Below are 57,671 nucleotides of genomic sequence, written 5' to 3' on the forward strand. Positions count from 1 at the left end.
GCTTTACTGAAATTAGAATTTTATTGATTTGAAAAAGTAGGAAATAATAATATGAAAAAAAGATTTTTTATATTATCGACGGCTTTTATTTTATGTATCGCATCGATATATGCCGAAGACTCTCCGATGTGTCGTTGGACATTTACTCGAGGTCCGGTAACGCTTAACGGGGAAACATTCCTATACAACGAATATCCCCGTTCGTGGAGAGAGCAGGAAGGTTATGCGCTTGTCGCGGGAATCAAAACACATTATTGGCTTTACGATACATATACGTACCATAACGGAAATGATTCGGATATCATGGACGATATTCTTCCTGCATGGGTCGAAAATATGGGCTATGTGATCGATTATGACAATCATGAACATATGTCATCTGCAAACGACGTTCCTTCGTCCGTAAAAGCACTGATGACGCAAAGAAGGTGTGATGTTGCCGTTACGTTGGCAACGAACAGTACTCCGCATAAATTGATTATAACGAGTTTTTCGAAAAATAAAAATTCGTATTTTTTAGATATTTATCCGTTATATAAAGACAATATATTTTATGATCCTGTTATCGAGGATGCGATAAACGAATGTTTATTACGCTTAGATAAATCGATACCGAATGGTTATATGAGAGGGAGCGGAAATATCTATATACGGGATACAGAATTGGGAACATATCTTCTGACCCCATTCGAAAGCGGTACGTGCAGAAGAGCCGGTATTGGACATTTTTTTGAAAACATAGATGACGCAAATGCATGGTTGCAACCGTTTATTGATTATTTTGATATTAAGGGTTGGAAGAAATGGAAGACTAATGTAAAAAATCGACAAGGGTATGACAATCCTAGCGGGAGTCGCGCAGGGCCTTATGCGGAGATTCGGTTTCCAAAACAACATAGCGGAGGGTGGTGGGGAGTATATGTTTATTTTGCTGTAGATTTTTTAAGTTTTGATCCAGAACTAGACAATATGCAGGTAATACTACCATAAAACCAGGAGGTATTAAGTATGAACAAATTTTGTTATGATGTTAAAAACAAGGGCATTAAAATAACGGATGATTCGACCGTTGTTATTTGGGAAAACGCGGAACCGGAAGTCGCTTTAGAAGTCGGAAAAATGTATTATCAAAAAGAGTCACAAGAATCGATCGATAAGTATTTACTTGAACATAACTGTAAAAGATTTTGGGGAAACGCACCGAAAGACTGAAATATCGGTACGGCGAAAAAGTATCCATCGGCATTTTCGACAGTCGGTGGGGTTGATGCATATGCTTTGCGCAAAAAGCATTGTCTGCTCTGAATTAATTGAATACATATAAACGGATTTTCAAAATTACGGCTAGGGTACCGATTGAATTCGAAAAATTCGGTACGGTTTTCATAAAGACAAAAGAAGAATTACAACCGGCAGTAAATGAAAACGGAAAGGGGTAATTGGCCGTCGGGCTATTGAAAAAAATATACAAAAATCGATACTTTATTGGATATTGGAACTTCAAGAAATTATTGGGACTGGGTAACGGTGCGGTGGAGTAAAGACACTTAATAAATTATGAAAAGAAATCGTATATTGCCCGTTTTATTAATCGTTTTTTCTGTTGTTCTTTACGCCGACGAATTCACCGACATTTTGCAGGACTTGGCCGTTCAAACGGCATGTATCGGAAAGTATTCGGCAACGCAAGCTGGCGGCGGTTGGCGCGATGATCCGCACGATTACTATACGCCTGAGATGATGGCGGAGCGTTTTAAGGCTATGTCCGGGAGCATGACACGAACTGCAACTTTTTACGGTGTGTGCTTTGATTACGCACAAGCTGCGTATGAAGATATTCAAAAATATCGGAGTTCTTATAATAAAGCCGGAATGTATGAGAGCTGTTTTTGGATTGCGGGAGTCGATGCAAATTCAAATGTTATAACTTTAACTCGTCCTACGAATTATGATAATGCGGATATCAGGGTAAATGGCGTTTATGTAAGGAAAATGAGCACCGAATATGTAAAAACACATGAGATAACCGGAACGCGGGCAACAAATCACGCTTGGCTTTGGATACAACGAAATGACGGTGTTGTGTTTTGGATCGATCCGACATGGACCGATAATAACGGATATGTCGTATGGGGCTGTGTAATAAACGGAGAAGAAATTCAGCTTCGTCCCGATGAAAGATTTTGCGTACAGTATCCGGAATATCTAAAAGATCTGCCTTTTCCGCCCGCGGTCGGGCAAAAGTTGAAACCGAGTTCCGCTAACGGTTCGCATATCGCATCTTCGCTCTCGTCTTCGAATTCCGATACGGAGAACTGTTATGGCGATATCATCAGCTGCGGCATTATAATTCCGTTTTCGAATATGTTTCAAAATGCTGATATAGGTTTTTCCTTCAGTTATGAAAACGGTACTTCATATCGCTTTCCGTTAATCTTACAGATCGATTGTTACGGGCATAGGGGAAAAGGATTTTTATTATTCGATTTAGGAGCAGGTCTGCAACTTGGACAGATTTTTGCACTGTACGGCGGCGGCGGAATAGGCTGCTCAAAGGATATCATCACTCTGTTCGATTCCAAAAGCAGTGATTTTTACAAAGTAGACTTTGCATGGAAAGTCAATGCCGGTATTCGTACGACATTCGGAAGCAGTTCTCTACGATACGATGTGTCTTATATAAACGGAGCGGGATTTCTTTTGGGCTTATTTATCGGATATATGTTTTAAATAACACAAACACCGGACCTTAAAATAAAAACAGCGCAGTATGTGTACTTGACGGCGCTTTAGGACGAAGCGGATCGGAAGATCCCGCCTTCCGCACTTCGGTAACCCTCATCCGCGCCCCGGCGCGGACGCTGCGCGGTGCTCCACGCGGGCGTAAGTCTTTCGTAAGCGCGTGCGATATTGCGAGTCGGAGCAGGCATTGTAGTTTTTACCTTGTCGGTGCTTTTTATGCTTTTCGTAAATGCGTGCGCCGTTACAGCTTATGCGCTCCGTTATCGCTTTTCGAAAAATTCCCGGATCTCATCGAGCCGATCGAGCGCGTCTTTTCGTCCGATGTCGTACAGCGCTTTGATTTTTGCACCGTCTTTTTCCGTACGCCCGACCCCCGCGGTGTGCTTCGGACGGATGAGCAAAACCGAGCCCGCTTCCGCCCTTCGTTCGATATCCGCAACTTCATCGTTGTATACGATATGGCGCATTTCCATCGCACGGATGAGCGCGGGATATTTCCGCATTGCAATGCGCAGCGCGGGGAGCAGCGGATTTTTTTCTTTACGGTATCCTTCAGGCTGCGTCAAAATGACGATGTTTCGCGTATAGCCGAGCTGCTCGAAAGCGCGGAGCGGGATCGAATCGGCGATGCCTCCGTCGAGCATTTTACGGTCGTCCGCGCATACGATGTTCGAAGCGAGCGGCATGGACGCCGACGCCTGCAGCCATTTCATTTCATCGCCGCGGAGCGTTTTGCACCGATGGTAAACGGGCTCACCCGTTTCGACGTCGGTACACGTTACGTAAAACTCGACCGGAGAAGATTCGAGCGCGTCGTTGTCGTAAGGATCGAGTTTTTCCGGCAGTTCGCGCCAGCAAAAATCCGCGTTGAATAAATCGCCCGTCCTAAGCCATGAGCGGAAACTCATATAGCGTTTGTCGCCGCAGTATTTCATCGTATAGCGGACGGATCGTCCGATTTGGTGCGACGCATAGCTTGCTCCGTGAACGGCTCCCGCCGACACGCCGAGCACTCCGTCGGCTTCGATGCCGTTTTCGCAGAACACGTCGAGTATGCCCGCCGCATAGATGCCGCGGTGTCCTCCGCCTTCGATTACGATCCCCGTTTTCATCTTTTCCATCCTTTTCGTCGACGTATGCTTTCAGAATCTCGCTATCCGGATTATTTAATAAGTTTCCACTCGCCGTCAATCAGCAATTCGTGCGGCTTGAAATTCGATTTATACACCATCGACTTGCAGTCTTTAAGCCAATAGCCGAGATAGTACCGTTGCAGATGAAATGTTCGGCACAATTCTATTTCCCTCAATATGCTGTAGGTACCGATGCTTCTCTTTTTCGTTTCGTCCGACGTGTCATAGTAAAAATAATTCGACGACAGGCTTGCGTTTCCCGTGTCGATGATGCCGACGCCGACGAGCTTTCCGCTGTACCTGTAATCCATATTTATCGTGCCGGAATAAAACGATTCGTACTTGCCGTCCTCCGCCGTGCGGCAGATGCCGTTCATATCGATGAGCGTTTTTTTCGCTTCGTCGAAACTTTTTTCAGAGGCGGGATTGTGCCGCTTGTCATAGGTGCGGAAAAGCGTAACTTTTTCGTCGGTCACGAATTCATCCGCTTTCGTCGTGAGCGTTACGGCAAGATCGCGGTTCTTTTCAAGTACGCGCCGCTGCGACTTCGACGGCTCGAACGCGTCCGGAAAAATTCTGATCGGAATACACGCTTTGCAATCGGGACAGTCGGCGCGATATACGTAGTTTCCCGCCCGGCGGAAACCTTCGTCGAGTATGATGTCGAATAAAATTTGCTGATAGAGTGCGGGGTCGCTTTCGGTGCGCACAGGCTCTTCACCGTGCATCAACATATCCGACGCTTCGTCCACTGACGGAATGCGGTAAATCGTTTCGTGCGACGTGCGGCCTTCAAAGTAACCGCAGCTGCCTGCGTACAGATTGTTAAAAGCGTCGTTTTGCTCGTCGGATCGGATATCGCCGGTCATCCTTACAGTCCCGTACCTTCGTCGATCCCCATCATGATATTCATACACTGCACCGCAGCTCCCGACGCTCCCTTGCCGAGATTGTCGAAGCGTGCGGAGATTACGATGCGCTCGTCGTTTCCGTACACGAATATCTGCATATCGTTCGTTCCCGAAAGCGTATTTGCCGCGATAAATCCGCCGTCGATCGTATCCTGCAGTTCCATAACCTTGATAAATTTTGAACCCGCATAGCACGACGCAAACATTTCCCGCACGTCAGGGACGGAAACTTTTTTTGCAAGCAGCCGAGCGTGCAGAGGCACGGTAACCGTCATACCCGAAAAATAATCGCATATATACGGAGTAAAGGCGGGCGGAAAATCCAAACCGCTTATCTTTTGCATTTCCGGCAAATGCTTGTGGTGCTGTGTCAGCGCGTAGAGGCGCGGGGAGGCGAATCCTTCGGGGCGGTTTTCCGCTTCGTACTCGGCGATCGCTTTTTTGCCCGCGCCGCTGTAGCCTGAAACCGCGTGGCACACGACGGGATAATCGCGCCCCATGATGTGCGAAGAGATGAGCGGAAAACAGATCGCGTTAAAGCCGCTCGCATAGCAGCCGGGAACTGCGACCCGTTTCGATTTTTCGATGCGGTGCCTGAAATCGCTTGAAAGTTCGGGGAAACCGTAATCCCAGCCTTCGGCGGTGCGGTGCGCGGTGGACGCGTCGATGATGCGCACGGCGGGATTCGTGCACAATTCTGTGGCTTCGACGGCTGCCGCGTCGGGGAGACATAAAAACGTAAAATCGGAATTATTAATTAATTTTTTTCGTTCGTCCGCGTCTTTTCTTTTGTCGTCGTCTATGCGCAGCATTTCGATGTCGCTGCGCTTTGCAAAGCGCTCGTATATCTTTAAGCCCGTCGTGCCTTCCTGCCCGTCGATAAAAATTCTGTATGCCATAGATACTACTATAGTGCACCGAAAAGAAGAGTGCAATCACGATGTGCGTAAGAGCGAACCGTAACCGGCATAAAACAGCGATATGAGAGTTCCGTACAAATAAAAGATACTGTAAGATGAAATCTGTCGATTCAGACTTGACAATTTTTTCGGAATAATACTATTTATACAAATGGTATGACAAAAGAAATCGCCGCTGTCGGATGTACGGTAGACTATGAATTGGTATGGGACTCCTCTGTCATAGAGAATCTGATAAAAGAATATGCCGTTTATGATGCTGATTTAAAACAGCCGGATGAGCTTGATACCGAAAGAAAACTTATTATAAGTATTCTCAGCTTTATGAAAGAAGAGGTAGGCAGTAACAGATCGATTATTGAAAATGTGCTTTTTGAGTTTGTATCTCGTATGCAAAAGAAAACTACACTCGGAGGTACCGGTACACGAGCTGCATACGCACTCGAAAAATTCGATATAAGCTGCATTCTCCATGGAAATACACAAAATAAATATACTCGTGCGCTTCTTCCTAAAACATGTGAATATATGTGTTCTTCCGGTAAAGATACTTTATATCCTCATGTAATAATACAATATACATCTCAATCTGTCATTCATGCAAATGATATTGATATACGTCCGTCTCGTGCAAATCGTTTAATTTATTCAAACGATAAAGCGAGCGAGCGTCCTTCTTTTAATCCTGACTTTTTTGAAAAACGTATCATAGGAGTCAATGTACTTCATGTTAATTGTTTTGAATCCGTCGTAGATCAAGAGATACTTCATCTCGGATGGAAATATCTGTGTACTCAATTTAAAAATGCACAAAAGCGCGGTACTATTGTCTATCAGGAGATGGGTTGTCATCATTCGGCCCAAACCCGACAGTATGTGCTTGAAAATATGTATAGTGCTGTTGATATTTGCAGTATGAATGAAGATGAGCTTGGTTGTTTTGTCGAAAAGAAGATTGATTTGCTTGACGCGGCGGATGTCCATAATGCATTGGAGAGGATGCATTCACTCTATCCCGTTCCGTTAATAATTATCCACTCGAAGTATTGGGCGCTTTGTTATGGGAAAAATGCGCACAAGGTTTCGGAATGTCTTAAAACCGGCATCACAATGGCAACAGCTCGCTTCCGGTTTGGAGATAACTTTACGGTGGAACAGTATAACGATACATACGATGCGGCAGAAGAAAAATGCGGAAAGAAGTTTGTTAAAGATATGACAAAAATCGATACAAACGTATGTTGTAAAAGCTCTGTTGTTGTTTTTGAAAAAAATGTTACTACCGTCGGACTCGGTGATACATTTCTCGGCGGAGTATTTTTGACACTGCACCGCATGGACCGTGATACCCTTTTAAAATAAAGATGCGTTTCTTTATATGTGAGATATCGATTGATGATTACTTTATTGAATCATTCGACAGTATCTTTTAGAAAAGAAAGCTTACATCGTTATTATTTTTTTATATAAGCAAAATCAAAACCGCAAGGGAATCTAATTTAAATTCCGGAGAATCATTTTAAATGCCCGTAAATTTTTCTTGCAAAAGCCTGATTGTAGGTGTAAAATTATTATGGGAGGTTTCTAAAAAATTCGGTTTTTAGGAGGTTCCCGTAAATATGTACGGTATTTGTTATCGGCTTATTCAAGAGGAGATGTATGCACTATTTCGAATATGACAGCACTAGAAATCTTGATTTGATAGCATTGGGGCGTGTGTGTATCGATTTTAATCCTCTCGACTATTATAAACCGTGGGAAGAATGCGAAACTTTTAAAAAATACGTAGGCGGTTCTCCTGCCAATACGGTAGTAGGGCTTGCACGCCTTGGGAAAAAGTGCGGCTTTATAGGTTGTATTTCAAAAGATAAGATGGGGGAATTCTGTAAAAAATTTTTTCAAACCGAAGGAATAGATACATCACATATTATGTATGCGAAACACGGTGAGTCGCTCGGGCTTGCATTTACGGAAATTCCCGATAAAGAGCATTCGAGCTTGATTATGTATAGAGATAATGTTGCGGATCTGCAGCTTGAACCGGAGAACGTTACCGAAGATTATATTCGGCGTGCAAAAATTTTATTAATCAGCGGTACTGCCCTCGCGGCAAGCCCTTCACGGGATGCGGCGCTCAAAGCGGTTCAGCTTGCGAAAAAAAATAAAACCGACGTGATTTTTGATATTGATTACAGGGACTATACATGGCTCTCAAAAGAAGATGTAGCGATTTACGGTTCGATAGTTGCAAATGAAGCCTGTGTGATTATGGGTTCACGAGAAGAATTTGATTTACTCGGCGGGGATTGGCATTCTTTTAAAGACGATCAAAATATATCCGATTTTTGGTTTGCAAAAAATTGTAAAATTACAATTATCAAGCATGGAAAGGAAGGTTCTGCCGCATTTACCGATGATGGAGAAGTTTATAAGGTCAAACCTTTTCCTGTAGAAAAGATAAAGTCATTCGGCGGCGGTGACGGTTATTCAAGTGCTTTTATTAACGGGCTTTTGGAAAAATGGCCGCTTGAAAAATGCTTGAATTACGGTTCTGCGTCAGCTTCTATGCTTGTTGCGAGTCTTGGCTGCTCTTCCGATATGCCGGATTATAAAAAGCTTACGGAATTTATTAAGGAAAAAGAAGCGCAGTTCGGTGCGACGGTTACACGTATAAAATAAGTATTTCGGTTTGTGTATAAACGTAATTGGGTAAAAAACAATCAGGAGATTAGAAAATGATAAGCAATATTCCTGAAGTAAAGGTCGGTATTATTGCGGTAAGCCGCCGTAATTTTCCGATTACATTGAGCGAAAGAAGACGTCATGCGGTTGCGGAATTGACTCCCTATTTATATGAATCACTTATAACAGTCGGAAAAGAGGAAGATGTTCCCAAGGCATTGGACGATGTGAGATCTCACGGATGTAATGCGCTCGTCGTTTTTCTTGGCAATTTTGGACCGGAAACTCCGGAAACCCTGCTTGCCGCCCGATTCGACGGGCCTGTTATGTTTGCAGCGGCTGCGGAAGGGGATGGAGACCTTATACAGGGACGGGGAGATGCGTTTTGCGGGCTTTTGAACTGTTCCTATAATATCGGACTCAGGAATATTAAAAATGCTTATATTCCCGAAATTCCAGTCGGCGACAGTCGGGCTGTCAGCAAAATGATAGATGAATTTATTCCTATTGCTCGAGCCGTTATCGGTTTAAAGCATTTGAAAATTATCTCATTCGGGCCCCGTCCGCGTGATTTTTTTGCATGTAATGCACCGATCAAAGGCCTTTATGACATAGGTGTTGAAATCGAAGAAAACAGTGAACTTGATTTATATGTAAGTTATCAAAACCATGCGGATGATAAGCGTATTGCCGATTTGACAAAAGAAATGGAAAAGGAGATAGATGCGGATAAAAATCCTTATCGCGAGATATTGCCCCGTCTTGCACAATATGAACTTACGCTTCGTGATTGGGCCGAAGAACATAAGGGCATAAAAAAATATGTGACGTATGCGAATAAATGTTGGCCTGCATTTTGTCATGTTTTCGAATTTGAGCCGTGCTATGTAAACAGCAGGCTTTCCGAGTCGGGGATACCTGTCGGTTGTGAATGCGATATCTATGGCGCACTGAGCGAATACATCGGATTATGTACCAGCGGGAAACCGGTTACATTGCTTGATATAAATAATACCGTTCCTCCCGATAAAGCGGATAAAATAGCTCTAAAAGAACAATGTAAGCCTACTGATCTCTTTATGGGATTTCATTGCGGTAATACGCCGTGTTCGCTTTTACGCAATCCTCATCTCAGTTATCATATTATACAAAAGCGTGAATTTGAACCTAATACCGAACCCCGTATTACACGAGGGACTATGGCAGGAGATATTAAAGCTTCGGATGTTACAATTTATCGGCTTCAGGCTGATGCTTATGGAAAATTACATGCCTATGTTGCTGAAGGAGCCGTCGTTGATTTTCCTACGGATAGTTACGGCAGCATAGGCATATTTCGTATTCCGGAAATGGAACGTTTTTATAGATACGTTTTGCTTGCACGCCAATTTCCACATCATACGGCAGTCGCTTTTTCGCATACGGGTGATGCATTATATGAATTATTTAAATATTATCGTATTCCAACGGAGTTCAATCATCCGTCTTTTGAGCGTTATGACGATGAAAATCCTTTTAGATGATTTAACTTGACAGATTGAAATTTGGCGGTTACGATTGATATGTAATTTAATTTTTCACAAGGAGTTTGCGTATGAAAAAATTGGCTATTGTATGCATTGGTCTACTATTTGCGACTTCATTGTGCTTCGCGGTTGGAGGTGCCGATCAATCGGGTAATGACAGTAAACAAGTTACAATCGAGTTTATGCAATGGTGGGAACCGGAAAATCCCGGTTTGTTTGATTCGATAATCGAGCGTTTTCAAAAAGCAAATCCTGACATTAAGATTAATTTGATTTCCAAGCCGTTCAGCGATATTCAGCAACAGGTAACGATTGCAGCGGCTTCCGGTACGTTGAGCGATGTCGTCGCTATGGATCCGCGTTGGGCTTATGATGTCGCAAAGCAACAAGCGGTAGTTCCGATGGATGATTATTTTAAGAACGACAGTAAACTTAACGGAAAATACGATATGACCCGTGTAAACGGAAAGGGTTATGTTATTGTTTTTCAAAATTTTATCTATCCGTTATTCTATAACAAGACATATTTAGCAGATGCGGGTATCGCTAATCCGCCAAGTACTTGGAGTGAGCTTGTGACAGTAGCCAAGAGAGTTACGAATTCGAATAAGGATCGATATGCTCTTGCATGGGGACTAAATGTACAATCTCCCAATAATATTCAAAACGATTTGTTGTCCTACATATGGGCGATGGACGGTTCCGTATACCCGAAATTTGATACTCCCGCAAATCAGGAGGCATTTGAATTCCTTATAGGTCTTTATAAGGCCGGTTATATTCAACCGGGTGCCCTTGTTGCAGCAGAGCAAGATAAGGTAGAGCTTTTTGCATCGGGACGCGTTGCTATGTGTGTCACTTCATTGGCACATATCAATATGATAAATCAACGTGCGCCGAATTTGAATTATGACCTTGCTATGATGCCCGTAAAAGACGGATATAACGGTAAACGTAACTTTAAAAATGCTGTGTGGGGTCTCGGCATTTCAACAAAGAGTAAGCATAAAGAACAGGCGTGGAAATTCATACAATTTCTTCTTCAACCCGATATAGCAACTGAAGTTGCCGATGTGGCGCATGCTTTCCCCGGACATAAAGATTCTACGGTAAATTGGGTTAATTCAAACGATCTTTTCAAAAAGGCATTCAATATGTATCAGCAATGCGGTACAAAGAATGAGTCGGGCGGCGCACCGAGAGCTTCCCGTCTTTGCGGTATCATTGACGAACAGTTACAGGCTCATCTTTCCGGCAAGCAAACGATACGGCAATTTATGCAGAACGCACAGAAGCAGATAGATGAGATTTATGCTGAAGCGGCGAAATAAATAATTTCGTAAAGCAGCAGAAAAACCTTGTAATTACCGGAGCCGAGTACCCTCTGCTCCGGTTCTATTGTGATGTGAAAAATGATAAAGAAAGAACCCAATTACAAATTTCAACGTACAAGTCAACCGTATCGGTTTATGACACCTGCTCTTTTTGTTTTGATAATTCTAATGGTATATCCTATCTTTAAAGTTTTTTATTACAGTTTTTTTGATAATGTTATTACAAATCCCGATCCGCATTTTGTCGGCTTAAAAAATTATAAAAAAATTATTTTTGATCCGATTTTCAGATCATCACTTTTTCATACATTGTATTTTACGGTGTTTAGCGTAATCTTTCATATGTTTATTGGGCTGGGATTTGCCATGCTCTTAAATGCACATATAAATTCGGTAATACGATCGTTATGCAGAATTATGTTTGTACTGCCGTGGTTGTTTACCGCAACCGTCATATCGCTTATCTGGAAATTGATATTGGAACCCGGTGGAATTTTTAATTATATGCTTAAAACGCTCGAACTTATCCCGAAAGGTATAGAGTGGTTCGGGAGCGAAAAGACCGCACTCGGTTCTTTAACATTTGCAAATATTTGGGCCGGATACCCTTTTTATATGATCAGTATTCTTGCAAGTCTTCAAGCCGTTCCGGAGGCGGAATACGAAGCTGCTTTGCTTGACGGTGTTAATGGATGGCAAAAATTTTGGTATGTTACATTTCCTCATCTTATACCTGTTCTTTTAAGTTTGAGTCTGCTCGATTTCATTTGGACTATGCAAGTGTTTCCCCTTGTCTGGACAACGACAGGGGGCGGTCCCGGCCATGCGACGGAAATGCTGTCTACGTATACATATAAGCTGACTTTCCATCAATATGAATTTGCACTTGCTTCGACTTCAGCTATTATCATATTTCTCATTTCATTGATACTATCCATTTATTATTCGAAGCGGCAAACGGCAATAGCGGAGTAAGAAAATGTTGGAAAGACAAAATAATAAACCACGTAATTCATCTTTACGAATGCAGTGCTTTGTTCGGAGAATCGGAGTTTATTTTGGTCTTTTTTTAGGATTTTTATTTGCCGGATTTCCCGTTTTTTGGATGATTACCATGTCTATTCGTCCGAACGGCGAGGTTTTTGATCTTCCCCCTCATTTTTTGCCGAAGGTGTTTACTTTTGACGCATATATAAAAATTTTTTCTACATTACAAAAACTTCGTTATTTTTTTAACAGTTACTTTGTTGCTTTTGCCGTAACGGCGCTTGCACTTATTATCGGCTGTCTTGCGGGCTATGCTTTTTCACGTTTTGAGTATAAAGGTAAAAAAATTTTTAATAGCTTTATCATCGGTACCCAAACTATTCCTGCAATTACCCTTATGATTCCTTACTTCAGTATGATGGTAAGTTTTCATGTGTATGACAGTTATTTTGCCCTCATTGCAACGCATCTTGCAAAATGTTTGCCGTTTTCAATTATTATGATGACCGGCTATTTTAATACATTACCCAAAGAGCTTGATGAAGGCGTGCTTATTGACGGCGGTTCGCGATGGCTGGCTTTGTGGAGAATACTTGTGCCTATTTCCATCCCCGGCATGGTCGCAACGGGCTTGTATACTTTTCTTCAATCTTGGAATGAATACTTGTATGCGCTGACACTTACAAAACGTACGGAAATGGCCACCGTACCCATTGGTATTTCTTTGCTTATGGGCGAATACAGTTATGAGTGGTCTGAAATGATGGCAATGAGTATTCTTGGCAGCTTGCCGATTATGCTTTTGTTTCTTTTTTTCCAAAAATACTTTTTGGCAGGAATGACCGCCGGTTCCGTAAAGATGTGAAAATATTTACCGGTTTATTTGCATGGTAATTATAAATCAATTTATATGGGAGCTGTAATATGTTAATGAATATGAAAGAATTATTGGAGCCTGCACGCAAGTATCGTTTTGCCGTGCCGGCGTTTAACATGAGCACAAGCGAATTTTTTAATGGTGTTATGGATGAGTGCGAAAGCAAAAACGCGCCTGTTATTATTGAAATTCACCCGAATGAATTGAATTTCAGCACCGATAGTTTTATTAAAATGGTTATAGACAGAGCCTTGCGAAGCGCAATTCCTGTGGCTGTTCATCTTGATCACGGAGCATCCGTTGAACAGGTGATTTGTGCAATTCAGGCGGGTTTTACAAGTGTGATGATTGACGGTTCTCTCAGGAGTTTTGAAGATAATATTGCAATTACAAAAGAAGTTGTAAAAATTGCACATGCCGTAAATGTGAGTGTTGAAGCCGAGCTGGGTACAATCGGTGCAACGATTGCAGGGGGCGTCGCGTCAACGGAAGGCATCGTTTATACAAAACCGGAAGACGTAAAAAAATTTGTTGAGGCTACGGATGTGGATACTCTTGCCGTTGCCATCGGTACTGCACACGGTCTTTATCCGAAAGGGAAAAGACCTCATCTTCATATTGATATCTTAAAGGAAATCCGTAAGGTGACCGATATTCCGCTTGTTTTGCATGGCGGATCTGATAACCCCGATGATGAGATTGCAGAGGCTGTTAAAGAAGGTATCCAGAAAATCAATATTTCTAGTGATATAAAAACCGCGTTTTTTATGAAAGCGCGAGATGTCTTAAAGGATGAATCATTGCGCGAACCGAAAGCGGTGTATACTCCCTGTTTGGAGGCGATGAGGACCGTTGTTGCACAGAAGATTGATTTATTTGATGATGCTGATAAAGTAAAATATTATCGATAACGTATAAAATGGTGTACAGAAAAAATGAAAAAATATGCCGTAGTCGGAGGATCCGTTGTTCTTGACATAGAGCCGTTTATTGAAAACGAGGATTTTGAAATTACGCAGGGAAAGTTGATATATGTTCCCGATATTCAAATGCATGTCGGAGGTACTATAGGAAATACGGGGCTTGCCCTTAATAGGCTCGGCATTCCTGTGTTTAGTATGGGAATGACAGGTAACGATAACAGAGCTTCCATTATTAAAATCATTTTGGAAGAGGAAGGTGTCGATTATTTTTTTGCCGCTGATCAAAACGAAAGAACTTCCACGTCGATTGTATTTGCTGTTCCCGGTAAAGATAGATGTATTATAAATAGCGGCGGCAGCAATAAATCTTTTTCATCGGATATAATTGATGTCGCAAAATTTCCGGAAGACAGCGCTGTTTTTCATTTTGCCTATCCGACAGCAATGAAAAACTTGTATTCAAACGGCGGCAAGGGAATGTATGATATTCTGAAGCGGGTAAGAGATAAGGGTATTGCATGTTCTTTGGATGTATGTCCCCCCCGCGAAACCGATCTTAATTGGGCACGGATATTGTCGTGCTGGCTTCCTCTTACGGATTTTTTTGAACCGAGTATTGAAGAGATGCTCATTATGCTCGACAGTGATTACTACAAAAAAATTAATAATGAAAGAAAAGGTAATAATATTATTGATTTAATTACCGTTGAGAAAGTTCAGGAAATTGCGAATATGCTGGTCGCGCTCGGCGGGAAAATTATTCTTCTTAAAGTCGGTAAAAAAGGTTTGTATCTTAAAACTGCAGGCGAAGATGCGATAAAGCAAATTCCTCGTGCGATAGATAATCCGCAAAAGTGGGCAAACAGAGAAGTATGGTTTCCCCCCTGTGCCGTTCCTGTTGTATCTACTAAAGGTGCCGGAGATACGGCGATTGCCGGTTTTTTAGCAGGTGTTCTTGACGGATTGAATCCCGAACAAGCCCTTGCGATCGCTACCCTTACCGCGGGTTGCTGTATCCGGACGCTTGATTCAATAAGCGGTATACCCTCTCTTGAAAATTTAAAAGCAGAAATGCTGTCGGGTTTTGCTCAGGAATCGGTTTCTCTTTCAAAGGATTGGAAGTGGAATAAGCAATATGCTCTCGGGCCTTGTGATATTACAAGATAAATGCTGCCGAACAATTTTGCGACGGAAACTATAGTGCACCGAAAAAAAGAGTGCAATCACGATGTGCGTAAGAGCGGACCGTAACCTGCGCTTATCGAAATATTTTTAAGGTTTCCGCTTCAGGCTGCGCAAATATTTTTTGCGGTCGTCGGGAACGCGGTAACTTTCGCTCGCTTTTTGAATCGTTTTGTTATGCGTCCATACATCGAGCTTTTTCTTTTCGATAAAGGGAAGAGCGGCATCGTATTGTTTTGCGAGCGCCGTCGCAAAATACCACGCGACCATCATATTGATATAGTATTCGTCCGAACGTATCTTTGAAACGAGGGCTGCGGACGAAAGCGTAAAGCGTTCGTCGAGAAAAAAGCGCATGAGTATGCCGATGCCGAATCTCACCGTATAAGTTTTCCCCGACGCGATCCATTCCTGCGCTTTTTTGTACAGCGCGGGAATATTTTTTTCGAGCGCTTTCGGACTCATCGAATCGCAGGTCGCCCAGTTGTCGACGTAGGACAAAAACTCGTCGAGCGCTGCGACGGTGTCGTCGAAATCGGCAATCGTTTCGATGATGAACGCGTGTACGTTGTTTTCTTCATAATAAACGTGCGGAAGATTTTTAATAAATTTTTTTGCATCGGGGGTTTTTGCGAATTCTTTTGCAAAAGAGCGGAGAGCGGGAGTCCGTATGCCGATGATCGTTTCGCCCGGAAGCGTCGGCAAAAGCTTTTGCTGAAACCGCCGATAAACCGTATCCTGCATCGAAAATAATTTTTTTTGGAGCGCCGTTTTCGTCATAAAACGAGTGTAGCCGAAACGCGGGCGGGACGCAAGGGAACGCATTACATCAACAGGGATTACGCATGAAAAATGTATGCACAGAAAAGAGACATAATATGAAATAAAAAAGGCGGAACGCGAGGCAGCGGCAATGCCGCCGAGCCGTTCAGACCGATGGCAAGCGAACTTTTTGGCAAAAAAGTTCGCGCAGTCCGATTCCAATTACGGTCTGCCGCGGCGAACGGCAGGGCTGCTGCCGGGAGTGCAGCCGATTTTTTACGGTAATGGTTATTTTTTGGGGAATATAGATTCTCATGTGTAAGCCCTGATTGCATCACGTATATCGCGTAAAAAACGACCGGCGCTGCGTATTTTTCAGTCCGTAAACAACGGTGTCGACATATAGCGGTCGGCAGAATCGGGGAGCAGCACGACGATCGTTTTATCTTTAAATTCCGCGCGCTTTGCAACTTCGTACGCCGCCCACAGTGCGGCTCCGGACGAAATACCGGCGAGTATGCCTTCCGTTTTTCCGAAGTCTTTTGCCGCCGAAAACGCATCTTCGTCTTTTACTGCGACAACTTCGTTGTAAATTTTTTTATCGAGCGTATCGGGGATAAAGTTTGCGCCGAGACCTTGGATTTTGTGCGGACCGGCATAGCCTTCCGAAAGAAGCGGAGACGAAGCGGGCTCGACCGCAAAGATTTTTACGTTTTTATTTTTTGTACGCAAAAATTTTCCGATGCCGGAAAGCGTACCTCCCGTTCCGACGCCTGCAACGAAAGCGTCGACGTGTCCGCTGCAGGCTTCCCAGATTTCGGGACCGGTCGTTTTGAAATGCGTTTCGGGATTTACGGGATTCGTAAATTGGTTCGGTATAAAACCGTGCGGCGTGTTCTTTGCGATTTCATTCGCTTTGTCGACGGCACCTTTCATTCCCTGTGAGCCGTCCGTAAGTACGATTTCCGCGCCGTACGCTTTTAATAAATTGCGCCGTTCGACGGACATCGTTTCGGGCATCGTTAGAACGAGGCGCAGTCCGCAGCTCGCACATACCGATGCGAGAGCGATCCCCGTATTGCCGCTCGTCGGTTCGATGATGACGGAATCTTTTTTGATTTTACCCGTTTTGATCCCGTCGTCTATCATCGCTTTTGCGATACGGTCTTTAACGCTTCCGGCGGGATTGAAGTATTCAAGTTTTGCGAGGATGCGTGCGTGGAGCGAGAGGCGCTTTTCCGTATTTTTGATTTCGATCATCGGCGTATGTCCGATGAGATCGCTCAGTTTTGCTGCGATTTTTTCCGCCACGGCGATTACCTCCGTATCTTAAATGCTGTAGTCGAGCGTTTCGGGAAGCACGGTGAGTTGATCGAGGGTTATGCCGTCGAGGTACGCGTTGATCACTTTTCCGAGCCCTTCCCACAGTTTTATGGTCGCGCAGATCGATTGGCGGCTGCATCCCGTCGCATTGGCTTCGAGACAGCTCACCGGTGCCAAATCGCCTTCGGTGATGCGCAGTATTTCGCCGACGGTATATTGATTTTTCGGCCTTGCGAGTTTGTAGCCGCCCTGCGGTCCGCGTACGCTTTGCAAAAGTCCGTATTTGCTCAAAAGAGAAGTGATCTGTTCGAGGTATTTTATCGAAATAGCCTGCCGCTCCGAAATATCTTTCAACGGGATAAATTCGTCCTGCTTGTGTTGAGCCAAATCGATCATAAAGCGGAGCGCATATCTGCCGCGCGTTGATATTTTCATATTTTCCTACTGAAAAACTAGTATATCCGATCGCGGTGATTTTGTAAAGGAAAAAGAAGAAAAGAAGAAAAAGCAATAATTGTTCGGGGCGGCTAATAAAATATATTTTCGGAAAACTTTCCGAATTTTGTTAAATTTGCAATAGCACATAAATATTAATTTCTGAAAGACAAGCTCGCGTTTAACGAAATCGCACTAATTGAAAAATAAAATATTTTCTTGCCGTTTACAGTTCCACGACGATTTTGCCGTTTACCTTGCCGCCGTCGCATGCTTCGCAGGCTTTTCCAATATCGCGGAAAGCAAACTTTTCTCCGACAAGCGGATTTAATTTGTGTTCGGCTAAAAAAGCGAAAATCGAATCGATGTCGGCTTGTGTCGGGAAATTGCTGTGAAAGCCGGTCAGATATACGCCGCTCGGAATTTCCTGAATGGGAGCAAAATTGTCAAGTACAAACACGCCGCCGAGCACACCCGTATTACAGACGATGCCGCCTGAAGCGGTACACCGCAACGTATCGCGCAAGGTTTTACAGCCGACCAGTTCCAAAACTTTATTGAAGCGGCCTTGATATTTTTCGTTCAGATTACTGTCGTCCAAAATACACTCGTCCGCTCCCGCATTTTTAAGCAAACTCAATTTGCTTTCACGGTGCGTTGTTGCGGCGACACGGCAGCCTATCGCTTTTGCAATTTGAATTGAAGCGTAACCGAGTGCGCAGGTACCGCCGCGGATCAAAAGCTCATCGTCTTTTTGCAGCCGCAAACAGCGGAACAAAGAACCCCACGCGGTAAAATATGTTTCGGGAACAGCGGCGATATCCGTCCATGCCATATCGGACTGTATTGCAAAAACATGGTGAAAAGGAAGCAGGGCATATTCGGCATAGCTGCCGTTGAAGCTACGCCCCATTCCTCCCATGAGCGCAACGACTTTTTGTCCGGCGGAAAAATGAGTATCGGAAGCATCCGCAATTTCGCCTACGCATTCGATACCGGGGATAATCGGTTTTTGTATGTAGTCATGTTCAATTTCAAATTGCCGTAAGATTTGTTCGGAATGGTTGAGTCCGAATGCATGGATCTTTACGAGTACCCATCCGCTCTTTACGGCGGGGACGGGAACATCGGTTAAAACAATGTCTTTTGCCGCGGTCGGTTCGGTCAGTACCACAGCCTTCATCATCTTCGGTATTGTATGCATCACAACCTCCTGCTTTAATTTTGTTTTCAGGTTTTTATCAGTGAAAACTTGTTTATTATTGTACCGCGGTATCGAATCGGTTTGTCAGTTTATAGCTGCGGGGCGATAATCCCTTTGTAAACGAATTGAACTCCGCCCATGTTTCAGTCAGGTAATAGGCGACTACGGCCTCCCGGTTGTTGCCGAACTGCGAAGTCAGCACCGGGCTTTCCTCGAAGCAACGGTTTACGACAGCCGGATCTTTTGTAAAATTCACCTTGCCGCCCAACCGCACATAGGTCATGGTTTCCGGATCGCAGATACACAGTTGAATATACGGGTGCGCGCGCAATTCGGCATAGGAAGCATAAAACTCCACAGTATCGAAATACAGAACGCCGTCCTGTTCAAACTTAAATTCAATAGGGCGAATCTGCGGATTGCCGTCCAAGCCGAGTGTGGTACCGTATTGCAGGGAAAAACGATCGAAGATTTTTGTGACAACGCTCAAACCGTCCTCGTAATCCAGCGATTGAAAAAACTCCAAATTCGTCATAGGAGCATTCTCCTTTCGGCCGGCTGCCGTATAACAGAGAATACCGATCAAAAAAATGCCGCACAGAACCGGTATAATTTTCCGTGCCGGCTTAAGCTGCTTTAAACCGCTCATACGACTTCCTTCCAGCATTGCGGATCGGCGGCATAAAAATCTCCGCCGCAGCTTCCGCTTGCAACGGCGGGACAGCCGCGGCAATACGGCAGCAACTCACATTTTGAGCACTTGTTGAATTTTCCGTAGTCGCGGTAGGCTTCCATTTTTTTGCCCGTCCATACATCGGCCAGCCGCTCATCGCATGCGTTCCCGACACGGCTGTTTGCTACGCGGCGGCAGGCGTAAATATCGCCCGTCGGTAAAATCGTGATATGGCAATTCCCGCAATTACAGCCGCCGGAAATGATAAGTTTGTCGAAATTGTACCCGACGCCGGGAATCGACGGATCGGAAACCGTTCCCGCATCCGATGTTCCGGAAGCCGAAGTTACCTTATCCGCCGGGGTATGAGCGGGCAATTCAAAGCGTCCGTGTTCGTAATCGAAAAGCGTCCATAGATGATCTTTTCGATTAAAATAAGTTTTACAGTTTTGGTTTTCATAAGCAGTGTAGATGACATCAACCTGCTCAAGAAAGTCGCGATAACGTTCGGGTGCAATATACCAATCGCTTTTTTCGTTGCCCTTACCGTCACTCGTCGGAACATATCGGGCAAACGCATACACCTGAGCTTCGGCACGGACGACCGCGTCGATCACGGCAGGAATTTCATCAATATTCGTACCGCTGACTGTCGTCATAATAACGCTTGTTATGCCGGCGTCATTGATAACTTTGATTTTTTCGAGTGTGGTTTTAAAACTGCCCGGCTTTCTAAACCAGTCATGTGTGTGCTCCATACCGTCGATGCTCATTTGATACTTATCGCAGCCGTAATCGCGCATCTTACGACATACTTCGTCCGTCAGATGAAACGGATTTCCCATAAGCGTAAAAGGGATATCGTGTTCTTTTATAAGCGAAAGCAAAAACCAAAAATGCGGATGCAAAATCGGATCGCCGCCGGTGATATAAAAATACGGAAGCCGATCGAATTTTTGACAGAATTCCAATGCGTTAAAAAAAACGTGTTCGATCCGCACGCGGTTCATTGTTACTAATGCAGGGTGTCCTTCGGCAAAGATGTAACAGTGTTTACAGCGTTGGTCGCATTCGTCGGTGATGTGCCATTGGAAGGCAAAATATTCATGTGCCATATCGATAAAAAAAAGGACGGCAGCATAAAAATCTACCGTCCGCTATAATCTCCAAACGGATTACTTTCCGCCTGCTCCGCACGCAGAACCGCAGGCCGCAGGTTTTTTCTCAGGCTTAGCCGGTTTACCGGCACCGCACGCAGAACCGCAGGCGGCGGGCTTTTTTTCGGGCTTTGCCGGTTTGTCCGCGCCGCAGGCAGAACCGCAGGCCGCAGGTTTTTTATCAGGCTTAGCCGGTTTTCCGGAACCGCATGCCGTACCGCACGCCGCTCCCTTGTTAGGGCTTTCCTTCGTTTCATTCCAATCGGCAAGATTTGAAAGTGCCATATTAGCCTCCTAGTAAAATATACTGATTACAGTATAACACAATTGTGACCATAAAAAAAGAACGCACCTTTTTGTAACCGCTTATCTTTTTACCTGTGTTTTATAATAAGTACCCCAACTCCGCATTTCTTCAAGAAGCGGCCGCAGCGTTTCTCCGAGCGGAGAAAGCGCATATTCGACGATTTTCGGCGGTGTACTTTCGATTTCGCTTCGGACAATGATTCCGTCGTCTTCCATAGAGCGTAAACTTTCCGTCAGCACTTTTTGGCTGATTCCTTCAAGATCGTTTTTCAACTCATTAAACCGCCACGGTCTGATAAGCAGATTCCTGATAATGAACAGTTTCCATTTACTGCCAAGCACCTGTATTGTTGTTGCGACGGGACAATCGGGTAAATCTTCTTTCTTTTTCATATCCGTACCTTTCTAAAATTTACGTTTTTAAATATCGGCTCGTTTTACAATAGCTTGCACCGGACAATTTTCCCAACAGCTTCCGCAATGAAGGCAATGTTCTTGTCGAATGACAAACGGACGCCCCGCTGTAATACATCTTTGCGGGCAGTTTTTTGCACATTTTCCGCATTCAATACAGGAGTCTGTTATATGATATCCCTTTGCTTCAATTTTGCCGCTGCCGATCATATAGCTTTCTCGGAAAATCGGATTTACGCCAAGATTGAAATATTCAATACTTGCATTGAGAATTTCAAATATAATTCCGATATTGCGTGTATCTGCGGGATAGACATTAGAAAGATAGGGCTGCTCGGAAAAAATTTTGTCAATCCAATATTTCTGTTTTTCCTGATCTACCGGCATAGCTTTTGCCGACAGGCGAATCATTTCTTTATATCTTGTATATCCGAGAATTTGTACCCTGCCGTCGGAAAGTAACTCCTTACAAAAATCCTTTCCTCTGGCGGTAAAAAAATACAGAGCATTCGGTTCGTAGTGGATGGCACTAATATTGCGTACCTGTGGATTTCCTTTTTCATCTACGGTTGCAAAGGCAAGAACGCCGACATATTGCAGTTTTTCCAAACAAGTTTTTGCATCCATATTTTCTCCCCGTATAAAAGTCAGTGTATCAATATTTACCTCAGCCTGCCGGGTGCTTCATCATGTTAAAGTAATTCCGAATATGAAACAAGAGCGCACTTTTTTGTAACCGCCTGCCTGCTTTTTATAATAGGGCTCCATATATGCATGCAGGGTAAATCTTTTTTCTTTTTCATACGATGAATATCGATTTTGTAAAGGAAAAGAAAGTTAATATAGAATTAATTTATTATACTATTTACATTTTTATAAAATATGTTATATATAGTATATTTATGGAAGCACTATATGAAAGCGTACGCCTTTTCAGAGGTGCATTCAGACAGTTAATTTCGGTTTAGAAAAAGTTTTAACGAGAGAGAATTACAATGCAGCCGAACTCAAGCGTTGATTTCTTCGACGAAAACGAACGTCGGGTAAATCAAGTTGTCGTAAAATTATACAGTTTATTCACATTTGCGGGGCCGGTCATGCTCGCCGCGCGGTATTTCAATATCTTTCCGAAAGCGAATTATACGCTTTTATTCGCTTATACGCTTTTTTTCACAGTTTCAAGCATTTTTTTATTTTGGTTTATACGGCGCGTTCCGTACGCGCATTATACGAAATACATTACGCTCGGCGCGCTTGAGCTGCTCGTTATTTTCCTTTCGATTATGCCGGGTATATCGGTTTTTATTTTGTATGTGCTCGTACCGGTATTGAGCTGCATGTATTATAAAAAGCACTTTACCTATCGGGTGATCATCGCCTGTTATATCATGATGATCGCGTCGCTGTATATCAGGAGTCGAGCGGTGCAGCCCTATCCTGCAGGAGCGCTTTACGGTATACGCTGGTTTATAACATACGGCAGCGGTTCAACGCTCGAATATATATTCTGCGTTATCCTTTCGTATAATGTCGTATCGTCGGCGCACGAGAGCCTGCAAAAACAGTACGAACAGGATGTTCGTATCCGCGCCATGCAGACAAAGCTCATCGCTGGTTTTGCAAACCTCGTCGAATCGAAAGACTATACGACGGGCGAACACGTTAAACGTACGAGCGAATACGTACGGCGTATCAGCTTAAAGCTGCGTGAACTCGGTCATTATACCGATGAGTTGACCGACGACGTTATCGATACGATGACGAAGGCGGCGCCGCTTCACGATTTGGGAAAGATAAGCATTCCCGAAGACGTCCTTTCAAAGTCGGGACCGCTGACGGATCAGGAATTCGAAATGATACGAAAACATCCGCTGTACGGCGCGAGTTTGATCGAAAAATATCTTTCCGGTATAGAAACCGATGAGTACACGGAAACCGCTCGATCGATGACGCTCGGACATCATGAATGGTGGAACGGCGAAGGCTATCCGCAGCACGTTTCGGGAACGGATATTCCGCTTGCCGCGCGCATTATGGCGGCCGCGGATGTGCTTGACGCGCTGCTGAGCAAACGTCCGTACAAAGAAGCGCTTTCCGTCGATGAAACCGTTGACACCATTAAACGGCTGTCGGGCAAACAGTTCGATCCGAAAGTCGTCGAAGCCGTAGAAGCGATACGCGCGAGCCTTATCGCCTCTTAAATAATGGGTAATGGATGAAACACATTACACATTAAAAAGCGCTTATTGAATAAAGGACAGCAATATTATATTATTATTATATGGTCTGGACGATAGAAGAGTTTGTAGATAAAAAAACCGTCGATGCCCTTTCCGTATTTGTCAAATCGAATGACGAAAAAGATTTTTCCGGTGCAACGGATATCATCGTACAAGCGTTCGGCTTCGGTAATCAATCGTTTTCGCAAAGAAATGCGGCCGATGACGCCAAACTGACGGTGAGTTTTAAAAATAATCTTGCATTGTTGATTCAAAAAACGTGGGTTGAAAAAACGGATATCGAATTGAAAGAGCGTATCCTCTATCAGCTTGAACAGTTCCGCTCCGATCCCGCGCAGACGTGGAAAGCGTCTTATGCGCCGTTTCTCGATATTCTCTATAATGCGGTGTATCTCATGTTCGGAGAGCAGGTGCACACGGACGATTTCAATGAATACGCGCTGCGCATCGATCCCGAATTCGGCACGTACTGGTGGTATGTAGGCAGTTTGCCGCGCAATGCCGATTGGCCCGAAACGAAGTGCCGCCATGCGATTTTGCTCGGGATGTATTTCCTTGCAAACTATTAGGACGAAAGGCGAGTTTCGAAAGTATTTCTAAATAACGCTGTGCTTTCGGCGAGAACTTCGTTTGTAAATGCGGCCGGGTTCAGCGTGTTCCCGGCTTTTTGTTTTTGAGGCTGACGATGGATTTAAATAACGTATGCGCTTCCCTCCGGCGAGGATCTGAAAAACTTGCCCTGCAAACCGCGGAGCAAAAAAACCGCGCCCTTGAAGTTGTTGCCGCCCGTATCGATTCCTGCCGTTCCGCGCTCCTTGCGGCGAACGCGCTCGACGTGAGCCGTGCCGAAAAGGCGGGTATGCCGCGCGCTCTTGTCGAACGCCTTTCGCTCGATGATAAAAAAATCGACGATATCATCGCAGGTATGCGCATCGTCATCGCTCAGGAGGATCCCGTGGGCGAAGTCGTCGCCGGCCGGACTTGCCCGAACGGTATGCGGATACGGCAAGTGCGCGTTCCGCTCGGCGTCGCGGCGATCATCTACGAATCGCGGCCGAACGTTACCGTGGATGCCTTTTGTCTCGCATACAAAAGCGGCAATGCGATTTTGCTGCGCGGATCGTCTTCCGCGCTCGAATCGAATAAAGCGCTCGTTTGCGCGATCAAAGACGGATTGCAAAAAGCGGGCGTTCCCGAAGCGGTCGAACTTTCGGAAAGCGAAAGCCGCGAAGATGTTACGGAGATTTTACACGCCGTCGGAAAAATCGATGTCGTGATTCCGCGCGGCGGCAAAGCGCTCATACAAAACGTCGTGCAAAACGCGCGCGTGCCGGTCATCGAAACGGGAAGCGGCGTGTGTCACCTCTATGTCGATGAAACGGCGGACGCGGAGACGGCGGCGTCGATTGCCGAAAACGCAAAGCTCCAACGTCCCGGCGCGTGCAATGCGATCGAATGTATTTTGGTCAATAAAAAAATCGCGGATGATTTTTTGCCGCTGCTTGAAAAAAAATTGGCCGGTCGTGCGCAGCTCCGCGCGGACGATGTGTGCTATCCGATTTTGAAAGACGCATATGAAAAAGACGAAGCTGCAAAAGGCGGGTTCTACGGGGCGGACTGCGTTGTGCACGCGAAGGATGAAGACTTCGGATTTGAATTTCTCGATTACGTGTGCGCCGTCCGCGCCGTCGACTCGGTCGATGAAGCGATCGAATTCATAAACGTACACAACACGAAACATTCCGAATGCATCGTGACGAACGACCTCTCTCACGCCCGTAAATTTCAAGCGCAAGTCGATGCCGCCTGTGTCTATGTCAATGCATCGACGCGCTTTACCGACGGCGGAGAGTTCGGCTTCGGTGCGGAACTCGGCATAAGCACGCAAAAACTCCATGCGCGCGGGCCTATGGGCATCAAAGCGCTGACGACGACGAAATACGTCATCGACGGCGAAGGACAAATTCGATGAGTGAAACGGAAGCGGGAAACGGAAAAGCGATCGCTGAAATTATTAATCGGTCGCGGAAAATCGTTATCAAAATCGGCAGCAACACGCTTGCGGATGCGACGGGTTTGCCGAACGACGGCTTTATGGAAAACTTCGCACGTCAAACGAAGGCGCTCATCGACGGCGGCAAACAGATCGTCGTCGTGTCGTCCGGCGCGCAGATCAGCGGGCTTGCGACGATCAAAGAGTGGGCCAGAAAGCGCGACGTTCACTATCGGCAGGCGCTGTGCGCGATCGGGCAGGTCGAACTCATGGACAGATGGCGGAGCGCGTTCAATAAATACGGTCTGCATATCGGTCAGCTGCTTTTGACAAAGGACGATTTTACGAACGACCATCGCACGCTCAATATACGGAATACGCTTTTTACGCTCGTCGACGAAGGTGTCGTGCCGATCATCAACGAAAACGATTCGGTGTCTTTCGATGAAATCAGGATCGGCGATAACGACAATCTGAGCGCGCTGACGGCGGTTTTGTGGAGCGCGGATCTTTTGATTTTGTTCAGCGACATCGACGGCGTTTACACCGACAATCCCAAGACGAACAAAGACGCAAAACTCGTTGCGACGGTAACCGATATCGCTTCTCTTCGAAAATCGATTACGATCGGTGCGACGAATTCGTTCGGTACCGGGGGCATCGAAACGAAACTCGAAGCGGCCGAACTTTCGACGTCGTACGGGATCCCGCTCCTTCTTGCAAAGGGTACGGAAAATGCGATTGAAAATCTCGCGGCGGGAAAGGAATGCGGTACGCTCTTTTTTGCCGATGAAGAAAAACTGCTGCAGGATATCAGGCGGTCTTGAAACGCGAGTTAATGGTTCTGAAACCGCATCGAATATGCGATTGCAGAAATTATGCGAAAACCGACAGCGTATGTGCATTCGTGGGAACCGGCATTGAATACGCGTTTGTAAAAACGGCAGTGCTTGCGGCTGGTCATTGATTATTAATTTTTAAAGTGAGGCGGATATGGCGGATGCTTTCGATATGAAAAAAATCACGGTAAGCGTTATCGGCTGCGGGGCGATGGGAGGAACGGTTATCCGCGCGCTGTGCAAAAAAATCGATCCGCAGTCGGTGAAAGTGAGCGCAAAACATTTTGAACACGCCGAAGCGATCGCGGCGGAAACGAAGTGCGTCGCGGTTCCGACGAATTCGGAAGCCGCCCGAAAAAGCGATTACGTTTTTATCGCGGTAAAGCCCGCTTACGTTCTTTCCGTGCTTGAAGAGATTTCGGACTCTCTCAAAGGCGATGCGACGGTCGTTTCCATGGCCGCAGGTGTTCCGCTTGATGCTCTCTCTAAAGCTTCGGGAAAACCCGTTGTGCGCATTATGCCGAATATGCCCGTTTCCGTAGGAGAAGGGATGACCGCCCTTGCAGCTTCAAGCGATGTAAGCGAAGAGAGCGTTGCGGCTATATGCGCCCTCCTCGAAGCTTCGGGGAAAGTCGAGCGCGTCGATGAAAAACTTATGGACTGCGTAACGGCGGTGAGCGGTTCGGGGCCGGCATACGCGTTCGTGTTTATCGAAGCGCTTGCCGATGCCGCCGTCCGCTCGGGTATGCCGAGAGATGCGGCCTACGTCTATGCGGCGCAGACGGTAAAGGGAGCGGCCGCTGCGGTTCTTGCCGGCGGAAAAAGTCCCGCCGCTCTGAAAGATGCCGTATGCTCTCCCGGCGGCACGACGATCGAAGGGGTCGCCGCTTTGGAAAAAGGCGGCTTCCGATCGGCGGTATTCGATGCCGTAAAAGCCGCCTGTGAAAAATCCGCCGCAATGAGCAAACGGTAAGACGCCGGCTTGTTTTCGCAAATCGGCCGGCATCGTTTATTGTTTTTGTGCGTTATTATTTTTTGTAATTCCGTTTTACTTTGAGCGTCGTCGTCATTTCCAACGGTTTATCGAGTATCGTTATCTTCGTGATTCGCGCATAAGGCTGCAGCGTGTGATTTACCGCATCGACGTCGGCTTGAATCAAATGACGTATGTCATCGTTCGAAAAAGAATCGCCTCGTTCTATGCCGATTTTTTTGAACGCTTCGTCGCTCGGATAGATTAGCGCTTCTATGCTTTCCGATTTCGATTCGTCGTCTTCGACATAACCTTGCGCCGTGATCTGCTGAATATTGTCGTAGAGCTGGAACGCGTCTTCGATCTCTTCGGGATACACGTTTTTTCCGCCCGACGTGACGATGATGTTCTTTGCCCGTCCGCACAGCGAAATATAGCGTTCGTCGTCGATTTTGCCGACATCGCCCGTTTTGAAAAAGCCGTCGTCGGTAAACATTTTCGCAGTTTCTTCCGGCATATTGTAATAGCCTTTCATTACCATCGGGCCTTTCACGGCGATTTCTCCGATGCCGTCTTTATCGGGATTGAGAATTTTAACTTCTTCGTACGGATAAAAATCTTTTCCGACGCTTTCGATTTTAAAACGTTCGACCGGATTCAGCGCGATGATGGGGCTCGTTTCGGTCAAGCCGTATCCTTGAATAAAATTGATACCCGCAGCGTTGTACGCTTTGAACACGCTCGAAGAAAGCGGACCGCCTCCGCAGATCGCGACGCGCAGCGTGTAGATGTTCGCCTGTTCGAGTACCGCTTTGAACAGCACTTTTCCGGGATTTTTTCCGGTGAGTTTTTTGACGAGGTAGGAAAATCCCATGAGAAAACGCATGATGCCTGCGACGAGTACGCCTTTTTCACGGATGCCTTTTTTTATGCCGGCGAGCAGTTTGTTGTATAAAAGCGGCACACCGAGCATGACGGTGATCTTGCCTTCGCGCAGTTCTCGCATGAGGCGGGAGACGGCCATGTTTTTCCCGAATACGATTTCGGCTCCCGTCGACAGCGGATTGATAAACGCCGCCTGCATCGTGTATGCGTGGTGGATCGGAAGGAGCGCGTAAAATACGTCTCCGTTGTAGTGTCTGAAATTCAGCTGCGCGATATAGCAATCGCTTATTAAATTTTCGTGCGTGAGCATGACACCTTTGGGCGTACCCGTCGTTCCCGACGTAAATAAAATCGCCGCGACGTCGCCGCTTTCGGCTTCCCGGTTCGGTTCGATTTTACCGTCGGCTTTTAAATTACAAACATAGGTTTCCGGGTACTTCGGACTCAGCGACATGACTTTCAAAGAGGCGGCATTGCGTGCGAACGATTCGTATTTTTCTTCATCGACGAAGATGATTTTCGGATCCGATACGCGCAGGAGATTGTCGACTTCGTTGTCGCGCAGCGCGTAATCGATCGGGACGACGATACCGCCGGCGAAAAGGATCGCCAAATACGCGACCGCCCACTCGGGCGAATTCTTTCCGGTTACGGCAACCCGATCTCCTTTTTTAACTCCGTTCGCCGTGAGCCATACTGCAAGCGATTCTATATTTTTCAGCGCTTGCGCGTAACTGAAAGACCGTTTCGAAGCGTTCGGGCCGTCGAAATCGGTAAAGCACGGACTGTCGGGAAACCGCTCGGCGGAGATTCGGAACACTTGCGGAAAAGTCGGCCATTCGCCGTCGAACACTTTGCCGCGGTATGAATCGAGAAACGACCAGGGTAAATCATTTGTGTTTGTCATAATGTACTATTTTATCACATAATTGTGAAATCGGGGGGATAAATTTATGTGATTTATGTCTGTCTGAATCCTGTCGGAAGGGATTGCTGAAATTATTTTCCCGTGAAGAATCCGCTGTCGCTGAGTGCCGACCACTTTTTATACATTTCTTTATAATTTTCTTTGATGAATTTTTGGATGATTTTTAATTCTTTTTGAGACAGTACGCCCTTTTTCTGAATTTCCGTACCGCCGTTTTCTTTTACAAAAAATTTTGCAGCACCTTCTTCCGTTAATTTTGAATCGCTCGCATGGACATGAAATGCTTCAATGATACATTTTGCGGTAAAATACAGATAATAGCCGCAAACTTTAAAATCATAATATTTAGGCAATTTCATTCTCCATATATTTCCAGCTCCGTTTTAAATAATCTTTTACAATCGAAATTTCAATATCATCCATTGTGGTTTCAAGAACTTCGTTTTTTCGCGAAAAAACCGCCGCATGTGCCGTATTGTTGAGATTTAAGACGCGGACTCCCGATTCGTGTTTAAAAAAAGCATAACCGTCTATTATAACATCAGCCTTGTTCGCCAGTTCTTTTACATCAAGCATTTTTTAACCGTACCTCTTTTATTTGTTTTAAAAAATCCCCAGGGTCTATAAATAAATTTTTCAACATCGGTACTAAATCGATGTACTCTTCTACGGCACCCGTTGTGTCGTAATCGGCTGTCACGACAAGATATCCGTTATCCCAATGTTTGATTTCATCGTATTTGCGTAAGTGAGAAGAAGTTCTAAAGCGAATTGCATATTGATTAAAATCAAATTCCGAATAATTTCCGGAACAGCTTAAATATGCATAATTTCCCATTTTAGAATCCTCGCCGTATCAACTTTTGATACAACTATAGCATAAACTGGTTATATCTTCTACCGTTTAAAACGTAATGTATTTCCCTAAAAACCGCTGAAAAAATTACCGCTTTTCGCCTATAATAGAAGTATGGGAATCTTACGAAGGAGTCTGCACGTCGGCATTTTTTTGTTCGCGCTCTGCGCATCGGTCTATGCCGGATCGAAAACGGAAGCGTCGCAGATGAAACGCGAAGCGCTTATCGCGGACGCAAAAAAATATATCGGCTCTCCGTATGTTACTGGCGCGACCGGTCCGCAATCGTTCGACTGTTCCGGCTTTATTTATTTTATCGCGCGGAAGTCGGCAAAGGTGCAGCTTCCTCGAAGCGCTCATGCGATGTACCGTTTTGTCGAGCATATTTCGGACGATGAAATCGAAGCGGGCGATTTGCTGTTTTTTTCGGCATCTTCGTCGGGGCGCATAACGCATGTCGGTCTGTACATAGGCAATGATAAAATGATCCACGCGGCGAGCGACGGTCCGAAAACGGGCGTTATCGTTTCGTCGCGGAACGAGCGATATTGGAAGACGCATTACGTCGGCGCGGGGCGTTTTATTTCTTCGGCAAAAGGAGCGGCCGGCGCGGCTTCGGACAACTCCGATAAACAAAAATCCGATGCGCCTTCTTCCGGTAAAGATCGCGATAAAAGAACAAGAGGCGGCGGTTCCGGTGCATTTATCGATAACTTTTACTGCAGTTTTTCGGCGGCAATCGATTGGTCGCTTTTTAAGGATAATGCTTTTGACGCAAATTTCCGCGGTGCTTGTACCGAAGCCGACGTAACGATTTCGAAATGGCCGCTTTGTCCGGGAGTCGGAACGATGATTCGGGGATACGAAGGAGGTGCGGTTTTCGTTCCGCTTATGCTCGTGCTGTCGCCGGTCGATTCTGTCCGTATATATGCCGGTCCTGCCGTCGCACTCGGCGCTCCGACGTTTTCAGGCGAACGCATGAGCGTATCCTCTTTTCCCGGCGTTTTCGGCGTATCTTTTTGTACGCCGCCGCTCGATGCGGGCAGCGTGTCGATCCGTTTTACGCAGGACATCTCGTATACCGTTTTTAAAAAACGCGACGGCTCAATGCCTTCCTTTGGCGATGCGTTTTGCACGGGCTTTGCACTTGTGACGGGCATACGTGTGAGCCTTCCGATGCGCGCTTTCGGCGGCAAGCGCGGTACATGACACGTTTTCAAAATAATTTTTCAAATTTTTTCAAACCGATAGACGCGGAATTGTGAAATAATTATAATCGTATGTTATGCGCACGTTTCATATATGGTGGTATCGAATTTTATCCGCGCTCAAAATAGGCGCGCTGTCCTGCGCAGTCGGCGTGTGTTCCGGTGCCGTGTGCGCGGTATTCGGCCGCGGCTTATTATTAATTAATAATTTTCGCGACGCACATCAAATATTTTTAATTCCGCTTTTGCCGCTGCTCGGGCTTTGTATCGTGTTCGTATACGACAAATGGGGCGGCGGCGCAGAAGAGGGTATGAATCTCGTGTTCGCCGCAGAGTTTGACGACGGACGGACGATTCCGTTCCGCATGGTGCCGCTTGCCGTCGGCGCAACGTGGCTCGGACACGTCGGAGGGGCGAGTGTAGGGCGGGAGGGAGTTGCCTGTCAAATCGGTGCAGTGATCGGCTATACCGTCGGAAAGCTCGTAAAAAACAAACGCCTCGCGCAGACTTTTATCATTGCGGGTATGGCCGGCGGTTTTGCGGGTTTGTTCCGTACGCCCTTCGCTGCGGTGTGCTTTGCGCTCGAAGTGATGATCACGGGACGTCTCTTTTATTATGCGCTCGTGCCGACGATTATCGCTGCGGGAAGCGCATCGGCCGTTTCGGGACTCTTCGGCGTTACGCACGAATATTCACCGCTTCCCGATATGGGCGGCGCAGCGGCTTTTACGCTGCCCTTTATCGCAAAGCTCACAGTGCTCGCCCTGCTTTTTTGCGCCGCGGGGCAGCTTTTTGCGCATCTTTTAAAATATTGCTACAGTCATTTTCAATCTTGGCTGCCGAATAAATACAAGCGGGTTTTTATCGTCGGCGTGGTTTTGAGCGCGCTGCTTTTTGTCGCCCATCGCGGAAGATACGCGGGTTTGAGTTTTCAGATAACCGATGCGATTTTTGCGGGCGGAAACGTGTTTGCGTACGACTGGATTTTAAAATTACTGTTTACCGTTGTCTGCCTTTCTGCCGGTTTTCAAGGCGGAGAGCTTACGCCGCTTTTTATCATCGGTTCGGCTTTCGGCTATGTCGCTGCTCCTCTTTTCGGTTTGCCCCCGCTTTTGGGAGCTGCGCTCGGACACGGCGCGGTGTTCGGCAGCGCGACGAATACGCTCCTTGCGCCGATCGCGATCACGGGCGCGGTGTTCGGTTTTCAATACATGCCGCTCTTCGCGTTCGTGTGCGCCGTCGCGTTTTACTGCAACGGCAATCACAGCATCTATCGCTTGCAGCGCGCCGCGACTCGCTGGTAGCCGCATTTTCCGTGTACGCCGCCTGCGCTATCGCGTGAGCTTTCTGTACACGACCCTGCGCGGCACTTCGACATCGTCTCCGAACTGGGCTTTCCGCCACGCCGCGTACTCCGACCAGTTGCCTTCGAAAAAGCGTACTTGGCTGTTGTTTTCAAAGGCGAGTATGTGCGTGCAGATCCTGTCCAAAAACCAGCGGTCGTGGCTGACGACGAGCGCACATCCGGCAAAGTCTTCGAGGGCTTCTTCGAGCGCGCGCACCGTCTGCACGTCCAAGTCGTTCGTCGGTTCGTCGAGCATTAAAACGTTACCCGCTTCTTTGAGCATCATGCCGAGATTCAGCCGATTTTTTTCGCCGCCGGAAAGCACGCCGCTCTTTTTATTCTGTTCCGCGCCGGAAAAATTGAACCACGAACAATAGGCATGCGCATTCACTTCGCGCACTCCGCCTTCAAGCGCTCTGCCTTTTTCATCGACTGCGCCGAGCTTGACGATATCCTGTCCGCCGGAAAGCAGTTCGTACACCGTTTTGTCGGGATCGAGCTTCGAGCGGAGCTGATCGACGTACACCAATTTTACCGTCGAGCCGATTTTGATTTCACCGGAATCCGGTTTTTCTCCGCCCTCTTTGCCGTCGAGCCGTTCGGCAGTTTGACCTGCGGCATCCGCGATCAATTTGAACAGCGTCGTCTTTCCCGCGCCGTTCGGTCCCACGATGCCGACGATCGCGCCCGCCGGAATATGAAACGAAAGATTTTCGAACAGGAGTTTGTCGCCGTACGATTTTGTTAAATTTTCCGCATCGATAACCGCCCCTCCGAGCCTGGGGCCTGCGGGGATCGAAATCTGCGTGTCTTTGAGCGCGGTTTTGCCGCTTTGCGAAAGCAGTTCGTTGTAGCGCGTAATGTGTTCTTTGTGTTTTGCCTGCCTGCCCTTCGCACCCATGTGGATCCACTCGAGTTCGCGCTGCATCGCTTTGCGCCGTTCGCTTTCACCCTTTTCTTCCAGTGCAAGGCGCGCTTCTTTTTGTTCAAGCCAGCTCGAATAATTGCCTTTAAACGGATAACCTTCGCCGCGGTCGAGTTCCAAAATCCAACCGGCCACATCGTCGAGAAAATAACGGTCGTGCGTGATCGCGATGACCGTACCCTCGTAATCGTTCAAATGCTTTTCAAGCCACGCGACCGTTTCCGCGTCCAAGTGGTTCGTCGGTTCGTCGAGCAAAAGGATATCGGGCTTTTGCAAAAGCAGCCGGCACAGTGCAACACGCCTGCGCTCACCGCCGGAAAGCACGTCGACGATCTGATCTCCCGGCGGACAACGCAGCGCTTCCATCGCGAGCTCCAAATTCGCATCGAGATTCCACGCATCGAGCGCGTCAAGTTTTTCCTGCAGCTCCGCCTGCCGCGCGCCGAGTTTGTCGAAGTCCGCGTCGGGATCTCCGAACGCTTCGTTTACTTTATCGAATTCCGCAAGGAGGTCGGTAATCTCTTTGACCCCTTCGCCGACGATCTCTCTGACCGTTTTCCCCGCTTCGAGTTCCGGCTCCTGTTCGAGATAGCCGATCGAATAGCCCGGCGCGAGATGCGTTTCACCCGTAAACTCCGTATCGCGTCCCGCAAGTATTTTAAACAGGCTCGATTTACCCGATCCGTTCGGCCCGATGACGCCGATCTTTGCACCGTAATAATACGAAATGCCGATATTTTTCAAAACGACTTTTGTGCCGTACGCGCGGCTCACATCGTCCATCGTGTAGATGATTTTTTTATTGTCAACCGTCTTTGCCATGCGCACATCATATCGGAAAAAATCGAATACTGCAAGTTTTCGATTCGCGTTCTTCGATTATTAAAACTTAATAATAGCGATTGATAAATTATTAATAATATTCTCAACTGCCGATATTATCGCACAGTGCATTCTATTTTTTATTAATTTTTTTGAGGGTGAGGGCGTGCCCCTCGCGTTTCTCGGGTCGGGCTTTGCGGGGTTCCGCGCTCGCGCGCTCCATTCCTCCGCTCGCTCATCGCTCGCTCCGGAACTTTCGCCCCTCCAATCCCTCACGCACGGCGAACAAAGGACCGCCGCTTTCCTACGCCGGCAGATTTATCGAATCGACTTTCGCCTATCTATTTTTAAACGGCTCTATCGTTTTCCGAATCTTGTGCCGTATCGATATTGCCGCATTGATTTTGCGTTTTACCCGATATTGTCTTTACGCCGAACAAAAAGTAGACGATGTGGCATACCCACACGACAGCAAGACAAATTCTGCCGACAGGAACCCGCTTCATCATAATAAAGCCCGTGAGCATTACCGCCGTCACCGTAGCGATAACCGAAATCTTCGTTTTCAGCGTCATCGCTTTATGCTCGACAAAACTTTCCAAATGCTTTTTATACAGCGATGTGCCTATAAACCAGTCGTGCAATCTCTTCGAACTTTTGGCAAAGCAAAAAACGGTTGCCAAATAAAAGGGCACGGTCGGAAGAATCGGCAGTGCGATACCGACGGTGCCTAATCCCAGCGCGATAAAACCGAGAATTATCCACAAGATGCGAATCGGGTTTTTCATTTCAACTCCTATCAACTCTTATAAAAATTTTTCCATTTCAAAAACGGTATGTGCGATATTCAGCGTCGACATTCGATGCGATACGATGACGACGGTTTTACGTTTTGATTTTTCGTTGAGCGATTTTAAGATGATGCCTTCGTTCAGCGAATCGAGATTGCTCGTCGGCTCGTCAAAAAGCATGATCGGCGCGTCGTGCAAAAAGGCGCGGGCAAGTCCTATGCGCTGCCGCTCTCCGCCGGAGAGTGTACTCCCCAGTTCTCCGACTTCCGTGTCGTATCCGTCGGGAAGCGAAGAGACGAATTCGTCGAGCGACGCTTTTTTTGCCGCATCGATTATTTCTTCGCGTGTCGCGCCGATTTTGCCGATCGCGATATTGTTCGCAATCGTGTCGCGAAAGAGGGACGTTTCCTGCGTTACGTAGGATTCCGCAGCTCGGAGGGATGCCGTATCGATCGTCCGTATGTCTTTTTTCGAAAGCGAAACGCTTCCCGACTGCACGTCCCAAAAGCGCATGAGCAGTTTTAAAAGCGTCGATTTGCCGCAGCCGGACGGTCCGTGAATGCCGAAAATCTTCCGGCCGGGAATCGCGAGCGAAAAATTCGTCAGGATGTTTTCCGCGCCGTAGGAAAAATCGGCGTTTGCAATATCGATGCCGTTTACGGCAAAGGCTTTTTCGGCGTTTTCGTCGTTCGTACTGCCGTTTGTCACTTCTTCGACGATCGGCTTTTCATCGAGCAGAGAGAGGACTCTTTCTCCGCTTGCAAGCGTCTGCATCAAATTGTTCGAAAGATTCGACAGTGCGACGACCGGCCCGAATGAGCTCATCAAAGCGGTTGTCGTTACGACGACGTTTCCGACTGAAGCGTTGCCGGCAAAAAAAGAGCGGAGCATCAGATAAAAAACCGCGGCGTCGAAGGCGATGATGACGAGATTGGTGATCGCGCGCTGATAGGATTCGAGCGCCGAAAGTTTTTTTTGCATTTGCGTCAGTTCCTGCGAGCGTCTTTCCAATTCCGACAGACGCTTTTTGCCGCAGCCGTATTGTATCGTTTCGTCCAGCCCGCGAAGCGAATCGAGAACGAAGCTTCCGAGCGCTCCGAAGGCGTTTCGGAATTTGAGACCGTCCGTACCTCCGAGCTTTGCGTTAACGATCGGGATGACGGCGCCGACCGTTATATACGCGCATAAGGTGACGATTCCGGCCGCGGCGCTTCCGTGCCATATAAAAACGGTCATGCACGCCGACACGATGAGCGCGATCGCAACCGGCGAAATCGTGTGCGCATAAAAGACTTCGAGCAGTTCGATATCCGTCGTTATTATCGAAATGAGGTTGCCTTTATCTTTGCCTTCGAGTTTTGCGGGGCAGAGTTCGCGGAACTTTGCAAAGATGCGGTGTCTGATGACGGCGAGCAATTTAAATGCGATAAAGTGATTGCAGTACTGTTCCGCGTAATGGAAGATGCCGCGGCATACTGCAAACGCGATCAAAAAGTACGGCAAGATCCGAATCGGTATCAAGGGGACGCTTTGCCCGGCGATGCCTGCGATTCCCGAAGCGGCCGACACCGTTACGGCTATCGCGCACAAGTGTCCGATGCTGCCGAAAAAAATCGCGAGCAGCATGACGGGGATGAGCGTCCGTACGAGGACGATGAGGCGTGCCATAATCGAAAATACGTTTTTTCTTTCGGCTTTTCGCTGCGTATCGATATTCATCGTTTTGCCTCCGCCGCATAGGTTTCGAGTTTTCGCTGTTCGCCGTACATCGCTGCATACTTTCCTTTCCGTTTTATCAACTCGTCGTGCGTACCCGATTCGATGACATGTCCGCCGTCGAGCATGTATATGCACGCCGCGTCGGAAACGTTCGACAGTTTATGCGAAATCACGATGACGGTTTTCTTTTTTGCCAAAGTTTTGACCACATCCATAATCATCGCTTCGCTTTCCGCATCGACATTCGATGTCGCTTCGTCGAATACGTAGACGGCACTGTCGTGGAGCAATGCGCGGGCGAGTGCGAGACGTTGCCGCTGACCACCCGATAAGTTGCCTCCCTTTTCCGAAAGCTCCGTTTCGAGCCCGTTTTGCGTTTGTAAAAAATCCCACAAGTTGACTTTTTGCAATGCGCGCTGCATATCCGTTTCCGAAGCGTCCGCATTTCCCATGCACAGATTGTACGCGACCGTACCTTTGAAAATATAGCTTTCGTGAGTGACGAGTGTCGCCGCGTTCATGACGACGTCTTCGCGTATCGAAGCGAGTTCGATTTTATTAAAACGAATGCTGCCCGAATAGCCTTTGCTGCGCGTCATGATGAGAGAAGCGATCGTGCTTTTGCCGCATCCCGATTTTCCGACGATCGACGTCAGCGATTTCGGTTTGCACGCGAGCGAAATATCTTTTAATATATTTCGTTCGGGGGAATACGCAAACGAAACGTCGGAGAATTCTACGGCAACGGAAGCGCCGGAAAGGACGGCGGAACGTTCGCCTTTTTCCGGCAGATCGAGCAGGGCAAAAATTTTGTCCGAGGCTGCCATGCCGTTCATCGCAACGTGAAAAAAAGAGCCGAGCAGTCTCAGCGGAATAAAGAATTCCGCAGCGAGCAATACGATCATAAGACAGCCGCCGAGGGTAATTCCTCCGCGCGCGAATTCGCCGAGCGCGATGATCATACCGATTGCCGCTCCGCCGTACGCCATGATATCCATGACGCTTGTACTGTTCAGCTGCATGGAAAGTACTTTCATCGTAATCCGCCGGAAGTTTTCGGCCTCCCTGTCCATTTCGACAGCCTTTTGTTCATCGGCCCGATAGATTTTCAAAGTCGTCAAGCCCTGCAGATTTTCCAAAAAGCCGTCGCCGAGTTTTGCATAGCGCGACCAATATTTTCGTAAAAGGTATTTTGCGATTTTCATGATGACGGCGATCGAAAGGGGGATGAGCGGTACGCACAAGAGCAGGACGGCGCTTGCTTTTATACTGACGAACGACAAAAAGGCAAACAGCGTTAAAGGTGCGAGTAAACTGTAGCCGAACTGCGAAAGATATTTTCCGAAATATATTTCGAGCTGTTCGACGCCGTCGGAGGCGAGCTGTACGATTTCCGCAGTCGGTGCGGAGTTTCGGTATGAAGCGCCTAAGCGCAAAAGTTTTTCGTACATGTGCTTTCGAAGCGTTATTTTAACGTCGGCGCTCGCTTTGTATGATGCGGCGACGTAGAAGCGGTCGGATACGAATCGGACGGCAAAGCAGCACAGTGCCGCACCAGCGTACAGCGGGGCGAGAGGGACGATCGACTCATGAACGAATAGTTTTTGTACGATATCGCTTATAAAAAAGACAATCGTTATTTGACAGAGCAGTGAAAGCCATTGGCAAAGCACTTGCAGAAGCACGAATTTTTTTGCGTGCGACAGCAATTTTATTAAATGAATTTTAATCATGCGTTTTCCTTATTTTGTGTGCCGTTTCAGCTTTGCGCGAGTTGTGCATTGCTAACCAATGTAGCGAATAAACATTTATGCGTCAATCAATCTATTGACACAGTGCGATTTAAATATTAGCATAAGCTAATAATAGTTGCTTTTAGGTAACTTTTTAGGCCTGTCCGGTTTTTGAAGATTGCCGATATATTTTAAAACATGAAATATCTATTTAAAGAAATACTTGCATCTTTCAGAGAAAACAAAATGCGCGTGACGGATCAGCGTAAACAGCTGCTTGAGATTATATTGCAAAACCCCGATTTGTCGCCGAAAGAGATATTGTACATTGCGCATAAAAAAGACAGTTCGATCGGACGGGCGACCGTATACAGAATGGTACATTCTCTTCAAGAGCTCGGATATATTCGGCGGCAGTATGTTAAAATAATACCGAAAGGGCGAAGTGCAGATTCTCAGATCGCCGTATCGCGCTCTCCTTAAATGCAGCGTAAATAAGCAAATTTAACGATAAGGAAAATCGGGTGTCGTTATGAGATTGATCGAATTTATTAATTTGGGCGGGCCTATCAACTGGGTACTCGCCGTGATCTTGTGCTTTTGTTTTTGCCAATGCCTTGAACGCGGCATATATTTTTTTCAAACACGAAAGGGTTCGAAAAACGATGTGCTCAAGCGCCTGCAGGAAAAGGCGGCGGCAGTCGCCGCATTGCCGGAGGGGCAGCGCCGTACCGAACTTACAAAGGAAAGCACGCTTTTGTATTACGAAATGAACCGCGGACTGTGGCTGCTCAATTTTATCAGCGCGGTGTCGCCTTCGATAGGGCTGCTCGGTACGGTTACCGGTCTTATCGGCTCGTTTTCCAAGATGGCGGAAGTGGGCGCTGCGGTGAATATTCAGGATCTGTCCGGCGGCATTTGGGAAGCGATGCTCACGACGGCCTTCGGCATGATCATTTCGATACCCGCGCTCTTGTGTTACCGTACGTTCAAACGCATCATTGAAAAGCGCATGATGTTTATGCAGCTGTACGGCGAAGAAATCGATCGGAAAACATCGGGGGGCAAATGATGTTCGTCCCCGATTCTTTTTCCCGTCATGAAGAAGAGCTTGTGGTGAATATCACATCGCTCATCGACGTCATCTTTATTCTGCTCATTTTCTTTATGGTATCGACCCAATTCAAAAGGAGCTCTTTGCCGCTCGACTTGCCGAGAAGCGAAGATGCGACGCAGGAACGCAATACGACGAAGGTGCTTGCCGTCACTGCCGACAGCATGGAGTTGGACGGTGATAAGATAACGCTTGAAGCACTTGAAAACGTGCTGGCGGCACTTTATGCACGGGAGCCGGAACTTGCGCTTTCGTTTGAATGCGAGCGGACGGTCGAGTTCGAACGGATCGTACAGATATTGACAAAAATACAGGCTGCGGGGATCAGCCGCATAGGGATCGTTCATGAGCCGCTGGATTAGCTCCGCCCTATGTACGCTCGCAATCGTCGCAGTGTTGTTTTGCCTGCCCTTTTGGGGTGTCCGCCGCTCTTCGTCATCCCAAGCATCGATTGTGTCGGATACGACGGTGTCCAATGTACGCATCGTACGGCGAGCGCCGAAAGAATCGCCGAAAGCCGTCAAAAATAAAACCGCTTCTTCCGTGCCGTTGAAACCGGCGGAAACGATTCCCGCTTCGAAAGCGGAAAAGCCTGCCGAAAGACCCGAGCAAAGTGAAGTGCCCGAAGAACCCTCCGACGAAACAGCCGAAACGACCGATGAAAGCCCGTCGGCAGATGCAAACGAAACTACGGCAATCGACGCGGCGAAAACAGGCGGCTCCGTAGATTCGTTTTCTCATACGCAGGATGCGAAGGCGGCGGCAACGTATAAGTCTTATGTGCTTGCTCGCATCGCATCGAAAAAGACATACCCTTATGCCGCCCGCTCGAACGGTTTTGAAGGCAAAGTGCGCGCGCGCATCATCGTCAATCCCGACGGAACGCTTGCGGAAGCCGTGATCTTGGAGTCGGCCGAATACAAAATCTTAAACGATGCGTGTCTCGCTGCGATTAAAAAATCCGCCCCTTTTAAAAAAATGACAAACGGTATGAATGCGATGACACTTTCATTCGTTATGGATTTTTCGCTGCATTGACTCGGGCGGCGCGGGTAAAATCGCAATTCATCGTTATCGATATTTTTTCTCAATAAGGCGAAATCTTATTGCATGAAAGGGAAAAATCCTTTACATATTAAGTTAGTTTAAGCTAACTAAAATCGGGGCATATTTTTGAAACGTTATATTTTTTTCTGCATCATACTTTTTTCTGCATCGCTTTTGTTTTCTCAGGAAACGGAAGACGACGTTATCGTCGTCAGCTCTTCGAAAATCGAAGAGGCGAGCGAAGATGCGGTGGAAAAAGTCGATGTCGTTACAAGCGACGAGATAAAACGGAGCGGAGCGAAGACGCTCGGTGAAGCGGTGCAGAACAAGGCGGGTATCATCATTTCCGGTCACCCGACGGATGCGGTCAGTATGCAGGGGCTGAGCGGAAAATACGTAAAGATCCTCGTAGACGGTATTGCCGTAAGCGGCGATATGGGCGGGGCGCAGGCGGTATATCAAATTCCGGTAGAAGATATCGACCATATCGAAATCGTCAAGGGGGCGTCATCCGCACTGTACGGCTCTGATGCGATGGGCGGCGTTATAAATATCATCACAAAAAAAGATAAAGCCGGCAAATATAAATGGTCGGGCGATTTTACCCAAGATTTATACAGCAGTATTCGTACTTATACGTCCGGCAGGCTTTCATATTCGGGAGAAAAATTTACCGGTTCTCTTGCCGGTTCGTTCGACTGGAACAGAGGCTTGATTTGGCGGCGCAATACGGTTTTTTCTGACAATGTAAGGATTTATAAAGTGCCGATGAAGCGGCTCGGCTTTGTACGTGCGAACGCCGACTGGAAATTTACCGACGGTAAAATCGGCGCTTATGTTCTCTTTTCAGATTCGCTGCAAAAAGCGAATACGTCGGATTACGAAACGCTGACATATCATACCGACCGCTGTGAACTCGGCGTTACGGGAAGCAAAAATATCGGCGATATGTGGGCATTAAGCGGCTTTGCGAGCGGTAAGCTGTATATGCTCGATACGGATTTTAAAAATGTAACGAATGACACTATCCCCGATACCGATTCGATATTCGGCGACGCGGAAACGGAAATCCGCGCGTCGTGGAATCCGAATTTGACGAATTCCGTGCTGATGGGTTTTAACGGCAATTTTCAAACGATACAGGGCGATTCGTTTTCCGGACTGAAAAAACAGCTGCAGCTCAGTTTATTTGCACAGGATACGCTTGCGATCGGTTCTTCGGACAAGTTGTTTGTCGTTCCCGGTGCGCGTTTCGATTTTGCCCCTCCGATTGGCGGCGACAAAACGTTTTGGCAGCTTACGCCGAAATTGAGTGTTCGATATAATCCGACCGAAACTACGACGCTCCGTTTTTCCTATGGCATGGGCTATAAACTTCCGTCGCTCAAGCAAAAATACTGGCTGTTCGTTCACAACTATTCCGGCGGGTCGGGCAGTTTTATTTTGTACGGCAATTCCGGTTTGCGCCCTGAAACTTCGCACGGCTTTAACGTCAGCGTCGAACAAAAGGTCGGTTCACACGTACGTCTTTCCGCATCCGGTTATTTTAATTTCGTACACAACCTTATCAATCATTATATCGTCGGTCAAGACGGAGGACAGTATAAGCGTTCGTATCACAATATCGATAAAGCGATGACGTTCGGCGGCGATATAGCAGCAAGCGCGAAATTCGACCGGACGACGCTGAATGCGTCCTATGCGTATACGGGAGCAAAAGAGTACAGTGCCCGATACGGTGCATATATCGATTCGACATCGCGCGTTGCGCACCGCGTAACGACGTCCGCATCGTATATGATCCCCGTTATCGAAACGAACGTGTCGCTGCGCGCCGAATGGAATTCTCCGGAATTGATCGATTATGAATTCAATATACGGTCTCCCGATTATCTTATGGCGGGATGTACGATCGATAAGAAATTCCTGAAAGATAAAATCGATACCTATGTACGCATCGATAACCTGCTCAACAATGTTCATTTTATAAAAGGCGTAATGGGAGCGACCCAAAAAGAATATTTCGGATTATACAACGGAACGATAGTTTCTACCGGAGTAAAATTACATTTTTAACGGCGATGTATGACGGGAGCTGTATGAAAAAAATTATAGTACTGATTGCGGCAGTATATGGCGCGTTGATGTTCACTTCATGCGGGAACGATGATCCGTTCGGCTGGTACGATGATATTGACAATAGTAAGGTCGCTTTTTATTCATTTTCCGTTGTTCACGGTAAATGGATGCGGAGCGGCAATATCGGCGGAATGGGCGTTACGAAACTGGAATCGTATACAGATCCGAACAACGGGAGAGAAATTATGATTTGGAATATGACGGGCGATCCCGGCGGCAATCTTTATTTCGAATGCGTAAATTTGAATAGTCCGCGTCCGAGTTTGTATAGGTTTGAATGGTGGCCTTACGATAAGGATACCGGTATAACGGACTATTCCGCCGGGAAGCCGTTTATGCATATTCTGCTTGCCGTCGAAAGTCAAAACGATATTTATATAAAAACAGACGCCAAAAATATGAGCGGACTTACAATGAGGCGTACGGACTAAAGGCGGTACACGGCTTTATATACTACGGCTCGTAAAGAGAACCGGTATATGGCCGATTGGTTTTTTTACGGTTTCGGTATCAGTGTTTTGCCGTACGGCGAAATGTATATTTATGCGGCTTATCGCCGAACGATGAGCTGCAAGGAGATTATATAGAGGAGCGTATATGAAAAAATTGCAAAGATTCTTTTATGCGATCTTACTTTTTTCAGGTATAGTGATGAGCTGTAACCAAAACATCTCATCCGGCGGCGGGGAAGGACAGGGAGCGAGTCCCGGCAACGCCGGCTGGGAAAAAGTAAAAATTTCCGTACTGGACGGAAACAATCAACCGGCTGCGCTGACCGGCAGCGGAAACGAACAGTTTACGACGATAAAAACCGAAAAGGCTACGGTTTCCGTCGGTATACCGCTCGGCGCGCAAGTACAAATAAACGGCGAGGCGACGCGGTCTAAAGAACTTACGTTTGCGACAAACGGAGAAGAAAAAACAGCCGATATTACCGTTACTTATAACGGTGCTTCGCGAAATTATAAGGTGAAAATTCGTTACTATAAGGGCGCAATAAAAAAGGTTGCCGTTACGGACGAAGCGAGCAATCCCGTATCGGTAAGTTCGCCCGATGCGTTCAGTTATTTGGCTAGCGTCGGCACAAAAAAAGCAACCGTTGCCGTTGAAACTTTCCAGCCGGCCGACACGGTAAGAATCAACGACGAAGAAACGAAAACAAAACAAGTTGAATTCGGTGCCGACAACAAGCCGATAACGTTGACGATAAACGTTACTCACGAAGGCAACGAAGAAACTTATACGGTAAAAATTATCTACAGCGACCCGAATGCCGTGCCCAAAGAGCCGGTGCTGAAAAGCATTACCGTAAAAAATGCGGAAAACACAAGCGAAACCTTTGCGCTTGCACCCAAATTCTTTCGGTACAATACCGAGTATAGAATTTCGGTTCGGAACAGCGTAAATAAAATAAAAGTGGAAGCCGAGCCGGAAACCGGTATCGATGTTGAAATTGACGGCGGCGCGGAACGTACGCTTGCCGAAGGCAACAACACCATAACGGTAAAAGCGGTACAGACGGGAAATACCGCCAATGCGTTTGAATACAAAATACACGTACAAAAAGCCCAAGCTGCCGCTTCAGACGATGCGTTTCTTAAGTCTTTGGCTTTGGACAGCACATGGGGAGGTCTGCATAAAGACTGGAAGACGGCTCCCGTGCCATTCGATAAACACACGGATACGTACATGTGTATGATGGATGCGCACTGCGACGAATTTCTTATTGAAGCCGTACCCAATGAAGAACATGCCGTTATGACGGTACAAGCAAACGGTGCCGCAGCCGTTCCTTTGGCATCCGGCGAAAACAAAAAGTTTGTGCCTTTAATAAACGGCATAAACACCTTTGTTATTACGGTTACCGCCGAAGACGCTTCCACCGTAAAAACCTACACCGTAAATGCCGAAAAAAAAGAAGGCAGCCTTATGCTGAAAACCTTTACGGTGAGCGGGGTACCCGATTTTTATACGGAAAGCTACGAAAAGTATAAAAAAGGCGAAACCGTTTCAAGACGTTTTGATATAGTTGTTCCCGAAACGGTAATTCCGGTAACCGTAACGGCGATACCCGAATTTCCCGCAACCACTACGATGAAAATCCAAATCAACAAGGGAGAGGAAAAGCCGTTTGACGGTACGCAAATCGTCGATTTTTCGGATACGTGGAAAGTTAAAGGGAAACCCGATAATAAGGATACCGTAAGACTGACAATAAAGCTTGAGTCGTCCGTAATAAGCGCTCCTCAAGACACATACTACTTGTGGCTGTATAAAAGACCGGCAGGGGGAAGCGACGATAATACGCTTAAAAACCTTGAAGTGCAGTACTACGGAAACGGCTTTAAATTTTATGCAGCCCCTCTAGATAAAACCTTTGCACCGGATACAACCGACTATTCGATAACTTTACCGCCCGGAGTTACGGATATCAGAGTGGCGGCGACTCCGAACCATGAAAAGGCGTATATAGCCGGCTGGGACGGCAGCAAGATGAACGTCTTTTTTGCTCCGGTCGACAAGATAGAGATTCCCGTCGTTGCCGAAAACGGTACGCGAAAAGTGTACGAGATCACGGTCAAGCAAAAGGCGCAGCCGACCGTAAAGATCACCAGTATTGCGGAAAATCAGACTATTGACTTGCAGGCTCAGCCGTCGGGTCTTTCCGTAAGCGGCAAGTTTGAGGATCCCTCCAGAGATGTGGATAGTATTTGGGTCGGGTCTTCGGGTCTGCCGATACAAAAAGATAAAGGCGGCAAATGGGTGCAAGCTAGCATAAGCGGTAACACATTTACCGCTGTTTTACCGCCGGAAACGCTCAAAGACCTTCCGAACGGTTTGCGCGATATAAAAGCGGGCGCTTTTGATCTTAGAGGCGGCACCCTTGCCGTAACCCGTGTGCCGATCACCGTAACGGGAAATGCTGCCGTAACCGCAGCTCCTGTCACCGTGAGGATACAAAAGGCTGCAACGCTTACCGAGTCCATTCCTGCAAACGCTTCGATGAGCATCATCGCTTTGGATCAAGCGTTTTTTGAGCAAGGCGAAGACGTTGTCTATGCAAGTAAAGCGTTAAGTCCGATCGGCGCTTTGCAGTTCCCCACAAATATACCGCTTGCCGGTGTAAGGGCGGGAATCGAGTGCCGTGTGCTGGTATATGTATACGAGCGAGTGTTTAACAGCGATGTACTGCTGTATTTCGGCGACGGAAAAGTTCAAGTGACAGGCGGAACGAACAACGCGTGTACGGTTGAACTGAAAAAAGCCCAATAAGCGCGGTATTCAAGCAGTACGGCACTAGTGCAAAATTATGAGGGCTGCCGAAACGGCAATTGCCGGCGGCAGCCCTTTTTTAGAGGTAATTATGAAAAAGCATACGTTTTTTTTGAGCGCCGTATTTTTTACGGCAGTGTTTGCCGCGTTTTTATTTTCGGCATGCGGAGAACTGAATAATGTTGCCGGAAAAAATGAACCGGGCTATGAACGGTTTCTTCCGCCGCTCCCGCCCGCCGCCGAACGGGAAACTATAACCGAAGCCGATATTTTCGGCAACTATGACGGGGATGTTATTCCGGTAATGAACAATACAAGGTTTCCGAGCGTACAGGAAAAAATAAGGATAAAAGAATCGTCGCAAACTCCTCCGACAATTACGTTTATAACCCGAGAGAAAACTCCGTATCACGCGCTTATGCATAACATGGATTTTAGCTATACATTTAAGGAAATCACGCTTGTTCCCGCTGCGGACGGAAAAGCGTATTTTTTCAGCGGAACCGGCGGTGATTTGTGTATGCATGCACCGACTGAGCCAATCACAGAAGGAAGCAAAATTAGTACAAACACCACCCTTGAAAAAGGCTCCATTTATAAAAAAGGCGGAAAATTGTATATCAGTTATATCGTCGTATACGATATGGCTGATATACGGAAGACCATTCCCTTGCTGCCGGAGAATCATAAATCATTGGTTGCGGTTATGCAAAAAGGCGAAAAAAAATAAGGGAAGATAAACCGAACGAATGCTAAAAAAGCCGCCTCTTGTTGCGAGGCGGCTTTTTTAATCGGGAGGAGAATACCTAAAAACCGGAACCGCAGCGATATTTATAAGTCAAAGCTGAGGTTTATGTCGGAGTCGGCCGGTGCGGTAACCGGTTTTGTCTTATAGGTGCCGTTGTCATTTATGCCGACTTCATATTCGGTACCCTTTTTTAATCCGTAAAACCGTATCGTCCCGTTATTTTCATCGGTCATACCGGCTGCGGCGCATAAGCCGCTTTGTTTTTCGTACAACCACACTGTTTTATTTTTCTGCACGGCGCCGCCTTTTTTTACAGTCATGATTACCGCTTTTTCCGAATACATTTGGCCTGGGGCGGGAACGGAACCGTTTTTAATCGCTTGAGCGGCTTTCAGAACGTTTACCCTGCCGTAGCCGTACCACTTCGAAAAACCGCGTGCATCGTATCTGCCGTACGGAGAGCCCCTATCTATTTTGTCGGCGGTATTTTCCAAAAGCGTTTTGATTTGGTACGGGCTCATGTCCGGGTTCATTGATAAAAGGTATGTGATCGTTCCGGTGACAAAGGGTGTTGCCATAGAGGTTCCGCTCATCCACGTATAACTTTCGCGCAGCGCCTGAGATGAGGTGTTCGACCAGTTTGTACCGTTGTTATAACAGCTGTAAATGCTTTCTCCGGGAGCGCACACGCTTATCCATGAACCGCCGTTACTGAACGGAGCTTTCGTATCATCCATAGATGTCGCACCTACGGCCAGTACGCCTTGAATCGCGGCCGGGTACGATGCGACCGTTTTGCCGTCGTTTGCCATTGCGATAACCGGTAAAATACCTGCGGCGAGCGCTTTATTCATCATTTCCACTTCATACGGGTGTATCGAATAGCCGCCTAAAGATATGTTGACGGGCACGGTTTTTTGCGTCAGCTTCGGGTAATTTTTTACGTCGGCCGGCAGTCCCGCAAAAACCGAAGCATCGCGCGATGCAGGTTCTTTTCGCAGTTCGGTAATGATTTCGGCAAGGTCGCCGAGGCACGAATACACTGAGTATGAAGAACCCCCTGTCCTGCCCAATCCGCGGTATACGATAAGTTTCGTATTCGCATGAGAAACGCCGCAAATACCCTTGCCGTTGTTTCCGACTGCCGCAATCGTTCCCGCGCAGTGCGAACCGTGTCCCATGTCGTCCCAGTTGTCATTTATCGGAACCGGCTCGAGCGGCTTACATATCACGTCGCTTCCTCTTTTCAGCGACGATTTCGCATACAGGACGATGGAGTGATTGTTTCCGTCATAAAAATCTTCGTGCAGACTGTTTACACCGCTGTCTACAATGGCGGTAAGCACCGGATGTACCGCATCTCTTGCATCGTATGCTTTAAATGCCTCAAGTGCATGGGTTACGGTTAAGCCCCAATCGGCAAGGTCTGCTTTCGGATCTTCGTTTACGTTACCGTCACCCGTGCCGAACGGTTTTAACGCGCCGGGATGAACGGAAGAGCGCGTTTTCGGTGTGCGGTACGGCGGCTTCTCATCGCTTTGTATTGCCTTCGGTACGTCATATCGGTAGTCCGGCTGCGCATACAAAATGCCGTTCAGTTTTCGTACTGCGGCGCGGAATTGCGCGGCATCGCCATGGGATTTTACCAAAAAGTATACGTAGCCGTCATGCAAATCCTGGCGGGATTCGGCTTCGGCGTTCAGCGCCGTAAAGACATCCGCCGTTACGAAATCGGCAGCTTTAACGATCGAATAGCCTTCGTTTACCGTTTCGCCTTTACCGCGTCCTTCCTGCTGCTCTGCGATCCATTCGGCTCCGAACGAATGAGCTCCGCCGCCGGAAAAAGCGCCGGACGTTCCGCCGCTGCCCGTTTGAACAAAGCCCGTAGGGCAGCCTGCAAGCACTATGGCAAACGCCGCCGCTGCAAGTATCGGTACGACCGTTTTTAAGCTGTGTTTTTTATGTATCGTATTTTTTATCTTCATCTTGTGCCTCTCATTCATCGGTTACTTTAAAGAAATACTGCCCGTTCAAACTGCTTGCATAGCGGATGGCGTTTGCAAAACTTTCGCTCGAACTGAGCGGTTCAATGTCCGTATCTATTTCGTTGCCGTCTATATCCTTGCTTTTCCATGCGGCGAAAAATGCCGCAGGTTCGTCGTCGTTATTCTCTGTTCCTTTGAGCTCTTTTCCCCAGTCGAAGATGTCCCACGCGTAGGTAACGCCCGTTTGGAACTCTTCGTCTTTGCACTGCGGGTGATTGAAGCCCTTCGTTGTATGGAAAAGATATGCCGGTTTAATCGTTATAATACCGTCCTTGTACGAAATAAAATCGTCTTCCGTAAGGTTCGAAGCAATAACGCTTCTGTTTTGCAATTCCTTAAAAGAATATTCTTGCGGATTTCCCGACATAGCATACTGCAAACCGAGTTTTTCACCTTTGCTTTTTTTAAGATAAAAAGTCGCCTTTCCTGCAAAGATGATTTTTTGGTCTGAAGTTTTTTCGGTAATGAACAGTCCGAACGAAAAAGAGTCGGCAAGCTTTTGATCCCAAATGGCGGCATTCGTCAGCCGGAACGAAAAACTCAAATTGTTGAGTTCCGATTTTTTTACAAAGCCGTTGTCGGCAGGGCTTTGCAGTTCAATAGTATTCGCCGGTAACAGACGCGCGGTTGCCGTCGGGGAATCGATATGATGCGCGCCGCCGGTAAAAGGGGCGACTTTATATTCGTAGGTTACGTTTTCTTCAAGCGAAGTGTCCGTGTCGTAGCCGAGATGAATCCCTTTATATGCCGGCCAATTCGTATTGTTTTCGCCGGCGTAGTCTGCAGCATATTGTCTTTGCCCTACGCGCGTCCATTCTGTTTGTCCCTGAACCCTCCGGTAAATATCAAAGCCGCGGATGGGTAAATCTTGTGCCCAGCGATCTTTTACCCTAAAGTACAGCAGCACTTCGTAGGTATTGCTTTCGCCGTTGTGCGTGCCGATACCGAAAGGCCTTATTGCCGATTGTTCCGGCAGGCTGAAAAGCTTTAACGAATGCGGAAAGCGGTGCATTTCAACCCGGAAGTTTTTAACCGAAGCGCCGTTCATGTCTTTAATTGCCGGACGGCGTTCTTTAAATTCGACGGAATTGATATGGCGTTCTACGCGGTTTCCCGCAGCATCGTAAGCGGTAATGATAAAGTCGTCTATTTTATTCGGAAATGAAATTTTGTTGAAATTGAAGCGGGCGGTACACGTCCAGCTGCCGTCGGCCGCTTTTACGCAGTCGGGCGAAACGGAAGCGATGTTGTTGCGCGAAGACGGGGATGAGCCGACCGCAACGGCACAGCCGAAATTTCCGCTCGCGTTGGCGACAATCGCGCGTACCGGGCAATGAAAAACGATTTCCAATCGCATTGGTGCATCGGCTCCTCCTGCCCATATACCGCTGTCTTCAAACGGTATTCCGTTTAATTTGACGGACTGTACGCTCGGAGCTTCCGTCAGTGCGCCTTGCTGCGGTACCCGCTGGATCATCGTAAGGGTTTGTGCATCGGATTTAACCCAATAATTTTCAATGACCGATGCGGCGAGTTTGTCTTTTATACCGCTTAAGCGCAAATCATAGCATTGGCCTTTCGACAGGTACAGCCGTGCGGTTCCGTTGACAACCGGAACCGATGTGTATTCCAAAATCGTCGTACCCGCCTTATATGCGGCGAGAGTTGACCTTTCCCGGATGGGAGTGCCGCCTACGGAATCCAGCACATTAACGGTAACGGCGGCACCGAAAGATGTGCCTGCGGCTTCGTTCGGACACGATGTAAAAAAACATACGAACATACATAAAATGCACGACAGAACATATGTCTTAAATAGACGATTATTCATAATTTCTCCCATAAAAAACGATATATTTAAATATAGTTAGCCAATGATAACTTATTCAAGATAGGCGTATTGTACTGAAGTCGCTATATGAGGTCAAGATACGATATTCGATATCACTTTCCGTTTGCGCCTGCACCTGCGTTTCGTTTATCCTGCTCGCCGTTTTCGGAATTGCCGGTGTCGGCGTTTTTCGAATAAAAGTAAAATAAATTTTATGAATGTTCGTAGGCTTTGTATGTACGGCTTCCTGAAAGTCGTATAACCTTTACCCCGCCCGGTTTGTTTTCTACATGAGGGATTATGCGATGAAAAAAAATCTGTCCGTGAAAACGCCGTACTTCGAAACGGACGCGGCGTATTCTTTGCTTTTCAAATCGATGTTTGCGGCGCTTCTTTTTTTGCCGCTTTTGTTTGTGTCCTGTACGTCTTCCGTCGAACTGCGCGCAAACAGCGACGGCAGCGTCGACATAACATACGATGCGGCATTCGGTTCGGCATTTGTCGAAATGATGCAAGCGCTTTCGGGCGGCGGGAATTCGCGTCTTTTCGATGCGGATGAGATGACGGCGCAGTTTCGGGCGGCCGGCGTCAACGATGTGCGCATCGCTTCTCCTGCGGACACGTCGCTCGGTATAAGGCTCCGTTTGCCGAAGGGAGGGGACGATCCCGTGTCGCAGTCGACCTGTCTTTCGAGATCGGGCAATACTTTGTCTCTCGCGTTCTCTCCCGAATCCTGTGCAAAATTATACAAACTTCTGCCCGACACGATGCAGTCCTATATCGATTTATGCATGGCACCTCTTTTTCTCGGCGAACCTATGTCGCAAAACGAATATGTCGATTTGATCGCTTCCGTCTACGGTCAAGCGCTCGCCGACGAACTCAAGCGCTCGAAAATAAAGATTTCGCTCTTCGCACCGAACGACGGAAAAAAAGCGTCCAAAACGGTCGAGCTCCCGCTTGCGGAACTGCTTACGAGTAAGAAACCCGTTTCGTTTTCCGTCGCGTGGTAGGACGTATCGTTTATTTTGTGTATGCGCGCCGCATCCTTTCGAAAGATTCATTCGTCTGCATTTTCTCCGCAGCGATTTCGAAGCTCCTCGTGTCGGGATTTACTTTCCTTGACCCGAATATTTTTCAGCACTATACTGAAACCATAAAATCTTATATGCAGTGAGGCAATGTTATGAAAGTAATCAATACGAAAAATGCGCCGGCGGCGATAGGCCCCTATTCACAGGCGATCGTTGCAAACGGCTTCGTGTACACGTCCGGTCAAATCCCCATCGATCCCGAGACGGGCGCCGTTACAGGCAAAACGATAACCGAACAGGCGGAACAGGTTATGAAAAATCTCAAAGCGGTGCTCGAAGCGGCGGGAAGCGATTTTACGAAAGCGGTCAAAACGCTGTGCTTTTTGAAAACGATGGACGACTTTGCGGCGTTCAACGAAGTGTATGCAAAATATTTTACCGGTAAGCCCGCGCGCTCGTGCGTCGCTGTCGTGCAGCTTCCGAAAGACGTACTCGTCGAAGTGGAAGTTATCGCCCAAGCTGCAAACTGATACCCGCACGAATAAAAAAACAGAAGCCGATGATCGAATCCCGTTCGGATCAGACACCGGCTTCTGAATATGCGAGGCACCGTCGGCGTCCCGTTGCAAAATTAATAAAAATTATTAAAATCTGACCGTTCCCTCGAATCGTACGCAGCTCAAATCTTTATACTTTCCGTAAGTGCCGTCGCTTTTCGGACCGGGAAAATAGCCGTCGAACGCAAGCGCAAGCGAAATTTCGTCGGTGAGGCTGTACTTTGCTTTAAGACCGGCAAAGCCGTCCAAATCGTTTAAGCGTACAAGGCCGGTACACGAAAGCGTGAGTGTTTCGGAAAAAAGCGTCTTCGAAAGGTTTGCCGTAGCCCCGTGCTCATACGCGTCGCGCGCAAGCGAGTCGACATAAGCGAATACGACGTCCCCGTAATACTGCGCGGTAAGCATCCAGCCGTTTTTATTCCAGTCGAATCCCGCAAGGGCTCTCAGTTCGTTTTTTCGTTTGCAGCCGCCGAGCGAAGTTTGTCCGAGCTGAAGCGCGCGCGCTATAAAAAACGCGCTTTCCGCTCTGATTACGAAAGCTCCCGCGGGAACGGCCAAGTCGAAGCCTGCCATGCCGTACCGATAATACTTTCCCGTCACGGTAATTTTAGGCGGCGAACCCGTAACGGGTACGTACGATAGATTCGGCGAATCGTCAAAGCCGTAGTATCCATACAGTGAAAAGTCGATCGCCGGAAACCAAAAACTTACGCGCGCGGCATAGCTCGAATTTGCGATGTTCAGATCCGGCTTTGAAATATCGCCGAGTACGACCGGTACGGCACCAACGGAACTCGGAATGAGCGCTTTTCGAAGCGGATTCCACGATTCGAACGGAAGCGCAGAGGGTCTGAAAAACGGGATCCAATACGCATCGGCGGAAAAATACGTTCCCGAAAGCGTGCCCTTTATCGCGTCGATGCCGAGCCTGCTTTCGCTGTAGTTCGACGTACCCAGAGATGCGAGATTTTGCGGGCAGAGGATATCCGCAATGCGTATGCCGTCCGCTTTTCCCCACGCCGTTATCTGCCGTCCGATTTTTAAGCCCGCCGTCAAACCGTTTCCGAACTCGTTCGACGTCCACGAAAAATACGCTTCCTGCAGTTCCGCGCCGAGTCCGTCGGTAACCGAAAAGCTTCCGCCGGAATCTGCAGCGAGCGCATTGAAATACGCGTTGCCCGCGATAAAGACCGCACAATCCGCAAAGCGCGCGTCGATCTCTCCGCTCACCGTTTCTTTTGCGGGTGAAAAATCGCCCGCATTATCGCCGCGGATAAAAACGCCGACTGCGGTTTTAGCGCTTCCCGAAAATGTAATGTCCTGCGAAAACGCGAAGGAGGCGGAAAGAACGCAGACCGCCCCGAACACAGCGGTACGATACCGCCGCACAGCCTGCAACATTTTTAAAATTAATAATTTCATTTTATCGCTCCGCGTTCAAGGGATGCAACGGTAAAGACGGAATCGTTTATCGGTATGTTGTAGTGCACGTCTTTCATTTCGATGACGGTCGAATGATCGGTTCTGACATTTTTCATCGTCATTTTTCCGATCGTCCATATACCGTCGATTTTTTCAATGTTTGTGCATTCGAGTTTGCGCTGCAGTGCGTTTTGCCGGTCGTAGTATTCGCTTTTTAATAATTTAAAATTATCTTTGCGGATCCATACGATGCGGCGGGGATTTTTTTCCGTTTTATCTTTTGCAGCGCATTCGATTTTCCAGCAGTCGAAGCCGTCGACGGTTTCGGAAGCGAGCACGGTAAACGTATCTTTCGAAAGCGCTCTGTCGCCCATATCGTCGTAGGTAAAATCCGTTCCCATAAAATCGCCGCCGCTTTCGCTGCCGGATATGCGGCGCACTTTTTTCATCGCGGGCATATACAGCCAATTGTCGGAATCTTTTTTAGTACCGTCGGCTTTTTCATCGTATTCCCACATCAAATAGCCGACACCGGCGACGTCTTTCGGCGTACGGAAAACGATAACCGTTTTATCGTTATCGCCGTAATCTTTCGTATAATACACGATTTCGCGCACTCGCTGATTGCCGGTTTTATTGACGAGCGTCATTGTTGCGGTATACGTACTCGTTTTGCCGCTGTCCGCGTCCCTCGCGCGCTTCATAATATCGTAGCCGCTCAAATCCTGTGCAGCGGCCGCAAACGCGCAGGCACCGACTGCAAAAAATACGGCAGCTCTTTTTAATAATTTTTCGATCCTTTTCATAGTATCCTCCAAAATCAATATCGTTTATCGTATCGTTCGATTATTAACTAATGTGTTTCGGCGCATTGTTTTCTTTTGCATCCGATTCTTTTCCGAACGACTTTGCCGAAAACAGCAGCACCGGCGTCAGCGTATAATCGGCGATAAGAGCTGCACCGAGTCCGACGACGCTCAGCAATCCGATGCGGAACAGCATATTTATCGAACTGAACATATACATCGAAAACATCGCGCACAGGATAACCGTCGTCGCAATCATCGATCGGCCGATTTTGACAAAAGAATCGACGACCGCTCTGTGATAATCGCCCGTCGCCTCGTATTCAAGTTTGACGTGATTCGTAAAGTGGATCGTATCGTCGACCGCAATGCCGAGTATCATCGGCATAATCGTCATCGTGAGCATATCGAGCGGATATCCGAAAAAGCCCATGAGCCCGCCGACGAGCAGTACCGGGGCGGCGTTCGGGATCATGCCGATAAATCCCGTATGGATGCTCGAAAACACGATTATCAAAAGGAGTAAAATTATTATAAACGAACCGCCGAGCGATTTCAATTCGCCGGTAACGAGCGTATGATTCATCGTTGCAAAGCCGACGATTTCGCCGATGCAGAAAACTTTCGCGCCGGGGAAATAACGGGAACCGAGAGAACGCGCATCGGTGATATCCAAATCGATCGCGTTCGCATCGTATTCTTTCAATTCGACGTGTACGTATGCGGTATTACAGTCGTCGTTCATCCACACGGAAAGATTTTCGCCGCCGGATAATTCGTACAGGAATAACAGCTGCGCTAAAAAATCCCGTTCTTTCGGAATCGTATAAAACGCAGGATCGTCGCCGTTCAGCGTGCGGTTCATCTCTTTTACGATGTCGGTTACGGATGTGACGCGCGGTTTCGTACCCGATATCTTCGTGAGCCTCAGTTTGCCGAGGGCGGCTCCCAAATCGTCAAGCGCCTGCATATTTTCGGGCTCTTTAAATGCGTCGGCTTCGGGAAGTTCGATCATCACTTCGTACGAATATTGGTTGCCGAGTTTCGAATTCATAATGGAAATCATGCGTTCGACATACGGAACTTTTTTACCCATCATGCCGACGTAGTCCATATTCACTTCAATGCGGAACATATAGAAAACGGATGCCGCTGTGATCGCCCCTCCGACGATGAGGATCGGCAGTCGGTGTCGGAGCACTTGTTCGCCGAAGCGTCCGTATACGGCATCGACTTTTTCGTGAAACGCTTTTATGCGCGCTTCCCGCCGTAACGCTTTTTGTGAAGGCGATTTTGCCGCCGCGGGGGAGTCCTTTCCGTAGCTGTACAAAACCGGAAGCAGCACGATGACGTACAGATAGATAATAAAGACGAGCGCGGAACAGGTACCGCCGAGCCAACGCAGGGCTCCGATACCGGCGGTAAAAAACGAAATAAAGGATGCCATCGTCGTGATGACGGTAAATAAAATCGGCCAGCCGGTCGTTTTCACCGCGGCGATCGCGGCGGCTTTGCGGCTGCCGCAGCTGCGGAATTCGTAATTGAATCCGTTGATATAGTGAATCGCATAACCGACGGAAAGCGCCATGCCGAGCAGTATCGGCAGCGTCAAAAGATTTTCTCCGGCAATGATGCCGAACCAGCCGGAAAAGCCGAATACCGTACCGATGCCGCCGACGGTCGCAAAGATCGGAACGAGCACGCCCCTCACCGAACGGATGAACAAGATCAAACAGACGAGCATGACGATAAAGCCCGTGATAATGCGCCATTTCATATCGTGCCTTACCGCGCGGCTTTCTTCCGTTTCGATGTAGCCGACGCCGCTTCCTTTGAACGTGTAAGCGTCGCTTTTAAATTCGTCCGATTCGACGATCGGGATCGCAGCGTCGCCGACTTTGTACATATCCGCATAATCGTCGTCGTAAGGCGTCAACGAAAGGACCACCCACGTCTCTTTCGCGTCGTCGGATACGATATTGTTGACGAGCGATTCGCGGCTCATGATAAACGCTTTTTTTTCGGCGAGTTCCGCGCGTTCTTTTTCCGTCATCTGCGAAAGCGCTTTACCGCCGCCGGGGATGCCGTCTTTAAATGGATTGCTGACTTCGATACCTTCTTCCGTGCCTTGCGAAACGGTCAAACGCATGAGCGACGTAACTTCATCCGCGAACGGCACTTCCGCTTCGAGGCGCTTGCCGAGTCGGTCGATCGCAGAAAGCACTTCAGGAGCGAACACGTCGTCGGCTTCGACGAGTACGGCGACGACGTCGGTGTTTCCGAACAGTTCTTTAAATCTGTCGTTTGCGGCTTTTTGCTCTTTGGAATTGGTAATCCACTGATCTTCGTCGTCTTCCGATTTAAACCTCGGCAAGCCGGCAAAGCCCGCAAGCGTGATAAGGGCGATTGCGATTAAAAATGCCGTCCGATGCTTTATTTGAAAGCGCCCGATTTTTTCGAAATACACATTGATTTTGTTTACCGTCATAGTTATTGTCCGTAATCGCAAATACAGCAGAGTAAAGTCTGTAAAAATCGAAAATCGTTACAGTGACCGATTTACCGAAAAGTTATATAATGCTAACTTATTATCGATAATATGGTATGCGAAGCTTGATTTTTTGTCAACAGAAAATAGTACTAACAAACGGACGTATCTTTTTATTTGACGCAAAAACCGATGTCGTATTCAATGTGATCGGATTTCCTTTTGCATCGGAAATTTCACCGCCGGCTTCTTTAATAAGCACGGCGCCTGCCGCCAAATCCCAAATGTGAATACCTTCTTCGTAGTGTGCTTCCATACGACCTGCAGCGACATGTGCCATACATATGGCCGCACTGTTTAAAATTCGTATGCTTAAACAAGATTTTGAAGCACCCTCAATACAGGAACATACATACGGC

General features: G+C 47.3%; 54 protein-coding genes (1 of these 54 running past the window's edge). 28 read left to right on the forward strand and 26 right to left on the reverse strand.

Annotated elements, in window-relative coordinates:
• The first annotated feature begins 51 nt into the window (after positions 1 to 51).
• The 3 genes from JSQ97_RS05850 to JSQ97_RS05860 all read left to right on the forward strand — a co-directional run bounded on the left by JSQ97_RS05850 (position 52) and on the right by JSQ97_RS05860 (position 2,730).
• Positions 52 to 990, forward strand: coding sequence for a hypothetical protein (locus tag JSQ97_RS05850; protein ID WP_205075197.1), 939 nt, complete (start codon positions 52 to 54; stop codon positions 988 to 990).
• Positions 991 to 1,008: 18 nt separating this feature from the next.
• Entirely contained in the window at positions 1,009 to 1,212 is a 204-nt protein-coding gene (locus JSQ97_RS05855) for a hypothetical protein (protein WP_205075198.1), read from the forward strand.
• Positions 1,213 to 1,992: 780 nt separating this feature from the next.
• Entirely contained in the window at positions 1,993 to 2,730 is a 738-nt protein-coding gene (locus tag JSQ97_RS05860) for a hypothetical protein (protein ID WP_205075199.1), read from the forward strand.
• A 272-nt stretch (positions 2,731 to 3,002) separates the two neighbouring features.
• Here the strand turns inward: JSQ97_RS05860 and JSQ97_RS05865 are convergent, their stop codons facing one another.
• Genes JSQ97_RS05865 through argC form a run of 3 tightly spaced genes read right to left on the reverse strand, consistent with a single transcriptional unit; the run spans position 3,003 to position 5,685 of the window.
• Entirely contained in the window at positions 3,003 to 3,854 is an 852-nt protein-coding gene (locus tag JSQ97_RS05865) for a patatin-like phospholipase family protein (protein ID WP_205075200.1), read from the reverse strand.
• Between the two features lie 50 nt (positions 3,855 to 3,904).
• Positions 3,905 to 4,744 (reverse strand): arginyltransferase, encoded by an 840-nt coding sequence (locus JSQ97_RS05870; RefSeq protein ID WP_205075201.1) that lies wholly within the window; start codon positions 4,742 to 4,744, stop codon positions 3,905 to 3,907.
• Between the two features lie 2 nt (positions 4,745 to 4,746).
• A complete protein-coding gene (argC, locus tag JSQ97_RS05875; protein WP_205075202.1) occupies positions 4,747 to 5,685 on the reverse strand; it encodes an N-acetyl-gamma-glutamyl-phosphate reductase in 939 nt (312 codons plus the stop codon).
• A 177-nt stretch (positions 5,686 to 5,862) separates the two neighbouring features.
• On the opposite strand from argC, the gene JSQ97_RS05880 reads away from it, so the two are divergent.
• The 8 genes from JSQ97_RS05880 to JSQ97_RS05915 all read left to right on the forward strand — a co-directional run bounded on the left by JSQ97_RS05880 (position 5,863) and on the right by JSQ97_RS05915 (position 15,202).
• Positions 5,863 to 7,068, forward strand: coding sequence for an ADP-dependent glucokinase/phosphofructokinase (locus JSQ97_RS05880; protein WP_205075203.1), 1,206 nt, complete (start codon positions 5,863 to 5,865; stop codon positions 7,066 to 7,068).
• A 297-nt stretch (positions 7,069 to 7,365) separates the two neighbouring features.
• The gene (iolC, locus tag JSQ97_RS05885; RefSeq protein WP_205075204.1) at positions 7,366 to 8,385 is read left to right on the forward strand and encodes a 5-dehydro-2-deoxygluconokinase; all 1,020 of its coding nucleotides are present in this window, start codon (positions 7,366 to 7,368) and stop codon (positions 8,383 to 8,385) included.
• Between the two features lie 56 nt (positions 8,386 to 8,441).
• The gene (locus JSQ97_RS05890; RefSeq protein WP_205075205.1) at positions 8,442 to 9,911 is read left to right on the forward strand and encodes an L-fucose/L-arabinose isomerase family protein; all 1,470 of its coding nucleotides are present in this window, start codon (positions 8,442 to 8,444) and stop codon (positions 9,909 to 9,911) included.
• A gap of 71 nt (positions 9,912 to 9,982) precedes the next feature.
• Complete coding sequence (locus JSQ97_RS05895; RefSeq protein WP_205075206.1) at positions 9,983 to 11,245, forward strand: ABC transporter substrate-binding protein; 1,263 nt, start codon at positions 9,983 to 9,985, stop codon at positions 11,243 to 11,245.
• 81 nt (positions 11,246 to 11,326) lie between these two features.
• The gene (locus tag JSQ97_RS05900; protein WP_205075207.1) at positions 11,327 to 12,223 is read left to right on the forward strand and encodes a carbohydrate ABC transporter permease; all 897 of its coding nucleotides are present in this window, start codon (positions 11,327 to 11,329) and stop codon (positions 12,221 to 12,223) included.
• Between the two features lie 4 nt (positions 12,224 to 12,227).
• Positions 12,228 to 13,100, forward strand: coding sequence for a carbohydrate ABC transporter permease (locus tag JSQ97_RS05905; protein WP_205075208.1), 873 nt, complete (start codon positions 12,228 to 12,230; stop codon positions 13,098 to 13,100).
• Between the two features lie 71 nt (positions 13,101 to 13,171).
• Complete coding sequence (locus tag JSQ97_RS05910; protein WP_239446995.1) at positions 13,172 to 14,023, forward strand: ketose-bisphosphate aldolase; 852 nt, start codon at positions 13,172 to 13,174, stop codon at positions 14,021 to 14,023.
• A gap of 24 nt (positions 14,024 to 14,047) precedes the next feature.
• Positions 14,048 to 15,202, forward strand: coding sequence for a carbohydrate kinase family protein (locus tag JSQ97_RS05915; protein ID WP_205075210.1), 1,155 nt, complete (start codon positions 14,048 to 14,050; stop codon positions 15,200 to 15,202).
• Between the two features lie 105 nt (positions 15,203 to 15,307).
• Here the strand turns inward: JSQ97_RS05915 and JSQ97_RS05920 are convergent, their stop codons facing one another.
• The 9 genes from JSQ97_RS05920 to JSQ97_RS05960 all read right to left on the reverse strand — a co-directional run bounded on the left by JSQ97_RS05920 (position 15,308) and on the right by JSQ97_RS05960 (position 22,118).
• Entirely contained in the window at positions 15,308 to 15,997 is a 690-nt protein-coding gene (locus JSQ97_RS05920; RefSeq protein WP_205075211.1) for a DNA alkylation repair protein, read from the reverse strand.
• 357 nt (positions 15,998 to 16,354) lie between these two features.
• Entirely contained in the window at positions 16,355 to 17,290 is a 936-nt protein-coding gene (gene cysK, locus JSQ97_RS05925) for a cysteine synthase A (RefSeq protein WP_205075212.1), read from the reverse strand.
• A gap of 18 nt (positions 17,291 to 17,308) precedes the next feature.
• Complete coding sequence (locus tag JSQ97_RS05930; protein ID WP_205075213.1) at positions 17,309 to 17,737, reverse strand: RrF2 family transcriptional regulator; 429 nt, start codon at positions 17,735 to 17,737, stop codon at positions 17,309 to 17,311.
• Positions 17,738 to 17,963: 226 nt separating this feature from the next.
• Entirely contained in the window at positions 17,964 to 18,941 is a 978-nt protein-coding gene (locus JSQ97_RS05935; protein ID WP_205075214.1) for a zinc-binding dehydrogenase, read from the reverse strand.
• Positions 18,942 to 18,996: 55 nt separating this feature from the next.
• Positions 18,997 to 19,467, reverse strand: coding sequence for a pyridoxamine 5'-phosphate oxidase family protein (locus tag JSQ97_RS05940; protein WP_239446996.1), 471 nt, complete (start codon positions 19,465 to 19,467; stop codon positions 18,997 to 18,999).
• A 119-nt stretch (positions 19,468 to 19,586) separates the two neighbouring features.
• Positions 19,587 to 20,729 (reverse strand): radical SAM/SPASM domain-containing protein, encoded by a 1,143-nt coding sequence (locus tag JSQ97_RS05945; protein WP_205075216.1) that lies wholly within the window; start codon positions 20,727 to 20,729, stop codon positions 19,587 to 19,589.
• 60 nt (positions 20,730 to 20,789) lie between these two features.
• Positions 20,790 to 21,056: an ACGX-repeat peptide gene (acgA, locus tag JSQ97_RS05950; protein WP_205075217.1), complete on the reverse strand. Its 267-nt coding sequence runs from the start codon at positions 21,054 to 21,056 to the stop codon at positions 20,790 to 20,792.
• Positions 21,057 to 21,137: 81 nt separating this feature from the next.
• Complete coding sequence (locus tag JSQ97_RS05955) at positions 21,138 to 21,470, reverse strand: winged helix-turn-helix transcriptional regulator (protein ID WP_205075218.1); 333 nt, start codon at positions 21,468 to 21,470, stop codon at positions 21,138 to 21,140.
• A 27-nt stretch (positions 21,471 to 21,497) separates the two neighbouring features.
• Positions 21,498 to 22,118, reverse strand: coding sequence for a 4Fe-4S binding protein (locus JSQ97_RS05960; RefSeq protein ID WP_205075219.1), 621 nt, complete (start codon positions 22,116 to 22,118; stop codon positions 21,498 to 21,500).
• 368 nt (positions 22,119 to 22,486) lie between these two features.
• On the opposite strand from JSQ97_RS05960, the gene JSQ97_RS05965 reads away from it, so the two are divergent.
• From JSQ97_RS05965 to proC, 5 genes are all read left to right on the forward strand, one after another.
• A complete protein-coding gene (locus JSQ97_RS05965; RefSeq protein WP_205075220.1) occupies positions 22,487 to 23,692 on the forward strand; it encodes an HD-GYP domain-containing protein in 1,206 nt (401 codons plus the stop codon).
• A gap of 80 nt (positions 23,693 to 23,772) precedes the next feature.
• The gene (locus tag JSQ97_RS05970) at positions 23,773 to 24,300 is read left to right on the forward strand and encodes a hypothetical protein (protein WP_205075221.1); all 528 of its coding nucleotides are present in this window, start codon (positions 23,773 to 23,775) and stop codon (positions 24,298 to 24,300) included.
• Positions 24,301 to 24,416: 116 nt separating this feature from the next.
• Positions 24,417 to 25,703, forward strand: coding sequence for a glutamate-5-semialdehyde dehydrogenase (locus JSQ97_RS05975; RefSeq protein WP_205075222.1), 1,287 nt, complete (start codon positions 24,417 to 24,419; stop codon positions 25,701 to 25,703).
• Positions 25,700 to 26,551: a glutamate 5-kinase gene (gene proB, locus JSQ97_RS05980; RefSeq protein WP_205075223.1), complete on the forward strand. Its 852-nt coding sequence runs from the start codon at positions 25,700 to 25,702 to the stop codon at positions 26,549 to 26,551. Before JSQ97_RS05975 ends, proB begins: the two co-directional genes overlap by 4 nt.
• A 166-nt stretch (positions 26,552 to 26,717) precedes the next feature.
• Positions 26,718 to 27,536, forward strand: coding sequence for a pyrroline-5-carboxylate reductase (gene proC, locus JSQ97_RS05985; protein WP_205075224.1), 819 nt, complete (start codon positions 26,718 to 26,720; stop codon positions 27,534 to 27,536).
• A gap of 55 nt (positions 27,537 to 27,591) precedes the next feature.
• Here proC and JSQ97_RS05990 read toward each other — a convergent pair whose 3' ends face one another.
• From JSQ97_RS05990 to JSQ97_RS06005, 4 genes are all read right to left on the reverse strand, one after another.
• Positions 27,592 to 29,328, reverse strand: a complete 1,737-nt coding sequence (locus JSQ97_RS05990; RefSeq protein WP_205075225.1) for an AMP-dependent synthetase/ligase — start codon at positions 29,326 to 29,328, stop codon at positions 27,592 to 27,594.
• Positions 29,329 to 29,420: 92 nt separating this feature from the next.
• Complete coding sequence (locus tag JSQ97_RS05995) at positions 29,421 to 29,708, reverse strand: DUF4160 domain-containing protein (RefSeq protein WP_239446997.1); 288 nt, start codon at positions 29,706 to 29,708, stop codon at positions 29,421 to 29,423.
• Positions 29,695 to 29,925, reverse strand: a complete 231-nt coding sequence (locus JSQ97_RS06000) for a DUF7723 family protein (RefSeq protein WP_021329641.1) — start codon at positions 29,923 to 29,925, stop codon at positions 29,695 to 29,697. Before JSQ97_RS06000 ends, JSQ97_RS05995 begins: the two co-directional genes overlap by 14 nt.
• On the reverse strand, positions 29,918 to 30,187 hold the full coding sequence (locus JSQ97_RS06005; RefSeq protein WP_205075226.1) for a DUF7724 family protein: 270 nt from the start codon (positions 30,185 to 30,187) through the stop codon (positions 29,918 to 29,920). Before JSQ97_RS06005 ends, JSQ97_RS06000 begins: the two co-directional genes overlap by 8 nt.
• A gap of 132 nt (positions 30,188 to 30,319) precedes the next feature.
• On the opposite strand from JSQ97_RS06005, the gene JSQ97_RS06010 reads away from it, so the two are divergent.
• Positions 30,320 to 31,414 carry a C40 family peptidase gene (locus tag JSQ97_RS06010; protein ID WP_205075227.1) on the forward strand — a complete coding sequence of 365 codons (1,095 nt, stop codon included), beginning with the start codon at positions 30,320 to 30,322 and terminating at the stop codon, positions 31,412 to 31,414.
• A 76-nt stretch (positions 31,415 to 31,490) separates the two neighbouring features.
• Complete coding sequence (locus tag JSQ97_RS06015) at positions 31,491 to 32,717, forward strand: chloride channel protein (protein WP_205075228.1); 1,227 nt, start codon at positions 31,491 to 31,493, stop codon at positions 32,715 to 32,717.
• 27 nt (positions 32,718 to 32,744) lie between these two features.
• Here JSQ97_RS06015 and ettA read toward each other — a convergent pair whose 3' ends face one another.
• From ettA to JSQ97_RS06035, 4 genes are all read right to left on the reverse strand, one after another.
• A complete protein-coding gene (ettA, locus tag JSQ97_RS06020) occupies positions 32,745 to 34,505 on the reverse strand; it encodes an energy-dependent translational throttle protein EttA (RefSeq protein ID WP_205075229.1) in 1,761 nt (586 codons plus the stop codon).
• Positions 34,506 to 34,852: 347 nt separating this feature from the next.
• Positions 34,853 to 35,293 carry a YbaN family protein gene (locus tag JSQ97_RS06025; RefSeq protein ID WP_205075230.1) on the reverse strand — a complete coding sequence of 147 codons (441 nt, stop codon included), beginning with the start codon at positions 35,291 to 35,293 and terminating at the stop codon, positions 34,853 to 34,855.
• An 18-nt stretch (positions 35,294 to 35,311) separates the two neighbouring features.
• Positions 35,312 to 37,015, reverse strand: a complete 1,704-nt coding sequence (locus JSQ97_RS06030; RefSeq protein WP_205075231.1) for an amino acid ABC transporter ATP-binding/permease protein — start codon at positions 37,013 to 37,015, stop codon at positions 35,312 to 35,314.
• On the reverse strand, positions 37,012 to 38,748 hold the full coding sequence (locus JSQ97_RS06035) for an ABC transporter ATP-binding protein/permease (protein WP_205075232.1): 1,737 nt from the start codon (positions 38,746 to 38,748) through the stop codon (positions 37,012 to 37,014). Before JSQ97_RS06035 ends, JSQ97_RS06030 begins: the two co-directional genes overlap by 4 nt.
• Before the next feature lie 198 nt (positions 38,749 to 38,946).
• On the opposite strand from JSQ97_RS06035, the gene JSQ97_RS06040 reads away from it, so the two are divergent.
• From JSQ97_RS06040 to JSQ97_RS06075, 8 genes are all read left to right on the forward strand, one after another.
• A complete protein-coding gene (locus tag JSQ97_RS06040; RefSeq protein ID WP_205075233.1) occupies positions 38,947 to 39,231 on the forward strand; it encodes a transcriptional repressor in 285 nt (94 codons plus the stop codon).
• A gap of 49 nt (positions 39,232 to 39,280) precedes the next feature.
• Positions 39,281 to 39,820, forward strand: coding sequence for a MotA/TolQ/ExbB proton channel family protein (locus JSQ97_RS06045; protein WP_205075234.1), 540 nt, complete (start codon positions 39,281 to 39,283; stop codon positions 39,818 to 39,820).
• Positions 39,817 to 40,224 (forward strand): ExbD/TolR family protein, encoded by a 408-nt coding sequence (locus tag JSQ97_RS06050; protein ID WP_239446998.1) that lies wholly within the window; start codon positions 39,817 to 39,819, stop codon positions 40,222 to 40,224. Before JSQ97_RS06045 ends, JSQ97_RS06050 begins: the two co-directional genes overlap by 4 nt.
• Positions 40,208 to 40,900, forward strand: a complete 693-nt coding sequence (locus tag JSQ97_RS06055) for an energy transducer TonB (protein WP_205075235.1) — start codon at positions 40,208 to 40,210, stop codon at positions 40,898 to 40,900. Before JSQ97_RS06050 ends, JSQ97_RS06055 begins: the two co-directional genes overlap by 17 nt.
• A 135-nt stretch (positions 40,901 to 41,035) precedes the next feature.
• Positions 41,036 to 42,985 (forward strand): TonB-dependent receptor plug domain-containing protein, encoded by a 1,950-nt coding sequence (locus tag JSQ97_RS06060; protein ID WP_205075236.1) that lies wholly within the window; start codon positions 41,036 to 41,038, stop codon positions 42,983 to 42,985.
• Between the two features lie 23 nt (positions 42,986 to 43,008).
• Positions 43,009 to 43,479, forward strand: coding sequence for a hypothetical protein (locus tag JSQ97_RS06065; RefSeq protein WP_205075237.1), 471 nt, complete (start codon positions 43,009 to 43,011; stop codon positions 43,477 to 43,479).
• A 166-nt stretch (positions 43,480 to 43,645) separates the two neighbouring features.
• Complete coding sequence (locus tag JSQ97_RS06070) at positions 43,646 to 46,321, forward strand: cadherin-like beta sandwich domain-containing protein (protein WP_205075238.1); 2,676 nt, start codon at positions 43,646 to 43,648, stop codon at positions 46,319 to 46,321.
• A 91-nt stretch (positions 46,322 to 46,412) separates the two neighbouring features.
• The gene (locus tag JSQ97_RS06075; RefSeq protein WP_205075239.1) at positions 46,413 to 47,051 is read left to right on the forward strand and encodes a hypothetical protein; all 639 of its coding nucleotides are present in this window, start codon (positions 46,413 to 46,415) and stop codon (positions 47,049 to 47,051) included.
• 101 nt (positions 47,052 to 47,152) lie between these two features.
• On the opposite strand, the gene prtP is transcribed toward JSQ97_RS06075, so the two are convergent.
• The gene (gene prtP / locus JSQ97_RS06080; protein WP_205075240.1) at positions 47,153 to 49,054 is read right to left on the reverse strand and encodes a dentilisin complex serine proteinase subunit PrtP; all 1,902 of its coding nucleotides are present in this window, start codon (positions 49,052 to 49,054) and stop codon (positions 47,153 to 47,155) included.
• A gap of 10 nt (positions 49,055 to 49,064) precedes the next feature.
• Positions 49,065 to 50,945 carry a dentilisin complex subunit PrcA gene (prcA, locus tag JSQ97_RS06085; protein WP_239446999.1) on the reverse strand — a complete coding sequence of 627 codons (1,881 nt, stop codon included), beginning with the start codon at positions 50,943 to 50,945 and terminating at the stop codon, positions 49,065 to 49,067.
• Positions 50,946 to 51,250: 305 nt separating this feature from the next.
• Between prcA and JSQ97_RS06090 the strand changes: the two genes are divergently transcribed.
• Together JSQ97_RS06090 and JSQ97_RS06095 are read left to right on the forward strand one after the other, a co-directional pair.
• Complete coding sequence (locus JSQ97_RS06090; protein ID WP_205075242.1) at positions 51,251 to 51,958, forward strand: hypothetical protein; 708 nt, start codon at positions 51,251 to 51,253, stop codon at positions 51,956 to 51,958.
• A gap of 173 nt (positions 51,959 to 52,131) precedes the next feature.
• Complete coding sequence (locus JSQ97_RS06095; RefSeq protein ID WP_205075243.1) at positions 52,132 to 52,509, forward strand: RidA family protein; 378 nt, start codon at positions 52,132 to 52,134, stop codon at positions 52,507 to 52,509.
• A gap of 114 nt (positions 52,510 to 52,623) precedes the next feature.
• Here the strand turns inward: JSQ97_RS06095 and JSQ97_RS06100 are convergent, their stop codons facing one another.
• The 4 genes from JSQ97_RS06100 to JSQ97_RS06115 all read right to left on the reverse strand — a co-directional run.
• On the reverse strand, positions 52,624 to 53,958 hold the full coding sequence (locus JSQ97_RS06100) for a DUF1302 family protein (protein WP_205075244.1): 1,335 nt from the start codon (positions 53,956 to 53,958) through the stop codon (positions 52,624 to 52,626).
• On the reverse strand, positions 53,955 to 54,764 hold the full coding sequence (locus JSQ97_RS06105) for an outer membrane lipoprotein-sorting protein (RefSeq protein WP_205075245.1): 810 nt from the start codon (positions 54,762 to 54,764) through the stop codon (positions 53,955 to 53,957). Before JSQ97_RS06105 ends, JSQ97_RS06100 begins: the two co-directional genes overlap by 4 nt.
• Positions 54,765 to 54,807: 43 nt before the next feature.
• A complete protein-coding gene (locus JSQ97_RS06110; RefSeq protein WP_205075246.1) occupies positions 54,808 to 57,252 on the reverse strand; it encodes an efflux RND transporter permease subunit in 2,445 nt (814 codons plus the stop codon).
• Positions 57,253 to 57,388: 136 nt separating this feature from the next.
• Positions 57,389 to 57,671 carry the final stretch of an inositol monophosphatase family protein gene (locus tag JSQ97_RS06115; protein WP_205075247.1) on the reverse strand. Its footprint extends 512 nt past the window's final position, so only the last 283 of its 795 coding nucleotides appear in the window; its start codon lies beyond the right edge, outside the window; the stop codon is at positions 57,389 to 57,391.

This window comes from Treponema sp. Marseille-Q4523 (genome assembly GCF_016901105.1).
In the GTDB taxonomy this organism is placed as follows: Bacteria; Spirochaetota; Spirochaetia; order Treponematales; family Treponemataceae; genus Treponema_D.

Bases quoted from the DNA above. Each gene is read 5' to 3' on its own strand.
- JSQ97_RS05850 (WP_205075197.1), top strand. From the start codon at position 52: ATGAAAAAAAGATTTTTTATATTATCGACGGCTTTTATTTTATGTATC.
- JSQ97_RS05855 (WP_205075198.1), top strand. From the start codon at position 1,009: ATGAACAAATTTTGTTATGATGTTAAAAACAAGGGCATTAAAATAACG.
- JSQ97_RS05860 (WP_205075199.1), top strand. From the start codon at position 1,993: ATGAGCACCGAATATGTAAAAACACATGAGATAACCGGAACGCGGGCA.
- JSQ97_RS05865 (WP_205075200.1), bottom strand. From the start codon at position 3,854: ATGAAAACGGGGATCGTAATCGAAGGCGGAGGACACCGCGGCATCTAT.
- JSQ97_RS05870 (WP_205075201.1), bottom strand. From the start codon at position 4,744: ATGACCGGCGATATCCGATCCGACGAGCAAAACGACGCTTTTAACAAT.
- argC (WP_205075202.1), bottom strand. From the start codon at position 5,685: ATGGCATACAGAATTTTTATCGACGGGCAGGAAGGCACGACGGGCTTA.
- JSQ97_RS05880 (WP_205075203.1), top strand. From the start codon at position 5,863: ATGACAAAAGAAATCGCCGCTGTCGGATGTACGGTAGACTATGAATTG.
- iolC (WP_205075204.1), top strand. From the start codon at position 7,366: ATGCACTATTTCGAATATGACAGCACTAGAAATCTTGATTTGATAGCA.
- JSQ97_RS05890 (WP_205075205.1), top strand. From the start codon at position 8,442: ATGATAAGCAATATTCCTGAAGTAAAGGTCGGTATTATTGCGGTAAGC.
- JSQ97_RS05895 (WP_205075206.1), top strand. From the start codon at position 9,983: ATGAAAAAATTGGCTATTGTATGCATTGGTCTACTATTTGCGACTTCA.
- JSQ97_RS05900 (WP_205075207.1), top strand. From the start codon at position 11,327: ATGATAAAGAAAGAACCCAATTACAAATTTCAACGTACAAGTCAACCG.
- JSQ97_RS05905 (WP_205075208.1), top strand. From the start codon at position 12,228: ATGTTGGAAAGACAAAATAATAAACCACGTAATTCATCTTTACGAATG.
- JSQ97_RS05910 (WP_239446995.1), top strand. From the start codon at position 13,172: ATGAAAGAATTATTGGAGCCTGCACGCAAGTATCGTTTTGCCGTGCCG.
- JSQ97_RS05915 (WP_205075210.1), top strand. From the start codon at position 14,048: ATGAAAAAATATGCCGTAGTCGGAGGATCCGTTGTTCTTGACATAGAG.
- JSQ97_RS05920 (WP_205075211.1), bottom strand. From the start codon at position 15,997: ATGACGAAAACGGCGCTCCAAAAAAAATTATTTTCGATGCAGGATACG.
- JSQ97_RS05930 (WP_205075213.1), bottom strand. From the start codon at position 17,737: ATGAAAATATCAACGCGCGGCAGATATGCGCTCCGCTTTATGATCGAT.
- JSQ97_RS05935 (WP_205075214.1), bottom strand. From the start codon at position 18,941: ATGCATACAATACCGAAGATGATGAAGGCTGTGGTACTGACCGAACCG.
- JSQ97_RS05945 (WP_205075216.1), bottom strand. From the start codon at position 20,729: ATGGCACATGAATATTTTGCCTTCCAATGGCACATCACCGACGAATGC.
- acgA (WP_205075217.1), bottom strand. From the start codon at position 21,056: ATGGCACTTTCAAATCTTGCCGATTGGAATGAAACGAAGGAAAGCCCT.
- JSQ97_RS05955 (WP_205075218.1), bottom strand. From the start codon at position 21,470: ATGAAAAAGAAAGAAGATTTACCCGATTGTCCCGTCGCAACAACAATA.
- JSQ97_RS05960 (WP_205075219.1), bottom strand. From the start codon at position 22,118: ATGGATGCAAAAACTTGTTTGGAAAAACTGCAATATGTCGGCGTTCTT.
- JSQ97_RS05965 (WP_205075220.1), top strand. From the start codon at position 22,487: ATGCAGCCGAACTCAAGCGTTGATTTCTTCGACGAAAACGAACGTCGG.
- JSQ97_RS05970 (WP_205075221.1), top strand. From the start codon at position 23,773: ATGGTCTGGACGATAGAAGAGTTTGTAGATAAAAAAACCGTCGATGCC.
- JSQ97_RS05975 (WP_205075222.1), top strand. From the start codon at position 24,417: ATGGATTTAAATAACGTATGCGCTTCCCTCCGGCGAGGATCTGAAAAA.
- proB (WP_205075223.1), top strand. From the start codon at position 25,700: ATGAGTGAAACGGAAGCGGGAAACGGAAAAGCGATCGCTGAAATTATT.
- proC (WP_205075224.1), top strand. From the start codon at position 26,718: ATGGCGGATGCTTTCGATATGAAAAAAATCACGGTAAGCGTTATCGGC.
- JSQ97_RS05990 (WP_205075225.1), bottom strand. From the start codon at position 29,328: ATGACAAACACAAATGATTTACCCTGGTCGTTTCTCGATTCATACCGC.
- JSQ97_RS05995 (WP_239446997.1), bottom strand. From the start codon at position 29,708: ATGAAATTGCCTAAATATTATGATTTTAAAGTTTGCGGCTATTATCTG.
- JSQ97_RS06000 (WP_021329641.1), bottom strand. From the start codon at position 29,925: ATGCTTGATGTAAAAGAACTGGCGAACAAGGCTGATGTTATAATAGAC.
- JSQ97_RS06005 (WP_205075226.1), bottom strand. From the start codon at position 30,187: ATGGGAAATTATGCATATTTAAGCTGTTCCGGAAATTATTCGGAATTT.
- JSQ97_RS06010 (WP_205075227.1), top strand. From the start codon at position 30,320: ATGGGAATCTTACGAAGGAGTCTGCACGTCGGCATTTTTTTGTTCGCG.
- JSQ97_RS06015 (WP_205075228.1), top strand. From the start codon at position 31,491: ATGCGCACGTTTCATATATGGTGGTATCGAATTTTATCCGCGCTCAAA.
- ettA (WP_205075229.1), bottom strand. From the start codon at position 34,505: ATGGCAAAGACGGTTGACAATAAAAAAATCATCTACACGATGGACGAT.
- JSQ97_RS06025 (WP_205075230.1), bottom strand. From the start codon at position 35,293: ATGAAAAACCCGATTCGCATCTTGTGGATAATTCTCGGTTTTATCGCG.
- JSQ97_RS06030 (WP_205075231.1), bottom strand. From the start codon at position 37,015: ATGAATATCGATACGCAGCGAAAAGCCGAAAGAAAAAACGTATTTTCG.
- JSQ97_RS06035 (WP_205075232.1), bottom strand. From the start codon at position 38,748: ATGATTAAAATTCATTTAATAAAATTGCTGTCGCACGCAAAAAAATTC.
- JSQ97_RS06040 (WP_205075233.1), top strand. From the start codon at position 38,947: ATGAAATATCTATTTAAAGAAATACTTGCATCTTTCAGAGAAAACAAA.
- JSQ97_RS06045 (WP_205075234.1), top strand. From the start codon at position 39,281: ATGAGATTGATCGAATTTATTAATTTGGGCGGGCCTATCAACTGGGTA.
- JSQ97_RS06050 (WP_239446998.1), top strand. From the start codon at position 39,817: ATGATGTTCGTCCCCGATTCTTTTTCCCGTCATGAAGAAGAGCTTGTG.
- JSQ97_RS06055 (WP_205075235.1), top strand. From the start codon at position 40,208: ATGAGCCGCTGGATTAGCTCCGCCCTATGTACGCTCGCAATCGTCGCA.
- JSQ97_RS06065 (WP_205075237.1), top strand. From the start codon at position 43,009: ATGAAAAAAATTATAGTACTGATTGCGGCAGTATATGGCGCGTTGATG.
- JSQ97_RS06070 (WP_205075238.1), top strand. From the start codon at position 43,646: ATGAAAAAATTGCAAAGATTCTTTTATGCGATCTTACTTTTTTCAGGT.
- JSQ97_RS06075 (WP_205075239.1), top strand. From the start codon at position 46,413: ATGAAAAAGCATACGTTTTTTTTGAGCGCCGTATTTTTTACGGCAGTG.
- prtP (WP_205075240.1), bottom strand. From the start codon at position 49,054: ATGAAGATAAAAAATACGATACATAAAAAACACAGCTTAAAAACGGTC.
- prcA (WP_239446999.1), bottom strand. From the start codon at position 50,945: ATGAATAATCGTCTATTTAAGACATATGTTCTGTCGTGCATTTTATGT.
- JSQ97_RS06090 (WP_205075242.1), top strand. From the start codon at position 51,251: ATGAAAAAAAATCTGTCCGTGAAAACGCCGTACTTCGAAACGGACGCG.
- JSQ97_RS06095 (WP_205075243.1), top strand. From the start codon at position 52,132: ATGAAAGTAATCAATACGAAAAATGCGCCGGCGGCGATAGGCCCCTAT.
- JSQ97_RS06100 (WP_205075244.1), bottom strand. From the start codon at position 53,958: ATGAAATTATTAATTTTAAAAATGTTGCAGGCTGTGCGGCGGTATCGT.
- JSQ97_RS06105 (WP_205075245.1), bottom strand. From the start codon at position 54,764: ATGAAAAGGATCGAAAAATTATTAAAAAGAGCTGCCGTATTTTTTGCA.
- JSQ97_RS06110 (WP_205075246.1), bottom strand. From the start codon at position 57,252: ATGACGGTAAACAAAATCAATGTGTATTTCGAAAAAATCGGGCGCTTT.